53 protein-coding genes (2 of these 53 cut by a window edge) are annotated in these 57671 nt (G+C 45.4%); 31 read left to right on the top strand and 22 right to left on the bottom strand.

What is annotated here, in order from left to right; genetic code table 11:
- Window positions 1-754 carry the 3' portion of a lipocalin-like domain-containing protein gene (locus R7P69_RS00825; RefSeq protein ID WP_170889923.1) on the top strand. It extends 356 nt beyond the left edge of the window, so 754 of the gene's 1110 nt are visible here — the last part of the coding sequence; its start codon lies beyond the left edge, outside the window; it ends in the stop codon at window positions 752-754.
- Between the two features lie 103 nt (window positions 755-857).
- Window positions 858-1124, top strand: coding sequence for a DUF2999 family protein (locus tag R7P69_RS00820; RefSeq protein WP_004746427.1), 267 nt, complete (start codon window positions 858-860; stop codon window positions 1122-1124).
- A gap of 96 nt (window positions 1125-1220) precedes the next feature.
- Here R7P69_RS00820 and R7P69_RS00815 read toward each other — a convergent pair whose 3' ends face one another.
- Together R7P69_RS00815 and R7P69_RS00810 are read right to left on the bottom strand one after the other, a co-directional pair.
- Window positions 1221-1808, bottom strand: a complete 588-nt coding sequence (locus R7P69_RS00815) for a GNAT family N-acetyltransferase (protein WP_238952383.1) — start codon at window positions 1806-1808, stop codon at window positions 1221-1223.
- A gap of 91 nt (window positions 1809-1899) precedes the next feature.
- Window positions 1900-2763 carry a helix-turn-helix domain-containing protein gene (locus tag R7P69_RS00810; protein ID WP_203345539.1) on the bottom strand — a complete coding sequence of 288 codons (864 nt, stop codon included), beginning with the start codon at window positions 2761-2763 and terminating at the stop codon, window positions 1900-1902.
- Between the two features lie 184 nt (window positions 2764-2947).
- On the opposite strand from R7P69_RS00810, the gene R7P69_RS00805 reads away from it, so the two are divergent.
- A complete protein-coding gene (locus tag R7P69_RS00805) occupies window positions 2948-3847 on the top strand; it encodes a GyrI-like domain-containing protein (protein WP_203345538.1) in 900 nt (299 codons plus the stop codon).
- A gap of 298 nt (window positions 3848-4145) precedes the next feature.
- Window positions 4146-5243, top strand: a complete 1098-nt coding sequence (locus R7P69_RS00800; RefSeq protein ID WP_042600224.1) for a YdcF family protein — start codon at window positions 4146-4148, stop codon at window positions 5241-5243.
- A gap of 77 nt (window positions 5244-5320) precedes the next feature.
- On the opposite strand, the gene R7P69_RS00795 is transcribed toward R7P69_RS00800, so the two are convergent.
- Window positions 5321-5743 carry an organic hydroperoxide resistance protein gene (locus tag R7P69_RS00795; protein ID WP_042600226.1) on the bottom strand — a complete coding sequence of 141 codons (423 nt, stop codon included), beginning with the start codon at window positions 5741-5743 and terminating at the stop codon, window positions 5321-5323.
- Window positions 5744-5880: 137 nt separating this feature from the next.
- Here R7P69_RS00795 and R7P69_RS00790 point away from each other — a divergent pair, with 137 nt between their 5' ends.
- The 4 genes from R7P69_RS00790 (at window position 5881) to R7P69_RS00775 (ending at window position 10445) form a co-directional block, all read left to right on the top strand.
- Window positions 5881-6339 (top strand): MarR family winged helix-turn-helix transcriptional regulator, encoded by a 459-nt coding sequence (locus R7P69_RS00790; RefSeq protein ID WP_005383518.1) that lies wholly within the window; start codon window positions 5881-5883, stop codon window positions 6337-6339.
- 305 nt (window positions 6340-6644) lie between these two features.
- The gene (gene ahpC, locus R7P69_RS00785; RefSeq protein ID WP_005374632.1) at window positions 6645-7202 is read left to right on the top strand and encodes an alkyl hydroperoxide reductase subunit C; all 558 of its coding nucleotides are present in this window, start codon (window positions 6645-6647) and stop codon (window positions 7200-7202) included.
- A 335-nt stretch (window positions 7203-7537) separates the two neighbouring features.
- Window positions 7538-9106, top strand: a complete 1569-nt coding sequence (gene ahpF, locus R7P69_RS00780) for an alkyl hydroperoxide reductase subunit F (protein ID WP_238952382.1) — start codon at window positions 7538-7540, stop codon at window positions 9104-9106.
- 919 nt (window positions 9107-10025) lie between these two features.
- The gene (locus tag R7P69_RS00775; protein WP_005374615.1) at window positions 10026-10445 is read left to right on the top strand and encodes a VOC family protein; all 420 of its coding nucleotides are present in this window, start codon (window positions 10026-10028) and stop codon (window positions 10443-10445) included.
- A 79-nt stretch (window positions 10446-10524) separates the two neighbouring features.
- Here the strand turns inward: R7P69_RS00775 and R7P69_RS00770 are convergent, their stop codons facing one another.
- Window positions 10525-11064: a CAP domain-containing protein gene (locus R7P69_RS00770; protein ID WP_031778865.1), complete on the bottom strand. Its 540-nt coding sequence runs from the start codon at window positions 11062-11064 to the stop codon at window positions 10525-10527.
- 127 nt (window positions 11065-11191) lie between these two features.
- Entirely contained in the window at window positions 11192-12148 is a 957-nt protein-coding gene (locus R7P69_RS00765) for a LysR family transcriptional regulator (protein WP_005374613.1), read from the bottom strand.
- 125 nt (window positions 12149-12273) lie between these two features.
- On the opposite strand from R7P69_RS00765, the gene R7P69_RS00760 reads away from it, so the two are divergent.
- The 3 genes from R7P69_RS00760 (at window position 12274) to R7P69_RS00750 (ending at window position 14473) form a co-directional block, all read left to right on the top strand.
- The gene (locus R7P69_RS00760) at window positions 12274-12960 is read left to right on the top strand and encodes a DJ-1/PfpI family protein (RefSeq protein WP_005374612.1); all 687 of its coding nucleotides are present in this window, start codon (window positions 12274-12276) and stop codon (window positions 12958-12960) included.
- Window positions 12961-13080: 120 nt separating this feature from the next.
- Window positions 13081-13611, top strand: coding sequence for a sigma-70 family RNA polymerase sigma factor (locus R7P69_RS00755; protein WP_258458155.1), 531 nt, complete (start codon window positions 13081-13083; stop codon window positions 13609-13611).
- A 166-nt stretch (window positions 13612-13777) separates the two neighbouring features.
- Entirely contained in the window at window positions 13778-14473 is a 696-nt protein-coding gene (locus tag R7P69_RS00750) for a VC0807 family protein (RefSeq protein ID WP_005383527.1), read from the top strand.
- A 73-nt stretch (window positions 14474-14546) separates the two neighbouring features.
- On the opposite strand, the gene R7P69_RS00745 is transcribed toward R7P69_RS00750, so the two are convergent.
- Both R7P69_RS00745 and R7P69_RS00740 read right to left on the bottom strand, forming a co-directional pair.
- Window positions 14547-15539 carry a zinc-dependent alcohol dehydrogenase family protein gene (locus tag R7P69_RS00745; protein ID WP_017820074.1) on the bottom strand — a complete coding sequence of 331 codons (993 nt, stop codon included), beginning with the start codon at window positions 15537-15539 and terminating at the stop codon, window positions 14547-14549.
- 88 nt (window positions 15540-15627) lie between these two features.
- The gene (locus R7P69_RS00740) at window positions 15628-16443 is read right to left on the bottom strand and encodes an AraC family transcriptional regulator (RefSeq protein WP_033906852.1); all 816 of its coding nucleotides are present in this window, start codon (window positions 16441-16443) and stop codon (window positions 15628-15630) included.
- A 111-nt stretch (window positions 16444-16554) separates the two neighbouring features.
- On the opposite strand from R7P69_RS00740, the gene R7P69_RS00735 reads away from it, so the two are divergent.
- On the top strand, window positions 16555-17247 hold the full coding sequence (locus R7P69_RS00735; RefSeq protein ID WP_033906612.1) for an MOSC domain-containing protein: 693 nt from the start codon (window positions 16555-16557) through the stop codon (window positions 17245-17247).
- Window positions 17248-17313: 66 nt separating this feature from the next.
- Here R7P69_RS00735 and R7P69_RS00730 read toward each other — a convergent pair whose 3' ends face one another.
- Together R7P69_RS00730 and R7P69_RS00725 are read right to left on the bottom strand one after the other, a co-directional pair.
- Window positions 17314-18552: a DEAD/DEAH box helicase gene (locus R7P69_RS00730; protein ID WP_238952381.1), complete on the bottom strand. Its 1239-nt coding sequence runs from the start codon at window positions 18550-18552 to the stop codon at window positions 17314-17316.
- 265 nt (window positions 18553-18817) lie between these two features.
- On the bottom strand, window positions 18818-19819 hold the full coding sequence (locus R7P69_RS00725; protein ID WP_053350139.1) for an arginine deiminase-related protein: 1002 nt from the start codon (window positions 19817-19819) through the stop codon (window positions 18818-18820).
- A gap of 404 nt (window positions 19820-20223) precedes the next feature.
- On the opposite strand from R7P69_RS00725, the gene R7P69_RS00720 reads away from it, so the two are divergent.
- Together R7P69_RS00720 and R7P69_RS00715 are read left to right on the top strand one after the other, a co-directional pair.
- Window positions 20224-22074, top strand: coding sequence for an ABC transporter ATP-binding protein (locus R7P69_RS00720; RefSeq protein WP_005374597.1), 1851 nt, complete (start codon window positions 20224-20226; stop codon window positions 22072-22074).
- Between the two features lie 592 nt (window positions 22075-22666).
- A complete protein-coding gene (locus tag R7P69_RS00715) occupies window positions 22667-23374 on the top strand; it encodes a DUF445 domain-containing protein (RefSeq protein ID WP_005383549.1) in 708 nt (235 codons plus the stop codon).
- A gap of 101 nt (window positions 23375-23475) precedes the next feature.
- Here R7P69_RS00715 and R7P69_RS00710 read toward each other — a convergent pair whose 3' ends face one another.
- Together R7P69_RS00710 and R7P69_RS00705 are read right to left on the bottom strand one after the other, a co-directional pair.
- Window positions 23476-23952, bottom strand: coding sequence for an Lrp/AsnC family transcriptional regulator (locus R7P69_RS00710; protein ID WP_005374595.1), 477 nt, complete (start codon window positions 23950-23952; stop codon window positions 23476-23478).
- Between the two features lie 292 nt (window positions 23953-24244).
- Complete coding sequence (locus R7P69_RS00705) at window positions 24245-24493, bottom strand: hypothetical protein (RefSeq protein ID WP_005374593.1); 249 nt, start codon at window positions 24491-24493, stop codon at window positions 24245-24247.
- 358 nt (window positions 24494-24851) lie between these two features.
- On the opposite strand from R7P69_RS00705, the gene R7P69_RS00700 reads away from it, so the two are divergent.
- Both R7P69_RS00700 and R7P69_RS00695 read left to right on the top strand, forming a co-directional pair.
- Window positions 24852-25385 carry a GNAT family N-acetyltransferase gene (locus R7P69_RS00700; RefSeq protein WP_054575373.1) on the top strand — a complete coding sequence of 178 codons (534 nt, stop codon included), beginning with the start codon at window positions 24852-24854 and terminating at the stop codon, window positions 25383-25385.
- Window positions 25386-25403: 18 nt separating this feature from the next.
- Complete coding sequence (locus R7P69_RS00695) at window positions 25404-25838, top strand: hypothetical protein (protein ID WP_186585570.1); 435 nt, start codon at window positions 25404-25406, stop codon at window positions 25836-25838.
- 91 nt (window positions 25839-25929) lie between these two features.
- On the opposite strand, the gene R7P69_RS00690 is transcribed toward R7P69_RS00695, so the two are convergent.
- On the bottom strand, window positions 25930-26169 hold the full coding sequence (locus R7P69_RS00690; protein ID WP_005374587.1) for an RNA recognition motif domain-containing protein: 240 nt from the start codon (window positions 26167-26169) through the stop codon (window positions 25930-25932).
- A gap of 148 nt (window positions 26170-26317) precedes the next feature.
- Between R7P69_RS00690 and R7P69_RS00685 the strand changes: the two genes are divergently transcribed.
- A complete protein-coding gene (locus tag R7P69_RS00685; protein WP_053350135.1) occupies window positions 26318-26851 on the top strand; it encodes a GNAT family N-acetyltransferase in 534 nt (177 codons plus the stop codon).
- Window positions 26852-26975: 124 nt separating this feature from the next.
- Here R7P69_RS00685 and putP read toward each other — a convergent pair whose 3' ends face one another.
- The 4 genes from putP to R7P69_RS00665 all read right to left on the bottom strand — a co-directional run bounded on the left by putP (window position 26976) and on the right by R7P69_RS00665 (window position 33675).
- Window positions 26976-28469, bottom strand: coding sequence for a sodium/proline symporter PutP (putP, locus tag R7P69_RS00680; protein ID WP_005374582.1), 1494 nt, complete (start codon window positions 28467-28469; stop codon window positions 26976-26978).
- Window positions 28470-28605: 136 nt separating this feature from the next.
- Window positions 28606-29313, bottom strand: coding sequence for a 1-pyrroline-5-carboxylate dehydrogenase (locus tag R7P69_RS00675; RefSeq protein WP_186585569.1), 708 nt, complete (start codon window positions 29311-29313; stop codon window positions 28606-28608).
- Window positions 29314-29324: 11 nt separating this feature from the next.
- Window positions 29325-32456: a bifunctional proline dehydrogenase/L-glutamate gamma-semialdehyde dehydrogenase PutA gene (gene putA, locus R7P69_RS00670; RefSeq protein ID WP_158173300.1), complete on the bottom strand. Its 3132-nt coding sequence runs from the start codon at window positions 32454-32456 to the stop codon at window positions 29325-29327.
- Window positions 32457-32862: 406 nt separating this feature from the next.
- On the bottom strand, window positions 32863-33675 hold the full coding sequence (locus R7P69_RS00665; protein ID WP_025768702.1) for an AraC family transcriptional regulator: 813 nt from the start codon (window positions 33673-33675) through the stop codon (window positions 32863-32865).
- Between the two features lie 972 nt (window positions 33676-34647).
- Here R7P69_RS00665 and R7P69_RS00660 point away from each other — a divergent pair.
- Window positions 34648-35367 (top strand): PAS domain-containing protein, encoded by a 720-nt coding sequence (locus tag R7P69_RS00660; protein ID WP_017820063.1) that lies wholly within the window; start codon window positions 34648-34650, stop codon window positions 35365-35367.
- 73 nt (window positions 35368-35440) lie between these two features.
- Here R7P69_RS00660 and pdxH read toward each other — a convergent pair whose 3' ends face one another.
- Window positions 35441-36076 (bottom strand): pyridoxamine 5'-phosphate oxidase, encoded by a 636-nt coding sequence (pdxH, locus tag R7P69_RS00655; RefSeq protein WP_005374570.1) that lies wholly within the window; start codon window positions 36074-36076, stop codon window positions 35441-35443.
- Between the two features lie 115 nt (window positions 36077-36191).
- Between pdxH and R7P69_RS00650 the strand changes: the two genes are divergently transcribed.
- The 7 genes from R7P69_RS00650 to R7P69_RS00620 all read left to right on the top strand — a co-directional run bounded on the left by R7P69_RS00650 (window position 36192) and on the right by R7P69_RS00620 (window position 46781).
- Entirely contained in the window at window positions 36192-38066 is a 1875-nt protein-coding gene (locus R7P69_RS00650) for an ATP-binding protein (protein WP_238952380.1), read from the top strand.
- The gene (locus tag R7P69_RS00645) at window positions 38059-39282 is read left to right on the top strand and encodes a sigma-54-dependent transcriptional regulator (protein WP_005383565.1); all 1224 of its coding nucleotides are present in this window, start codon (window positions 38059-38061) and stop codon (window positions 39280-39282) included. The genes R7P69_RS00650 and R7P69_RS00645 overlap by 8 nt, the downstream gene beginning before the upstream one ends.
- Before the next feature lie 173 nt (window positions 39283-39455).
- The gene (locus tag R7P69_RS00640; protein ID WP_005374562.1) at window positions 39456-40847 is read left to right on the top strand and encodes an HlyD family type I secretion periplasmic adaptor subunit; all 1392 of its coding nucleotides are present in this window, start codon (window positions 39456-39458) and stop codon (window positions 40845-40847) included.
- A 114-nt stretch (window positions 40848-40961) separates the two neighbouring features.
- Window positions 40962-41645 carry a transglutaminase-like cysteine peptidase gene (locus R7P69_RS00635; RefSeq protein WP_005374561.1) on the top strand — a complete coding sequence of 228 codons (684 nt, stop codon included), beginning with the start codon at window positions 40962-40964 and terminating at the stop codon, window positions 41643-41645.
- Window positions 41646-41650: 5 nt separating this feature from the next.
- Entirely contained in the window at window positions 41651-43564 is a 1914-nt protein-coding gene (locus R7P69_RS00630; protein WP_005383568.1) for an EAL domain-containing protein, read from the top strand.
- A gap of 15 nt (window positions 43565-43579) precedes the next feature.
- A complete protein-coding gene (locus R7P69_RS00625) occupies window positions 43580-45694 on the top strand; it encodes a type I secretion system permease/ATPase (protein ID WP_005374556.1) in 2115 nt (704 codons plus the stop codon).
- 493 nt (window positions 45695-46187) lie between these two features.
- The gene (locus R7P69_RS00620) at window positions 46188-46781 is read left to right on the top strand and encodes a mechanosensitive ion channel family protein (RefSeq protein WP_042522270.1); all 594 of its coding nucleotides are present in this window, start codon (window positions 46188-46190) and stop codon (window positions 46779-46781) included.
- A 299-nt stretch (window positions 46782-47080) separates the two neighbouring features.
- Here R7P69_RS00620 and R7P69_RS00615 read toward each other — a convergent pair whose 3' ends face one another.
- Window positions 47081-47419 carry a hypothetical protein gene (locus R7P69_RS00615; protein ID WP_017821886.1) on the bottom strand — a complete coding sequence of 113 codons (339 nt, stop codon included), beginning with the start codon at window positions 47417-47419 and terminating at the stop codon, window positions 47081-47083.
- Window positions 47420-47650: 231 nt separating this feature from the next.
- On the opposite strand from R7P69_RS00615, the gene R7P69_RS00610 reads away from it, so the two are divergent.
- Entirely contained in the window at window positions 47651-48235 is a 585-nt protein-coding gene (locus tag R7P69_RS00610) for a flavodoxin family protein (RefSeq protein WP_064354429.1), read from the top strand.
- Window positions 48236-48298: 63 nt separating this feature from the next.
- Here R7P69_RS00610 and R7P69_RS00605 read toward each other — a convergent pair whose 3' ends face one another.
- Window positions 48299-49924 carry an ABC transporter substrate-binding protein gene (locus R7P69_RS00605; RefSeq protein WP_064369550.1) on the bottom strand — a complete coding sequence of 542 codons (1626 nt, stop codon included), beginning with the start codon at window positions 49922-49924 and terminating at the stop codon, window positions 48299-48301.
- A 141-nt stretch (window positions 49925-50065) separates the two neighbouring features.
- Here R7P69_RS00605 and mpaA point away from each other — a divergent pair, with 141 nt between their 5' ends.
- Window positions 50066-50776, top strand: a complete 711-nt coding sequence (gene mpaA / locus R7P69_RS00600; RefSeq protein ID WP_064354431.1) for a murein tripeptide amidase MpaA — start codon at window positions 50066-50068, stop codon at window positions 50774-50776.
- Between the two features lie 19 nt (window positions 50777-50795).
- Here the strand turns inward: mpaA and R7P69_RS00595 are convergent, their stop codons facing one another.
- Window positions 50796-51647 (bottom strand): MurR/RpiR family transcriptional regulator, encoded by an 852-nt coding sequence (locus tag R7P69_RS00595; protein ID WP_033907250.1) that lies wholly within the window; start codon window positions 51645-51647, stop codon window positions 50796-50798.
- A gap of 242 nt (window positions 51648-51889) precedes the next feature.
- On the opposite strand from R7P69_RS00595, the gene murQ reads away from it, so the two are divergent.
- The 3 genes from murQ (at window position 51890) to R7P69_RS00580 (ending at window position 55479) form a co-directional block, all read left to right on the top strand.
- Window positions 51890-52792: an N-acetylmuramic acid 6-phosphate etherase gene (gene murQ / locus R7P69_RS00590; RefSeq protein ID WP_064354432.1), complete on the top strand. Its 903-nt coding sequence runs from the start codon at window positions 51890-51892 to the stop codon at window positions 52790-52792.
- A 28-nt stretch (window positions 52793-52820) separates the two neighbouring features.
- The gene (gene murP / locus R7P69_RS00585; RefSeq protein WP_062730872.1) at window positions 52821-54275 is read left to right on the top strand and encodes a PTS N-acetylmuramic acid transporter subunit IIBC; all 1455 of its coding nucleotides are present in this window, start codon (window positions 52821-52823) and stop codon (window positions 54273-54275) included.
- Window positions 54276-54423: 148 nt separating this feature from the next.
- Window positions 54424-55479, top strand: coding sequence for a porin (locus R7P69_RS00580; RefSeq protein ID WP_238952379.1), 1056 nt, complete (start codon window positions 54424-54426; stop codon window positions 55477-55479).
- An 89-nt stretch (window positions 55480-55568) separates the two neighbouring features.
- On the opposite strand, the gene R7P69_RS00575 is transcribed toward R7P69_RS00580, so the two are convergent.
- A complete protein-coding gene (locus tag R7P69_RS00575; protein WP_069536995.1) occupies window positions 55569-56234 on the bottom strand; it encodes a peptidase E in 666 nt (221 codons plus the stop codon).
- 37 nt (window positions 56235-56271) lie between these two features.
- The gene (locus tag R7P69_RS00570) at window positions 56272-57183 is read right to left on the bottom strand and encodes a LysR family transcriptional regulator (RefSeq protein ID WP_171345556.1); all 912 of its coding nucleotides are present in this window, start codon (window positions 57181-57183) and stop codon (window positions 56272-56274) included.
- 88 nt (window positions 57184-57271) lie between these two features.
- On the opposite strand from R7P69_RS00570, the gene catC reads away from it, so the two are divergent.
- Window positions 57272-57671: the 5' portion of a type C chloramphenicol O-acetyltransferase gene (gene catC / locus R7P69_RS00565; protein ID WP_171345557.1), read on the top strand. The gene runs 260 nt beyond the window's last position; the window shows 400 of its 660 coding nt (coding positions 1-400); it begins with the start codon at window positions 57272-57274; its stop codon lies beyond the right edge, outside the window.

Below are 57671 nucleotides of genomic sequence, written 5' to 3'. Positions count from 1 at the left end.
CGCAGTCACGACCGCGGACAAACACTACGCCGATGAAAAATGGTCGCGCGATCAAGCCTCTCTCGCAGGCGTTGATTCTTCACCAATTAGGGTTTACCTCGATGATTGGCAGTGGTCTTCTTCAACCACAGATCTCTTCCCTGCCACATTGAAGGCGAACTCCGAACAGTTTGGCTATTCGCTGACGCTTACCAGCACTGCGCCTTATCAAAAGCAAGGCGAGCAAGGTTACAGTACCAAAAGTGGCGATGGTCAGGTGGCTTCGTATTACTACAGCCAACCGTTTATTGATGTGTCCGGTGAAGTCACGATCGACGGCGAAACCCATCAAGTATCCGGCAAAGGTTGGATAGACCGAGAGTGGAGCTCGCAATTCTTACTCGACTCACAACAAGGCTGGGACTGGTTTGCCCTAAGGTTGAGTGACGACACTAGCTTGGTGGTGTTCCAATTGCGGGATTCCAAAACCGGAGCAGCCAGTTACTCCAGCGCAAGGCTGATGCAGCAAGATGGTTCTGGCATTGCTATCCCACAGAAAGACATTCAGCTAGAGGCGACTAAGCAAACAGAAATCCAAGGGCGAAAGTATCCAACCCAGTGGCAAGTGTCGATTCCTAAGCAGCAAATCGAGCTAACCGTTTCTGCACTCAACCCGAACGCGAAAATGCCCCTTTCAGTGCCTTATTGGGAAGGCCCTGTGCGCATTAAGGGCTCTCATTCTGGGACAGGTTATATGGAACTAACGGGGTATTGAAAAGTTGAGTGATTACCCCAATTATTCAGCTAGTACAAACACAGGTAACCGAGTGATACACTGCACCTCAGTGTCATCCAATGAATGATTAAAAGGAAATGCGATGAACCCGATTATTGCGCTGCTAAAAGAGAACAACATCAGCGATGAGCAAATCAACGAGATTTTTCAGACTCTGACGCAAAACCCTCTAGCGGCAATGGCAACAATCAGCCAACTAGGTTTGCCACAAGACAAGCTACAAATGCTGATGGCGCAAGTGATGCAAAACCCTGCGCTAATTAAAGAAGCCGTAGACGAGTTGGGATTGGATTTCTCAAAGGTTGAAGAAGCAAAAGAGAAGCTTCAAAGCCAAAACCAAGGCAACTAAGTCTTAGCCATTTAGCGCTGAATATAGAAAAGACCGTTAACCCGAACATGTGGGTTAACGGCCTTTTTTGTTCGCTACTTTTTTGTCGGCTAATTATCAGCGATTTAAAGACGCGAATTGTTCTGCGGTCATACCGTAGTAAAGCTTGTCGTCAAAGCCTTGCTCTAGTTTGTAGTAGTCTTTCTGACGGCCTTCTTGAGTAAAACCATTTTTCTCTAAAGTCTTGTAAGATCCAACATTAGAAGCGTAGCAATCCGCACTGACTTTATGGGCGTTTAGCTCAGTAAATCCAATCTCGGTCATCATTTGGCAAGCGCGAGTCGCAACGCCTTTACCCCATGCACAAGTTGGTAATTGATAACCTACTTCGTAGTTGCCAGTTAAGAACATCACTGCGGTCACCGCACACATTCCCATGTACTGACCTTGCTGGTCACGAATCACGAATGTTGGGCTATCTGGCCAGACACCGTCTTTGATCGCTTGTGCCGTATTTTCGATAATAGGGCCAAAGAAACCCTCATATAGGCTGTTATCAGCAGGTGCGAAGAACAGATACTGATTGACCTTATCGTCGTTCAGCATCTCGATAATATCTTGTAGATCAGAGCCTTGAATCAGTTGGATAGTCAACGATTCGTTAAATGGGATGGCTTCGCCTTGTTTTAGTTTTTGATATGACATGTGTTACCTCGTTATCTGCTGAAAATAGTAGCCCAGCGGATAAGAGAAAAATTGGATTTTTGCGACAACTTTCGGGCTGATTAGCAATGTATTACGACTCAAAATCGCCATAGATATCGATGGTTAAGTCGCGCTTTTTCAAGTATTTGCTTGGCGTTTTTCTTAGCTGCTGTTTGAGGGTACGAATCAAATGCGATTGGTCACTGAAACCAAATTGCTGGGAGAAACTCGCCCAATCAATTGCTTCTTGTTGCTTGTAGAGAGTCAAAATCATCTGCTCCAGACGCGCCATTTGTTGATACTGCTTAACGCTCAACCCCACCACTTGTTTGAAACTGCGCTCAAGCGTTCTGCGAGAACAGGCGCACTGTTTGGCTATCTCATCAATATCCATCGCTAGCTCAGGTGAGAGTAGTGCTTGAGCGTCCATCACGGACACCGCTTTTTTCGATGCCAAAAACGGTTTGGTGCGGTAAGGTTCGATATCTAACGCATCTAAATGTCGCTTGATATAGTCCAGCAAACATTGCGGTGAATCTTGCAACTCTAGCTGCCATAACCCTTGTTGAAAGCGCACATCAAACGCCGTGTTGAGCCAATCAAACCATTCGCATTGGTTAATTGCAGCTACTTGGGGTGCATCACTAAACCGTGATTCAATGGCATACAAACCCTCTGGGCGAAAGGTGATGCCGATACGCTTGATAGGAGCCGTATCTTCCAACAACAGCAAGTGTTCGTTAGCCGTTAATAAGTGGCAGCCTTTGCCAGCAAGCTTTGTGTCTCCCGTGTCGTAGCTGTAGCCTTGCTCTGGTGGCGTAAAGAGTAAATGAGCACGCGGGTTTGGAATAAGGTGCGGCTTGGGGTCAATGACTTCACCCTCTGGCACTTCCAAGTACCAAATTTGATGAATGAGCCATTCGTACTCTGGCAGAGACTGTTTCCAAGCTATCATGATTGTCCTAGCGGTTAGTAAAGATAATGAGCGCAACGTTTTTGCTTAAACATCTGTTCGTTGAGTGTGACTGATTGACGCTCATCTCGCCACGCATTTCTCACCCTGCTCCCTTGCAAGCTTGTTGGATTGCGGTAGGCTTTGAGCAGAGAATACAAGCTGAACAGAACAAGGAAATACCCCGATGCGCGTCGACTACCACCAACGACTGGTTCCTGTGATTCGCTTTTTAGAACAACACTTTAATGAACCACTCAACCTGCCAGAAGTGGCCGCGCTGGCGAACCTTTCCCCTTATCACTTTCATCGCACCTTCAAAGCCGTGCAAGGCGAAACACTGGCCGACTTCATTCGACGTTTACGTCTAGAAGCCGCCGCCGATGACTTATTCAAATCCAAACAACCGGTATTGAACATTGCCCTAGAGTACGGATTTTCCAGCTCACAGAGTTTAGCCAAAGCCTTCAAACAACATTATGGCGTCACACCTACAGCCTTTCGTGACTGCGAAAACTACCAGCAGTTTTCTGAATTAGCACGAAACAGCAAGATTGGACACACGTTGCGCAAGAATGGAAACGAAGTAACACCAAGCGATTCATATACTAGCTCTGAACTCACCAAATGGAGCACGACAATGGAAACGCAAAACTTTGAAAAAGCAAAACTGGCTTACATTCGTGTAAACGGCCCTTACGGCCAAGGCTATGAAGAGCCATCAGGTCGCCTGTATCAATGGGCAGGAATGAAAGGTTTGGCAGGCAATACCTGCATCTTCATCTACCATGACAATCCTGAAATCACGCCAGACGAGAAGTGTCGCACTGATATCTGCTTGATGGTGCCAGAAGACACCGAAGTTCCGAAAGGCATTGAGCTGCAAGACTTTCCTGGAGGTCAGTATGCAGTGATGCGCCAGCACATTACTGACCCGAGTCAATACTCAAAAGCATGGGATGATGTCATGAGCAAAGTGATTGAATCCGGTATTGAGAACGACGACCGCCCTTGCTTTGAGCTTTACCACAGCTTCGACCCACAAACGCATCATGCAGACGTTAGCTTCTGCACTGCCATCAAATAAACCAAAAGCCTGCATCGTTGCAGGCTTTTTCATTTCTTACTCTGGTTGATTAAGTCCGTTCTTCCAAACGCTGTTTATCTTTTAATCCAACTACTTAGAACACGAATGAATACCTCAGTATTTTCGTGATCCTACTTCGCGTTTTGAGCACGCGCATTCATTCGCTCGGCTGAGTTGGGATTCATTTCACAGATTATTCATGAAGCGAACCTAGACTGAAAAAACTCCATCGACCCCTTTCGACCTACAACGCTAGGCACAATAAAAACTAGGTACTACAGCACCTCTAGGACATTCCATGAAGAAGAACTTACTTGCCATTGCTCTTGGTAGCGTGATTGCGCTGACTGCTGCCCCATACTCTATCGCGGCTAACGATGCTGCTGTCCAATCTTCCGCCGATTACTCACAGATCGTCACTAAACGCCAGGTTGTCGACCAACTTCTCAACGACGCAGTACAAGCATTCAAATCCCCTGCGCGTATCTCGCATGCGGGTTTTACCGCCAAAATGCCGAGCAACATGGAGATTGTTACCGACCGCTTACTAGAAGCATACAAACTTGAGCCGTACCGCACTGACCTACTGATATCTGCAGCAAACGCGCAGATCTACAACAAGAATGCAGACCGCGCGATTGAACTGTTTGAACAAGCCCTTTCTGTCGCACCAGACGATGTGGATTTGCACGCTTACTTAGCGGTATGGCAACGCTTTGAGGGCAACCAAGCGGAATCAGCGAAACACATGGCGACGCTCACGAAGCTCAATGCAGGTAAAGCCGCAGACATCCAACGCATCTTCGACACCGTAGACCGCGTACTTGCGACTCCATTAAAAGAGAAAGCCGACAAAGGCAAACTGGATGACAAAGGCGCAATCGTCACGCTGGGATACGCGCTGAACCCAGATGGTTCTATGCACCAGATCTTAGTTGAGCGTTTGGAAACCACGTTAGCAATGGCGAAAGCAAATCCAGACGCATTGATCGTATTGACGGGAGGCGTACCGAAGAACCACAAAACTGAAGGCAAATTAATGGCGGATTGGCTGATCGAAAAAGGCATCAGCAAAGATCGCATCATTGAAGAAAACTACGCCACCAGCACGGTAGGTAACGCCCTATTCAGCAGCTACGCATTGGCGCGTCATAACATCAAGCACGCAACCATCATAAGCTCAGCGAGCCATGTGCGCCGTGGTCAAACCTTGTTTGAAATCGCAAGCTGGCAAACTGGTCCGCAAGGCATCACTTTCGACACCGTAAGCTACCCAGACAAGCCACTGAAAGACTTAGCCAAAGCCAGCGATAGCGAACTGCTTGGTATCTACCGCGATGCACTGCGTACTTACGGCATGTGGAGCTACCGCTCTTACCCGCTAGAGTCGCGTTAAGTATTCTCGACTCATACCAATCAAAAAAGCCTGCGTACTTGCAGGCTTTCTTGTCTTTGTGCAGTGATAAGAACCGCTTAAATCGCTTCGCCGTTTACCGTTACTGCCACATCAATGTTGCCACGAACTGCGTTTGAGTATGGGCAAACTTGGTGTGCAATGCGCGTTAGCTCTAGCGCTTGCTCTTGTGGCATGTCTAGCTCTACCGCTAGGCTCACTGTCAGTGCAAAGCCGCCGTTATCGTTAGGACCGATGCCCACTTGCGCTGTTACGGGTGCACTTTTCAGATTTACTTTACCTTCACGTGCTACGTGCAAAATCGCGTTAGAAAAACACGCCGAATAGCCCGCTGCAAAAAGCTGTTCTGGGTTAGTTGCTGCGCCTGTGCCGCCCATTTCCTTCGGGTATGACAGCTCTAGATCGAGAAGACCGTCATCAGTTTTTACTTGACCATTACGACCAGCCAAAGCGGTAGCTTGAGTTTTGTATAGAGTAGTCATGCGAGTGTCCTTCTTAATTTAAGTTGTACGCAATTTAATTGCTTGCAATCTTATATCGAAGTAAAGATCGTTTGCAACTATATTGTGCACAATTTATTTTATAACTCTCTTTCTCTGCAAGCAGGTAGGCAACACCAATGAGCCAGTGTTACACCGACAACACCATGACCGACGACGATAAACTCTTACTCGAAAACCAAGTTTGCTTCCCGCTCTACAGCGCAGCAAATGCAGTGATCCGAGCATACCGCCCGTTGCTGGACGAGCTTGATCTGACTTATTCGCAGTACTTAGTGATGATGGTGTTGTGGGAGAAAGATGGTGCCAGCGTGAAAGAGTTGGGGTCTCAACTGCATTTGGACTCAGGCACACTCACGCCGCTGCTTAAACGCTTAGAAGCAAAAGGCTATGTAGAGCGCGGCCGAAGTGAAACCGATGAGCGCGTCCGCGTACTCAACCTCACCGAGCAAGGTCGTGACCTTAAAGAACAAGCTAAGTCAGTGCCAAACGCTATGATGTGCAAAATCACCTTAGAGCTAGATGAAATGATCATGCTGAAGAAGTTGTGTGGCAAAGTGCTCGACAATCTGAGCTAACAAGATAGAAGCATCCGCTTCCACACTTCCTATTAGAAAGAGCCTGCCGAGATGCAGGCTCTTTCGATCTTAGCTAGAAGATCTACTCAAAGTAATCATTGGTATTCTCTATTGCTACTCTGCCTTAATCTTCAATAAAACCTATCAAAGCAAACTCACTTACATCGGATTTCCCTATCAAGTGAAATAGGAAATGGCTATCAATAGGATAGTTACAAGCGATTTTCCTTAAACACACTCCGATGAGAATATACTTTCCGAAAGCAACAACAGCTCAGCTTAAAACATTCAAAGGAAAGTAAATTATGATTAATACTCAAATCAAACCATTTGCAGCTACAGCGTACAAAAACGGCGAATTCGTTGAAGTAACAGAACAAGACGTTCTAGGTAAATGGGCAGTATTCTTCTTCTACCCAGCAGACTTTACGTTTGTATGTCCAACAGAACTGGGCGACCTAGCAGACCACTACGAAGAGCTACAAAAACGTGGCGTAGAAGTTTACTCAGTATCAACTGACACACACTTCACTCACAAAGCATGGCACGACAGCTCAGACACAATCGGTAAGATTCAGTACTACATGCTTGGCGACCAAACAGGCAACATCACAAACAACTTCGGTGTGATGCGTGAAGGTCAAGGTCTTGCAGACCGTGCAACGTTCCTAATCGACCCAGAAGGTACTATCCAAGCAATGGAAATCACTGCTGAAGGTATCGGTCGTGACGCAGAAGACCTACTACGCAAAGTGAAAGCAGCTCAATACGTAGCAGCACACCCAGGCGAAGTTTGCCCAGCTAAATGGAAAGAAGGTGAAGAGACTCTAGCTCCATCACTAGACCTAGTTGGCAAAATCTAAGCCACTGAAATTTAAGTTCTAATCAGTTCCCGATTTCCTTTTTCTGATTAGAACTGAATTAGAGAGCACTTCAGGTTAGATACCTTGACGACCTTCTGCCTGATTTGCTCTCTCCCCCTCAGGTTTTATCTACAGTAACCACTTTTTATTACCTATCTGAATAAGTAGGTGTGCAGTAATTGCGTAGAAAAAATCGTTTAGAACCAGGCATAGATTTTCGATAGCTAGTTACTCTAACTACAAAATCTATAACGCAGTTATCAACGATTTTAGCTAGCAAGAATGAACAAATACTTGTTTTGATTGGTAACTATTTAATTAAGGTAGTAACAACTATGTTAGACCAAGCGATCCAACAACAACTCAAACAATATCTGGCTAATGTAAAAGAAGAAGTTCGTTTAGTGGTTAGTCTAGATGAAAGCAAAGCATCGAATGACATTTTGTCTCTAGCGAACCAAATCGCAGAGATGAGCGACCTAATCACCGTTGAACGTGACGACAACGCAAGCGCACGTAAACCAGTGATGGCGGTAACTAGCCCAGCAAAAGGCACAGCACTACGCTTTGCAGGCTTGCCAATGGGTCACGAATTTACCTCTCTAGTATTGGCACTGCTTCATTCTGGCGGTCACCCAATCAAACTAGAACCAGAAGTGATTGAGCAAATCGCAGCACTAGACAAAGATCTAGACGTAGAAATCTTCATTTCATTGTCGTGTCAAAACTGTCCGGACGTGGTTCAAGCGTTCAACATGATGGCGGCGATCAACCCGAAAGTAAAAGCAACCATGATCGACGGTGGTTTGTTCCAAGATGAAGTGAAACAACGCGACATCATGGCAGTACCAAGTGTATTCGTGAACGGTGAGCTATTCGGTCAAGGCCGTATGTCTCTGACTGAAATCCTAAACAAAGTGGATGACGGCGCGAGCGAGAAAGCGGCGAAAGCACTGAGCGAAAAAGACCCATACGACGTGCTTGTTGTCGGCGGTGGTCCTGGTGGTAGCGCAGCTGCACTATACGCTGCTCGTAAAGGTATTCGTACTGGCGTTGTTGCTAAGCGTTTTGGTGGTCAGGTTATGGACACCATGGCAATCGAGAACTTCATTTCGGTAAAACGTACTGAAGGTCCAAAACTAGCAACTGACCTAGCAGAACACCTAAAAGAATACGACGTAGACGTCGTGACTGAGCAACAAGCTGAGAAGCTAATGGGCGCAGCACATACAGAAGATGGTTTGATTCACATCCAACTTGAAAGCGGCGCAACGCTGAAGAGTAAGAGTGTCATCTTAAGCCCTGGTGCACGCTGGCGTGAAATGAACGTTCCGGGTGAGCAAGAGTACCGCAACAAAGGTGTCGCGTACTGCCCACACTGTGACGGCCCACTGTTCAAAGGCAAGAAAACCGCAGTTATCGGTGGTGGTAACTCAGGCATCGAAGCTGCTATCGACCTTGCTGGTATTGTAGAACATGTAACGGTTCTTGAATTTGCAGACGTACTTCGTGCAGACCAAGTGCTTATCGACAAAGCGAACTCACTACCAAACGTAGACATCATCACGATGGCGCAAACAACAGAAGTAGTGGGTGACGGTACTCGCGTAACAAGCTTGAAGTACAAAGATCGCAACACAGATGAGATCAAAGAGATTGAACTGTCAGGTATCTTTGTTCAAATCGGTCTAGTACCAAACACAGAATGGCTAAAAGATTCAGAAGTAGCGCTATCTGAGCGCGGCGAAATCGAGGTCGGTAGTCGTGGCGATACGAGCCTAGAAGGTGTGTTCGCAGCCGGTGACGCAACAACCGTTCCTTACAAACAGATCATCATTGCGATGGGTGAAGGTGCAAAAGCAAGCTTAGGCGCATTTGACTACCTAATCCGTAAGCAAGGTTAATCTCCAATTTCTTGAGCACAAAGCGCACGGTGCTGTGTTTTCTTCCCCGGAAAACCAATCGGGGCACCGTGACAGCGATGAGTAACAAGAAATAAAATCAAAAAAACCTAGAAGCCCAAAGACTTTGCCAGCAGGTATTAACTGCTGGCTTTTTTTGTTTGGGGAGAGGTGTAAACAAATCCCTCAGCGCTCCGAGTTCAAACTGGAGGGAATGGCTCTACAATCACGGATAATTCAGTTCACTCCACCAGCATCACAACGCGCTGCGAATAGATACTGAATACTCGCTTAGGCTCCTTCAGAATGACGCTGCTCGTTTAGCTCTCTTTCCGTCATTCCCGCGAACCTAGGTGAGACTCGGAATCTACTCACCGTAAACTCGATCGAAAATGAGTAGCACGAACAAACAAAAGGTGAAACAAGGTTGCAAGCACCTTACCCAACATTCAACCAGCAACCCCACCTAACCTCCCCTTGTATCAAACTCCGAAGCTCTCAACACGCAGAGCTCAAAAGGGAGGAACTGGTTCTGTGCTCGCGGATAGTTCAATTCACAACGCAACATAACAACACACTGAAAGTAGATTCTGAATACTCGCTTAGGCTCTTTCAGAATGACGCTCTTCGTTTAGCACTCTCTTTCCGTCATTCCCGCGAACCTAGGTGAGGCTGGGAATCTACTCACCACAAACTCGATCGAAAATGATTAGCAAGAACACGAACAAACAAAAGGTGAGACAAGGTTGCAAGCCCCTAACCCAGCTCTCAGATTCAAAGCACCAAACCCACCGAATCTCTCAATGTATCCAGATCCAAAGATATCAACCCTAAAAAATTTTAAAAAAGCCCTTTACCTCAACTTTACTTGAGGTTTTAGCATATTCATCGTTGGCTAGAAAATGACAAAAAGGAGCACATCATGATCCAACTAGAACATATTAACTTAGTCGTGAAAGATATCCCTGAAATGCTGAAGTTTTACCAAACTGCATTTCCACATTGGTACGTGCGTGATGAAGGTAAAGGCGAATGGAGTGGCAAGCCAAGAAACTGGCTACATTTTGGCGACGAGTATCAATACATAGCCATGAGTGACCATGGCGAAGGAGAAAACCGCGAGTTGAGCGGGCACCAAGTTGGGCTAGCGCATTTTGCTTATGTGACCAACAACGTCGATGCAATCATCAAAAGACTAACCGATGCAGGTTATCCGATTGCCCAACCTGGTGCTGATGAACCATACCGCAAGAATGTGTATTTTGTTGACCCTGCCGGTTTTGAGATTGAATTTGTTGAATACCTGGCGGATGACCCAAAACTTCGTAACCTGACAAGCTAAAAGAGATGTAAATAATAAAACGCCAGCAGATAGTGACTGCTGGCGTTTTATTTTTTATCTATCGGGCTTCTTTATCGCATTAGCGCTGTTTGGCAAAAACCTGAGTCCAGTAATACCCGTAGCGTGCAGAGTGATTTTCGACAAGCGACGCGCCCATCTGATCAAAATCCGCACTCATGATATTAAGGCAGTGGCCTTCACTCGATAACCAAGCATTAACGACGGCGTTAATGCTGCTTTGCCCTACTGCGACATTCTCACCAATGGCGCTCCAAGCATAGCCCGTTGCGTTAACTCGATCTGACATTTTGCTGCTATCAGAGCCTGTGTGGCTCATGAAATCGCTGTTCGCCATATCGCTTGAATGTCGATAAGCGGCGCTTTCCAAATCGTAGCTCCAAGTCAGGGCCCCAACAGGTGGCATGGTGGTTGCGCCACACTGTTGTGTAGTAGAGCGGGCGCTGTTGACCGCTGCAAGCATCTGCTCGGCAAATGTGCCTTGTGACGATGTGGAACCTGTGTTTTGTGAGCCGCTTTCTGCTGGGGCTGACGACTCCCCATCGCCGCCACATGCGCTGAGAAGTAGGGCCAAAGCAGGCACTAAGATCTTAGTTGGCATTGTCTTTCCTTTATGAGTGACGAAGAGCAAACTGCGCTTTTCGATAATAACGCCCAATAAACTAACAAAAACCAATAAAAGCACCATATAGCTTAGGGTTTTTTAACCAAAGACTCACATGAAGTTTTCAATCGCCTTGGTTCGGTCGATAAATCGGCAACGTTTCAGCCCAAGTATGGAATGGCGTTTCATCCATATCCTGTATTGCTTGAGTGATAAAATCGATGAACACCCTCACTCGGGCAGGCACATATTCCCGGTTGGCATAGAGAAGATACACGCCATTTCCTGCTTGGCGCATGCTCGGAAATATCGGCACTAAACGCCCCGCTTTAAGCCAGTCTCTCGCGATAAAATGAGGGATCTGAGTTAATCCTAAGCCTTCTGCGCAAAGCTCTGCCATGGATTCACCGTCATTTACAATGTAGTTTCTTTCGGGGTCATATTCACTCGCACCGTCTGGTTCTGGCATCCGAATCGGCAACAGTTTCCCCGTTTGTTTAAAACGAAAACGAACCCAAGAATGGTCATTGAATACATCCGAGCCACTCGGAACACCATGGCGCGCTAAGTAATCCTGACTGGCACAAATAATAAAATCGATAGGGCTGAGCTGACGCACAATCAATTGACTATCGTGAACGACACCAGAGCGAATCGACACATCAATACCTTGCTCAATAATATCAACGTAGGCGTCATCGTAATGAATATCGATAGTGATGTTAGGGTAGCGGCGACAAAACTCTTTTAATAAAGGACGAATATAGAGGCGACCGTACGAGACTGGCACATTAATCTTAAGCTGCCCTGAAAGCGCATCATTGTGACTTTTTAATGAATCCTCACATGCCGCCAGCTCCTCCAGTACAAACCTAGCAGTATTTGCGTACCGACGACCAGCTTCTGTCAGGCGGCTCTGTCGCGTAGAACGTTGAAAAAGCTGTATACCCAAATCGCTTTCAAGACGATGTATGGCTTTGCTCACGGTCGAAGGGTCAGTGCCATACACTTTGGCAGCCGCAGCAAAACTACCGCCATCTAAAGTGGCAATAAAAAATCGTAGGGACCGTATCTTATCCATATAACCAATGAACTCTATTCATGAATTTTATTCACTTTAGTAAAGACCAAGTGGCTCTTCAATCACTAATTAGCCTAAATATAATGAACCTCAATAACTTGATGCTCTGTTAGCGAGGAAAAACCATGGGTAAAAACGGATTGAAGAATGCACTACAACTATTGATAGCGACACTAGTCCTATTCTTTGGGGTGCTTCAAACAGCACATGCCGCAGATAAACGAATTGGTATTCTGGTTTACGATGGCGTACTGACCTCTGATGTTACTGCGCCTTTAGAGGTTTTTGGCGTCGCAAGTCGTCTCACTTGGTTTAGTGATTATGACGTGCTCACCATTTCCGTCTCCGATCAGAAAACCATCACCACTGAAGAAGGATTAAAAATTGGTGTGGATGCTTGGATTGGTGATCTGCCGGAACTCGACGTACTGGTTTTAACATCCAGCTATGACATGGATGCACTAATCGAAAATAAAGATCTCATTCACTTTATTAAAACTACCTCAAAGGCGGCAGATTGGATGGCAAGTAATTGCTCTGGCGCGTATTTGTTAGCCGAAGCTGGCCTTTTAAACGGCAAAAAAGCAACAACTTGGGCCGGAGGTGAAAACGGCTTTCAAAGAGATTACCCAGCAGTCAAAGTACAAGTCGACCAGAATTTTGTCATTGATGATGGCGTTATCACTTCGAACGGTAGCCTAGTTAGCTATCAAGCTGCTCTTAAGCTACTTCACCTTATGACTTCAGAGTCTAAAGCTCAGGAAGTCGCAGATGCCATCCAGTACTCACGTTTTTCCAACCAACCATTTTAAGCGTGTAAGAAAGAAATCAGAGCCACCCTTCGATATTTCGAAGGTTAACTCTTCGAATTTATCTTCCTAATCGAACAACCCTTTTTATCACTGTAAAAGCGATAAAAAGGGTTGTCGTTCATCTGGCAGACACAACGTGCTCTCCAAACTTTTTATCTTAATGCTATGGAAAAACATAAACGTTACGAAGCACTGACGAAAGAGCGATACCAAGAGATCTACCGTCTCGCGTATTGGTTATGCAAAGATCACCACCTTGCTCAAGATTTAGCGCAAGAAACCTTCCTGAAAGCGTGGCGATTCTTTGATAATTTAAATGATCCCAACGCCGCGAAGTCTTGGCTCATTACTATTTTGCGTCGTGAGAATGCTCGGCGCTTTGATAGAAAACAGTACGATTTTGTCGACATTGATGAGTGTGCAATACAGACAAAAACCTACCCTGGCAGTGACTACGACATGGCCCAAGATTGGCTTCAAAAACAAATGATGATTCTCGAACCCAAATACCGAGAGCCGTTGCTCTTGAGCTTAGTGGCTGGGTTGAATCATGATGAAATTGCCCAAGCCTTGAGGCTCAACCACAACACAGTGGCGACTCGATTATTCAGAGCGCGTAATCAGATCATCGCACAGAAGGAGAGTCATTAAGACACAAAAAGTAGTCAACCACATAAACTAACTGGCTATGCTCCGGTCTATTTCATAAGTCGTTACACAACTCGACGCTTTAACGCTTTACATCAAGCGCGACTAGATGAACACTTCTTGTCAAAGTACAATAACAGCCGACATAGAGTAGAGTCAGTAAAACATTATGAGTAACACGACGGCGAAAAAGCCGAATCCCTTATTTGAAATCCTTTTCAACGTATTTATCCCTTCCTTCATTTTGATGAAGTTTAGTGGCGATGAGCATCTAGGGACAGCAATGGCGCTGGTTGTCGCTTTGCTATTTCCTATCATTTATGGCGGTATGGACCTTGTCCGTAACAAGAAATTTAACTTTATTTCTGCTCTGGGCTTTATCAGTGTTCTACTAACTGGTGGCATCGGCTTGTTAGAGCTTGATACACGCTGGTTAGCACTAAAAGAAGCCCTGATTCCTGGCCTGATCGGTTTAGCGGTTTTGGGTTCAACGTTTACCCGCTACCCACTGATGCAGAAGTTAGTACTGAATGACACAGTGTTGAATCTCGCGTTGATTAACCAACGTTTAAAAGAAAATGGTAAAACCGATGCGTTCGAACGTTGCCTTATGTCTTCTAACTACCTGTTTGCAAGTACTTTTGCGTTCTCATCTGCAATGAACTACTTCCTTGCGACTTGGATTGTGACTAGCCCTTCTGGTACTGCTGCCTTTAACGAAGAGTTAGGAAAAATGACGCTGTACAGTTACCCAATGATTGCCATCCCAAGTATGTTGATGATGTTCGGTATTTTTTATTACATTTGGCGTCAAGTACGTGCGATGACATCGCTCGAAACAGAACAAATCTTCCATCTAAAATAGCCCAATCATTACAAGTAAACCCATAAAAAAGGGAGGATTTTATCCTCCCTTTTCTCAACAGGCTCACTGTAATTCACAGCGTCAAAATGATTTTTCCTGACACTGCTGACGAGCGTCGCTCAACCATTTCAATCGCTGTTTGAAAGTCCTCTAACGGCAGATCATATGCAACGTTTAACTTTATGTCGCTGCTAATAAAGTGTTCTAACATTTCAGCGAACACCGTCTTTCTCCCGCCTTTACCTACCGATTCTTCCCAATACCGCAAAAAGAATGTACTAAAGTCGATGTTGTTGGCCTTCATCGATTCAAAAAACTCAGGCGTATAAGGCGTTAACGACAATGTTCCGTAGTTGATGTATTGGCCATTTTCTTTCAAGGTACGAATGAGATCCGTGCCAGCCTCACCACCTATCGCGTCCAGAGCGACCGTTGGTTGTGGCAGTTGGCGCGTTTGCAGCTGCGCTTGTAAGTCTTTCTTCGCGTCCAACACTGGAATAGTATCGTACGGATACTCGTCTGGCTTTGAGGTCACAGCAATCAGTGTAAAACCCAGTGAATGGGCGAGCTGGGCAAATATCTTACCGATCGCTGACCCTGCTGCATTGATGATCACCACATAGTCTTTGTTCAACTTAGCTACTTTAGTGGTGATCACCCACGCGGTTAACGCGTTGATGTACAACTGACAGGCATAGCCGTTCTCCAAACTCTCAGGTAGCGGAAAAAGATTCTCAGGCGAGGCATCTATGTAGTATTGCCAAGTACCACTCATCGCCACCAACACCTTTTGCCCAACTTGAAGGTCAGTTTGACCAACTGCACTGACTTCCACCACACGCCCAACCGCTTCAAATCCCGGCACGCGAGGTGGTATGTGAACGCGGCGGTATTGCCCAACACCATGAATGGAAAGCAAGTCACTTGGGTTAATATTGGTGGCTTCCAGTCGCACCCGAACCTTGCCCTGAGCAAGCGGTTTGAGGGGCTCTTTTTCCAACGACAGCGACGTTTGGGGCTGACCAAAACAGAATTGATTCACTCGAGTATTTATCGTTGGTGCCATTGTTATTCATACCATGTAATTGAAATTCAAAAAGGAAGTTTCGCGACTTCTACTCAAAAGCATTAAGTGAAGTCGAAGCTCTGTATTTCTACCTGCGCGATGCGCCGTTCACTCTAAACTGTTGTGGCGTCATATCAAAATAGGCTTTAAATGCTTTGATGTAGGATGAGTCATTTTGATAACCCACTAGGTCTGCAATGGCTTGGATTGGCAACGATTCATCTAACAAAGAAAGCGAGTAAATTAGCCGAATTTGTTGCCGCCAAAGCAGAAATGAAGTGTTGAATTCCTTGGCGAACAGCCGTGATAAAGTACGCTCAGACGCCCCAATTTTCTCCCCCCACTCTTTTAGCGAACAGCTTAACGCTGGCTCGTCTGTCAATTGCTCGAAAATCAGTTTTAGTCGTCTGTCTTGTGGCAGCAATAACTGAAATGTCTGCACGTTGCTTTTCAAAATTTGATCATGCAACACCGCCAGCAAATGCAGCACTTCTTCGTGGCTTGTCTCACCTTCACACTGTCTGCGGATCTCTTGTAAAAGCTCATTTAAAAACGGCGTTAAAGCAATGGTTCTCACTTGTTGCTCGTACGTTGCGCCAAACTCAGGGTTGAGGTAAATGCCAACAAATATCGTGTTGCTTAGAGCAATCGACTCGTGTTGAACACCCGCAGGAACAAATAACGCAGAGGTGTGCGGAACCAAGTGCTGATAATGCTCAGTTTGTGTTTGCAATAACCCTTTGATAGGAAAGATGATTTGATGCCAAGTGTGTTGATGCAGCGCATCAATGTAACCTTTTGGCATGTCGATGGTTTTCACCAAAACAGGAGAATGGGGATTCGCGTCCATCATCTTATTGGAGGTGACGACGCCTGACTTCGAATCAATTTGGCGAGTTAGCATTGTTAGTTGTCTTTTCATCCCTACTCCGACACACGTTTACTAGGCTATCATGCTCCGCATCGCGAATGAAGGTAAACACTTTATCTCTCATTCAAATAATAAGGAGGTTATATGAAGAAAATCGGCGTCGTAAAAGCTGTGCTAGCAGGGAAAACCGTCCCTTATGCTCATGGAGCGCAAAGCGCAATCAACAAACAAGTGCTGCCTGAGCGCCAGCATGCAACAGAGCTTGGTTTTATCAGTGATGAGCAAGGTGATCCGCGCTTTCATGGTGGCATTCAAAAAGCGCTTCATATTTACCCAAGCGAACACTACCCAATCTGGCAACAAGAATTAGGCGAAAGACCAATTTTCCAATCCGCCGGCGGCTTTGGCGAAAACATCAGCTCCGAAGGCGTCACCGAATCCACGATTTGCTTGAAAGATAAAATTCGCATCGGCTCAACACTACTGGAAGTGTCGCAAGGTCGCATGCCTTGTTGGAAACTTAACGTACGTTTTGACCAACACGACATGGCGAGAAGACTGCAAGATACGCTTCGAACAGGCTGGTATTTCCGAGTGTTGGAAGAAGGCGATATCGGTGCAGGTGACGAGATTATTCTGTGCGAAAGACCTTATCCAGAATGGCCATTGGCTCGCATCATGGGTGCGGTTTTCACTGGCTGTTTAGATAGAGAAGAACTCACTAAGCTGTCTGAACTGCCGTTAGTCGAGTCTTGGGGCAAGTTAGTCGAGCGCCGCCTAGAAACCGGCGAAGTTGAAGATTGGGAAATGCGCTTGGTTGGCCCAACTGTGAGTTAACACCCCAAAGTAAAATTTTAAGCCACGCTCTGAACCGACTATGCCGCCAGAGCGTGTTTTTTTGGTTTACTTCGCACTCGGGGCTGGGCGTTTCGACTTACCTTGGAACTGCTTAATGCTCTTCTTAGCATGAGTTCGGCGGTTGGCTTTTTTATCGCGTGGCGCGCGTTTGCTCTCGCCAGTTGATGGCTTATCCGTTACTGGAAAACCAACCAGATCTTGCACTGGCAATGCACGTTGAGTCAGGTGACGAATCGCGTTTAGTGCGTCCATTTCACCATGACAAACCAATGACACCGCCACACCTTGTTCGCCTGCGCGAGCGGTACGTCCTACTCGGTGAACGTAAGTTTCTGCATGCATTGGCAGTTCAAAGTTGATCACTACAGGTAATTGCTCAATGTGAATGCCACGCGCTAGTAGATCGGTGGCAATCAACACCTGAATTTGCCCAGATTTAAACTGCGCCAGTGCTTCTTCTCGCTCATCTTGACTCTTATTGCCATGCAGCGCATTGGTCAGAATACCCGCTTTATTCAGCTTCTTCGCTAAGCCATCGGCGTTCTCTTTCGCACCAATAAAGACTAATGTCTGAGTCCACGCGTTTTTTTGAATCAGTTCAATCAATGCCTTGGTTTTACTGCCTTTGTTGACGAGGTACAGCGTTTCAGCAATATCTTGGTTGGTGCTGTTTTCTTGATGCGCTGCAACTTGCTTTGGTGCCTGCATAAGCAGCTTCGCTTTACCCTTCAACTCATCTGAAAACGTTGCCGAGAACATCGCGGTTTGACGCTGATTGAAGGTTTGCATCGAAATCTTTTGTACGTCAGGCCAAAAGCCCATATCCAACAGACGATCCGCTTCATCCAATACTAGATAATGAACATTGCTCAAATCCAAGCCATTATTTGCTAGGTCAACCAAACGACCAGTCGTCGCGACAAGGATATGAGGATTTGTCGCTAGCGCCTGCTGTTGTTGCTCTTTATCAACGCCGCCACACAAACACACTGCGTTGAGTTCAAGAACTTGACCAACTTGGTTAATTGCTTCACTCACTTGCATTGCCAGCTCACGAGTTGGCACAAGAATCAGCGCTTTTTGCTCTGGATTGACACTCAGCTTTTCCAACAAAGGCAAACCATAAGCAAGGGTTTTGCCGCTGCCTGTATTTGCCAAAGCCAATAGATCTTGACCAGCCAACAGCTCAGGAATGGCCAACGCTTGAATATAAGTCGGTTTCTTGAAATCTTTTGGCAGTGCGTGAATCAGCTCAGAACTCAATGAGAGAGTAGAAAATGGCATTAACGAAAACCTTGTGCTTTGGGTTGAAGAAGCAATAAAAATAATGAAGATGCGGTAAAACGCAGGCGCGGGCTTTACCACAATCTGCTAGGTGAACCATCCTATTTTAGGCGCTTAAACCAAGCGGCGCCTATGCAAATCGTCAGAAAACTAAAAAGCGCAAAAAAGCCGTTAGTCTGTACTGCCACAGAGCTAACGGCTAAAAACCCTTGAAGAGAACGCTTCGTCAGCCTTTCACTGCGGCTGAAAAGAAATGTGCAGTTTATTAAAGTACAGCTTTACGATTCGGTAAGAACACTTCACCCAACATACAACGAACCGAGCCACCACCAATAGATTCTATGGTAGAAACGTCGAATGGCAGCAATTTACCGTGCGTTGCCAATTGGTTTCTTTGTGCTGGTGAGAATGCATCGTACGCCGATTGCGACATCGCAATCACCTTGTCGCCGTTGATCGTTTCCAGTTGCAGAATGTTACCGCAGAACTGGTTCATCTGCTCCAGCGAAATTGAGATGACTTGCTTGTCTTTGGCGAGTGACTTCATTACAAAACGACGCTCAAATTCTGGGATCACTTCGTCACAAATCACGCAAAACTGTTCGCCAACCGCCATCATCACATTGGTGTGATAAATCGGCGCACCAGACGGCAAACGAGTTTGGAAAGAAATCACTCGTTCATAGCCAATACGATCGGCGTAATCTTCTAAAACCAGACGATCACAACGTTGTGAGAGTGCGGCATAGACCGTTTTATTTAGGTGGTCAAACACCATCACACCCGTGCTTTCTAAATACGCTTTCTCGTCAAGATATTCAGTTAGACTGCTGCGTCGATGAACCTCTCGCCCTGCTTGCGCTAGTGCTGCCACAAGCGCATCGGGACGTACTTCTTTTTGACGGTTTTCACAGGCCATTGGAAAAGTGTACAACGTGCCATCTGGCGTAGTGCTAAACCAATTGTTTGGAAATACCGCGTCTGGCGTCGCAACATCTGAAGTTGGATAATCAAACTCAACAACTTGAACGCCCTCTTGACGTAGCGTTGCAACCATACTCGCGAACTCGGCCATTACTCGACGTGAGACTTCTTCTTGGCTGAGTGACACTTTATGTTGGAACTCATTATCTTGTGCGGTTTCTTCATTAAAACGAAACTCTTTCGGTGGCACCATCACTACGCAGTTTGCGGTTTGGCGCTGAGCACTTTGCGTGCTTTCTTCTTTCCCATTAGCAAATTGGGTCACTGATTCGTGTAATAGCATCCAATACATTCCTTATCACTAGAATGATGAGATTGTAAATTTATTGTTAACTTCAGTTTTGCTGTTTTGACAATTAATTTAATTGCCCAAAAGTAATTTTTGCTGCATTAAGTTCATTTTTCCCTAAATTTTATTGTCACTTTGCAGGTTTAAGCTTTTATTGCACCGTGATGAACATGATAAGAATTCATCATAAGAATCAGAACCATAGACAATCACACTCATAACCAACTAGTTACATTTAAGAAACAATCGGTTAGACTATTTTTTCGCCCCTCTCGTCAATCGGTCTGCTTTATCGAGGAGCAGGCAAAAAACTCTCATACACGCGGTTTCGTCCAAAGCAGCGTGAATCGATGGATTTAGCCACCCCAAATGGCACTGTTTTAACTTTAGGATGAGTTATGTTTAAACGATTTGAAGGCTTTACAGAGCCGTTCCCCAAATCTACACCGGATCAGCCTCCTTCAGGGATGTTCGCTTTTCTGCGTTATTACACTCGTGGTTATGAAAAGCCTTTGATCATCATGTCTTTGATGGCCACAATTGTGGCTGTTGTTGAGGTAATGTTGTTTGGCGCCATGGGACAACTGGTTGATTGGTTGTCTACCAGCAATCCAGAAACGTTCTTACAAGACAATAAATCGGATTTGATTTTCTACGGAGCCTTATTGCTGGTTGTCATGCCTATATTGGTGATCTTGTACTCGTTGCTCGTTCATCAAACGTTATTGGGCAACTACCCAATGTCTATCCGCTGGCTTGCACACCGGTATTTGCTCAATCAAAGCTTGAACTTCTATCAAGATGATTTTGCAGGTCGAGTCGCAACGAAAGTCATGCAAACCTCATTAGCTGTGCGCGAAACCGTAATGAAAGCTATGGATGTGTTTGTTTACGTTACGGTTTACTTCACCAGCATGATCATTATGTTAGCGACGGCAGACTGGCGTTTGATGATCCCAATGATTGTCTGGCTACTCGCTTACATCGCTATCCAAATCTATTTTGTCCCTAAGCTCAAAGACGTCGCTTCAGCGCAGGCCGATGCACGTTCGACAATGACAGGGCGCATCGTCGACAGTTATACCAATATTCAAACCGTCAAACTGTTTTCTCATAGCCAGCGCGAAACCCAATATGCCGAGCAAGGCATGAAAGGATTTTTAAATACGGTCTATCGTCAAATGCGCCTAGTGACCGGCTTCGACGTCGCTGTAGAGATCTCAAACTATATTTTGGTCTTTTCCGTTGCTGCTTTATCGATTTACCTGTGGTTGGATAGTGCCATTAGCGTTGGCGCGATTGCGATTGCTGTTAGTCTTGCATTGCGCGTAAACGGTATGTCGATGTGGATAATGTGGGAAGTTGGCGCCCTCTTCGAAAACATGGGAACCGTTGTCGATGGAATGAAAACGCTCTCTAAGCCTATTGATATTAAAGATAAACCAGGCGCAAAAGACTTGGTTGTCACTGAAGGAGGCATTCACTTTGATAACGTCAGCTTCCATTACGGTGAGAACAAAGGCGTGATTAGCCATCTCGACCTCAACATCAAACCAGGAGAGAAAGTAGGCTTGGTCGGGCGCTCCGGCGCCGGAAAATCGACTTTGGTGAACTTGTTACTTCGCTTCCACGATGTCGAAGACGGCAGCATTAAGATCGATGGACAGAACATCTCAGAAGTCACACAAGACTCTTTGCGTTCAAAGATCGGTATGGTGACCCAAGATACTTCTCTGCTACACCGTTCAATTCGTGACAATATTTTGTATGGCAATCCAGATGCGACAGAAGAAGATTTGCTGAAAGCCACTAAGCAAGCGCATGCCCATGAGTTTATCGAAACTCTGACCGACCCATTTGGTAATGTCGGATACGATGCGCAAGTTGGTGAACGTGGTGTAAAACTGTCTGGAGGCCAACGTCAGCGAATCGCAATATCTCGTGTGCTACTCAAAGACGCACCATTGCTGGTACTGGATGAAGCCACATCGGCTCTGGATTCAGAAGTCGAAGCAGCGATTCAGGAAAGCTTGAATGAATTAATGCAAGGGAAAACGGTTATTGCTATCGCTCACCGATTATCGACCATCGCACAAATGGATCGCCTCATCGTGCTAGATAAAGGCAGCATCGTTGAACAAGGTTCTCATCAAGAACTCATTGCGAATAACGGCATTTACGCCCAGCTTTGGGCGCATCAAACTGGCGGATTTATCGCTGAAGAACTAGACAATCAACACGCTTCTTAACGAGTGATAAGCTCAATAAAAACGGCGCTTTAAGCGCCGTTTTTTATTTAAATCCATGGCTAGATGCTCATATAGCCATTGTGGTTTCTCATATATGAAACACTCTCCATGATAAAGATCACACTTTTTCTGCTAATATAGCGCCTCGTTGCGTATCTATTGCAATGGACACAATGCAGAGTACCTAGCTGAATTCATTTATCGTTTCACTTTTTGATAAGCAGCTATACTCAATAGATGGCTTAGTTATTAAATTAACAATAAGGTAATTAGCTTATGTGTAAATGTGGTTCAATGCAGATCGTACAACTCAAACCAAGTTGGGCTGACAAGCTATTTGGCTACTCAGAAAGATGGAAATGCCAACTTTGTTGTAAGATCTACCGCATCTAAAATTAAAAATAGAATCTTAGTTTTTCTAAGAAAAAGCAGTGGCCCGACAATGATTGTCGGGTTTTGTTTTTCTGAGCATTCATTTTTTGTCCCTTCTCTACAAGACTACTCATCACGGCAAAACCTAGCATCTTAATGTGACTTAGGTATAGAATCAGGCCCACTTATTCTTTCCGATATTCATATATAACTGGTCACTATGAACAAAAGTTTGCTAACGAATGTCCTCGCTATCGCTTTGATGGCTGGAGGTCATCAATTACAAAACGACTATCTTTGGTATGCAGGGCTGTTTGCGTTCTCAGGCGCCATCACCAACTGGCTTGCCATCCATATGCTGTTTGAGAAAGTGCCTGGATTATACGGTTCTGGCGTGATCCCCGCACGATTTGAAGAGTTTAAACTGGCTATCAAAAACCTGATGATGGAACAGTTTTTTACTGAAGCGAACATTGACCGATTCTTGAATAAAGAAATGGCGGGCGGTGTGAACATCGATCTTCAACCAGTAATTGAGAAAGTAGATTTAAATCCAGCATTTGATTCCCTAGTGGAAGTAATTGAAGGCTCTCAGTTTGGTGGCATGCTAGCGATGTTTGGCGGCTCGGAAGCGCTACAACCCATGCGCCAACCTTTCGTCGAAAAGATGCAAGAATCCATCATTGAGTTGAGCAAGAGCGATAACATCAAAGAAGCACTGAAAGAGCAATTCGAATCTCCTGCAATGATGGATGAGATAAAACAGAACATTGAAGGTATCATCGATCAACGTTTAAGCGAATTAACACCGGCATTAGTTAAAGAAATGGTGCAAAAGATGATTAAACAGCACCTTGGCTGGCTAGTCGTTTGGGGCGGTGTTTTTGGTGGTTTAATTGGCGTTATCAGCACCTTTATCGGGGCATAATCGCTCACCGATTTATTAAAAAGGAGCTTCGGCTCCTTTTTTATCTTGAAAAAATAATACGCCAAGTCACGCTCAATAAGGAGGCTCAACACATGCCTCGCCTAACCAAGGAGCTCGGGATTAACACCAAATCCCGTTTTATGTTCTTCTATGACCACTTCACTACGAGTTTGAATCACGCCCGGAAGCGTGCCTAACTTGCTCGACATAAACTCCTGATACGCTTTCATGCTCTTAACACGAACTTTTATCATGGTATCGAAATCTCCAGAGAGCGAGTAGCACTCTTCAATTTCAGGCATCAATTCCACCGCTTTCGCAAACTTTTCAAAAATAGAAAAACTGGTTTGGTCTAAACGAATATGGATGAATACTTGCACATCCAGCCCCAACTTTTCCGCATTCAACTCCGCATGATAACCATTGATATACCCTTCTTTTTCTAGCCGCTTTACACGATCAGAACATGGAGAAGTCGTTAAGTTAATCAGCTTTGCTAGTTCTACAACTGGAATTCTGCCTCTCGAATGAAGCACTCTCAAAATATGTAAATCAATCCGGTCCAATTGATAACTCATTAACCCACTTCCTTGTAACCACTTAGAAAGCATCACATTAATCGTTGCTCAAAAAATTGCAAACCATCAAATGCACAGCATGTGAAATTCAGCAGAGAATAACCAGAAAACAACGAAGGAGGGAAAGAGCTATGATTATTGCCGCTCACTTAGTAACCGTGATATGAAGAGAAAAAGCAACCTAGCGGCTCCCGCGGAGTCGCAAATTTGAAAGCGCATGACACGCCTGTATAGATATGTCGTTCGGGCAACGCCGCCCTATTTAGCCATTAATCATGGCTATCACTCAGAGTTAGAGTGCGGCCGATGTATGCCGTGTAGGATGTGGAACAACCTCTCCAATTGCACGATGATTACAACAACGGCAGTAGTATTGAGGCTCCATCTCGTAATAATGTTCACCTGATACAAATTTCGCCATCAGCTGTGTAAAACTCACCATTTTGCCTGTTAACGAGTCAACAGACTGAGGCTCGCAACGCTTCATAATCACTTTATGTTGCGTTGATTTTCTACAAGCTGCGCAATATATATCCGGCATTTCTCTTCTCCCTACTTTTTCGTCCTACTGACAATTGACATATTTTGTTCAAAATAATTCCACAATTAAAAAGCTCCTTTAATTTTTTGTGCCCTATCTTCAAAAAATTGAACGAAAGTATCAAAAAACTGAGACATTGGTCAGACCTCAACTTTTGTACCATCAATATGAGCAAACGTGCTTATGTGTGTAATAATACGACACATTACACATAAGCAATTGTTCGGGCTTATTATTTAGTAAGGCGCATGACAACTTTACAGCTGGCTAGATCGAGCTTTCGAGACGCCTTGTTATCTTGATTTACCCCGCAAACCAGTTGCTAGCAGCTATAGCCGTCTCATCAAGGAAGAAATGCATGACGATACAACCGACTCTTACTACCGAAAGACTCGTCCTCCGGCCATTCAATATCGATGACTGCCAACAAGTGGCTTTACTCGCTGGAGATAAGCGAATTGCCGACATGACAGCAAACATCCCTCATCCTTATGAGCGACCGATGGCGCAAGCATGGATAGATAGGCACGATCCGATGTATCAGCAGCATCAAGGCGTGGCGTACGCTATTACCTTGCGAAACACTGGTGAGTTACTTGGTGCAGTGAGTTTACCGTGTATCGAAGAGGGCTACGGTACATTAGGCTACTGGGTTGGCGTGCCACATTGGGGGAAAGGCTATGCATTCGAGGCCTCCAAAGCCTTACTCGAATTTGCTCGAATGCACTTTGAGTTAAACGGAATAACCGTGATGCATTTGGTGGACAATCAGCGTTCTAAATCGGTGATCCAAAAACTAAATATCCCTTACATCGGTGACAAAACATTGCGCATGCAAGGCAAAGAACGAAAGGTTTGTGTCTACCAACTCACGTTCGTCGCTTCTGAATAAAGTCGAGGAATATGTCGGATGATTATCCATGAAACTTCACAAAATCTGTCCAAGAACAACCCTTTCTTGCTAGGAACTGTATTGTTGTCGCTGTTCTATTTTTCCTACCTAGCAGACAAGATCGTCGAGTTTGGACTCGTAGCACTCACAATAATAGGATTGAAACTGCTCTCAACGTACTTCACGCGCCGCGCGTTCAATCCTAAAACGCTAGATATCGATGCAAGCACCAACACCTTGAAGTACCGCCAGGGCTCAACGGTTTACTTCCGTCTACCTCTTGATGACATTGTCAAAGTCCAAATACAGAAAGAGCTCCTCTCTAGCAAAAGTTTGATGCTCTACACAGTCAACGACGCTTACCAAGTGCCGAATTCAGACAATTTCGATTCTCTACAGTTAAAGGATTTAATGAAACAACTTGAAGAGAGAATTGATGATCAATCTCGCTAAAACGAAAAGAGAAGACATTCTAGAATGTTGCCAATTTGGTCTCTAAATAGAAAGACAAAAAAGCCAGCAATAACGCTGGCTTTTCTCTGTATTAGTCTTGTGCGACTTTCACGCGAATTTTGCTTTTTTCTACGTTCGTCAAATTCAGTGCTTCAAGAGCAGAAATGGCTTCTGCTTCGTCCGGCATGATGACAAAACCGAAGCCTTTCGACAAACCCGTGTCTTGATCAAGCACTAGCGAACACAGTTCTACTTTGCCGTACGCTGAGAATAATTTGCGGATATCTTGCTCGGTCATGTGACGAGCCAAGTTTCTTACTAAAAGTTTCATAATGAACCTAGTTGGTTTGATAACGGTTCGATTCTCTCAGTTTCTCTCTGGCAAACCAAGTGAATAATATGACGGCGTTGACTAGATCATTCTAAGTACATCTGTTTAAATGATTTTCCGTTCATTTTTCACCCATAGGAGAGTCGGCATGGAAACGAAACGTCTCAAACTCATCCCTGCTTGTTTAGAACGAGCCGAAGAGGCGCATCAAGCTGTCGTTCGCAGCCAAAAGACTCTCGAAGTCTATCTGCCGTGGGTGCCTCATGTGCTGACATTAGAAGCGATGATAGAAGGGACAGAGAAAGCCATCGCAAACTTTGAAAACTTCGAAGAAGAGCTGCGTTACTACATCATTGAAAAGGAAAGCGATCGCTTACTGGGTGCGGTCGGCTTGATGATTCGAGATCCCGACGTACCATCCTTTGAGATAGGTTATTGGTTAGATGATGCTGCCGTTGGCAATGGTTATGTTGCCGAGGCTGTGCTCGAAGTTGAGCGCTATGCGTTTGATGACTTGGGTGCCAAGAGAATCGCAATTCATGCTGATAGCACCAACCAAAAGAGCCGGGCTGTAGCCGAGCGCTGTGGTTATGAGTTCGAAGGAGAGCTCAGAAACGAACGTCTTACCACATCGGGAGAGCTGAGTAACACCGTTATTTACGCCAAAATTCGTCGCGACTAACACTCCAATCTAACCGAGCAATGCTAAGCTTTGATCTCAAGCTACCACCATTAACGTTAATTAAGTTTCAGATAAAACAAAGCCCGCTAAAATAGCGGGCTTTGTGTTCATATACGGGAAGTTACTAGTCTAGTTCAACCAGTTTTTTCTCGAACGACTGGTGTTGGTCTAACACGTCTTGCGCAGCACCACCCGTTGCTTTACTTACCACAATGATGGCAAGCGTAGAGAAGATGATGCCCGGTACGATTTCGTACACATCAAACCAACCGCCAGTTAGCTGCTTCCAAACTACGATAGTGATACCACCAACAAGAATACCTGCTAACGCGCCGTTACGGTTCATACCGCTCCAGTAAAGGCTAAGTACAACCGCAGGACCAAATGCCGCACCAAAACCAGCCCAAGCGTAAGATACAAGACCAAGTACTGAGCTATCAGGCGTCATCGCTAGGAATAGCGCAACAAGCGAAATAACGATAACACCGATACGACCAATCATTACGATTTCTTCAGAAGACGCTTCTGGCTTGAATACTTGCTTGTAGAAATCTTCTGCAAGCGCTGAAGATGAAACAAGGAGCTGTGAGTCAGCGGTACTCATTACCGCCGCTAGGATTGCTGCTAACAACATACCCGCAACGACAGGGTGGAATACTGCGTTAACCAATAGCATGAAGATCTTCTCGCCGTCTTCTAGTTGAGTACCCGGATGACCCGTAACCCAAACCAGACCAACAAGACCAACAAGCATTGCACCAACCATAGATAGTGCCGTCCAAATCACTGCGATACGACGTGCAGTCGTTAGATCTTTGTTTGAACGAGACGCTTTAAAACGCGCTAGGATGTGTGGCTGACCAAAGTAACCAAGGCCCCACGCCGCTAGAGAGATAATGGCAATCGCAGACAATGGTTCGCCTTTCGCGTCATTCCATAGCGTTGCAAGTTCTGGGTTGATGTCATGTAGATCAGAACTTAGCTGACCTAAACCACCGTCCATTACCGCTATAGGAACAATCATTAGCGCAGCCGCCATTAGAAGACCTTGCACTAAGTCAGTCCAAGATACCGCTAGGAAACCACCGAATAGTGTGTAAGAAACGACACACACCGTGCCGATGATAACAGCGTAGGTATAATCTAGACCGAATACCGTCTCAAACAGTTTGCCCCCTGCGACCAAACCTGAGCTGGTGTAGAAAAGGAAAAATAGAAGAATGAAAAACGCAGAGATTGTCTGAATCAGTTTCGACTTATCGTTGAAGCGACGTGACAGGAACTCTGGCAACGTTAGCGCGTCAGTTTGGATACTGTAGGTACGAAGGCGTTTTGCACTGATGAGCCAGTTTGCCCATGTACCAAGAAGTAGACCGCCGGCTAACCAGAAGGCCTCGATACCCGCAGCGTACGCATAGCCAGGCAAGCCTAGCAGCAGCCAACCACTCATGTCTGAAGCACCTGCAGATAATGCAGCAGGCCACGGACCTAGGCTACGGCCACCTAGGAAGTAGTCAGATGAATTGGAAGTCCTCTTATACGCGTAAACGCCAATAGCAACCATAATCAGTAAATACGCCACAAAAGTGGACGTGATAGCAAAGCTATTTTCTATCATTAGATAGTCCTCGTTATAATTATTTCCTTCCTTGCCTGCCCTGATATTTTACCGTCTCAGCAATACATCAGAGTATAAAAAACCAATCTGGACCGGCTCTCAGTCCAGTTACTCCAGATTGGCATTACAAGTCAGGTTAGTGAGTTTCGTTCCCCAACTCGAGTAGAGTTGCGTTACCACCCACCGCGGTAATATTTATCGTTCGAGTGCGCTCAGTAATGAAGCGCAACGAGAGATGAGGATCATGAGCCAATTTCGGTGACTCTAAATCCGTTTCAGAAACTAAGCCGACGATTGCACCGTCACGCTTAGCTAGTTGAAGATTGAGCGCATGCTCAATCTGTGAACGCCCAACATAACCCACACTACGTACATCGCTCTCAAGCAACGGGGCAGACGCATCGTACGCAACAACCTGGACTAAGTTAGATGGGAAGTTTGCCAACGCTACAGCTTGCTTAACCAATTGGTTTAGCTCTGCATTGTCACTGCAAACGACCACACTGTTGCCTGCAATTAAGGCACAGGTGATCATCGCAAAAGCACTGTATAACGCATTATCAGCAGGCTCGATGTTGTTTTCACAAATCACCAAAGCCACACCGCGTCCTGCGGCATACAGTTCGTTAGTTTCCCCTGTAGGGCCAACTAACTGGTGAGTTTTTGCAAGAAGAGCTGATGCTTGTTGCAAGTGGTAAGAAACCACCTTGGCAACGGTAGACTGCTGCCCTTCTAGTGCAGATTTAAATGCCAGAACATGCTCGCATTTGTAATCAAAATCAGTCAGATTCCACTGCTCCCACGCAGAGAATGCATCTTTAAAATAGGTGATCTGATGAACCATAATGCGACTCCTTATGCGTTTTCTGCTTGAGCAAGAAGATGTTGAGTAAAGCGGAATAGGTAGTGTGGACCACCAGCTTTCGGGCCAGTACCCGACAAGCCTTGACCACCAAACGGCTGTACACCAACCACAGCGCCAACTTGGTCTCGGTTGATGTAGCAGTTACCTACTCGAGCATGTTTCTCAATCCAACGGTACGTGGTTTCGTTACGGCTATGGATACCCATCGTCAATCCAAAACCCGTTTTGTTGATCTGCGCAACCACGTTCGGTAATTCAGACGCTTTAAAGCGAACAATGTGCAAGATTGGACCAAATTGTTCTTCTTTCAGCACATCGATGCCCGAGATTTCAAACGCACTTGGTGAGACAAAGTCACCATGCTGGCACGATTCATCCAGCTGTAGCTGAGCGACTTTAGTCTGTGTTTTGCTCATTTGCTCAAGGTGAGCGAGGAGTTTTTGTTTTGCATTGCTGTCGATAACCGGACCAACATCTGTTTTGTGTAGGTAAGGTAAACCAACATGCAGTTCATTCATCGCACCCTGAATCAGGTTGATCATACGGTCTGCTACATCTTCTTGTACAAATAGAACACGAAGGGCAGAACAACGCTGACCAGCAGATGCAAACGCCGAACGAATCACATCACGCACCACTTGCTCTGGCAATGCAGTACTGTCCACAATCATTGCGTTTTGGCCACCTGTTTCCGCAATAAACGGAACTGGTTTCGCGCTGCGCTCCGCGAGCGTAACGTTAATGCGTTGCGCCGTTGCCGTTGAGCCAGTGAATGCCACACCAGCAATAGCATCATGAGAAGTCAGTGCATGACCGATCTCAGCGCCGCGACCAGTAAGTAACTGAATCACACCTGCAGGGAAGCCAGCATCAAGCATTAGTTCAATAGCGCGAGCGGCAATTAAGCTTGTTTGCTCAGCAGGTTTTGCAACCACTGTGTTACCCGCAATCAGTGCTGCCGTCACCTGACCAAGGAAGATAGCCAACGGGAAGTTCCAAGGGCTAATACACACAAACACACCAAGACCTTCACGGCTAGAAATGCGTTTCACACCATCAAAGCCTTCTAGCTCAAATGGCTGTAGGTTTTGCGCTTGTTTCGCGTAATAACGACAGAAATCCACCGCTTCACGAACTTCATCAATGCTATCGTGAATCGTTTTACCCGCTTCTTTGTGACAAATCGCCACCAGCTCAGCCAGGTTTTCTTCCATTAAGTCAGCAAGCTTTTCTAAACAAGCCGCTTTTTGCTCAACAGGAACGGTTTTCCAATCAGAGAAAGCAGTTTGCGCCGCATCAATTGCAGCGGAAACGTGATCAAGAGTTGCAAATGCCACTTTGCCGACTTCAATTCGGCGATCGTATGGTGCGGTGATGATCTCAGCCGCATTTTCCTTGATCATGCTTTCGGCAAAGCGTTCACCATTGATCATCGGGCCTGCAACCCACTGGTTGTCCATGAAGCTTTCGACCTGAGCTTCAAATGGCTTCGCTTCACTGTCGATGTCGATGTTGACGCCATATGAGTTCTTACGCTCAGGGAAAATGTCGGCAGGTAATGGGATCTTGTCGTTGTGTAGCGTGTCAAAACCCGTCAACACATCCACAGGGTGATGGGTCAACTCGTAAATTGGACAACGCGCATCAACTAGACGGTGTACAAACGAGCTGTTCGCACCATTTTCAAGCAGACGACGAACCAAGTACGGAAGAAGATCAGCATGACTACCGACAGGTGCATAAATACGTACTGGCTGACCGTACATTTTCATAACATGGTTATACAGTGAATCACCCATACCATGCAGGCGCTGGAACTCGTATTCTTTGTGCTCCGCCATGACAGCAATTGCCGTCACCGTGTGAGCATTGTGGCTTGCAAATTGTGGGTAGATATTACCGCGAACACCTTCGCTAAGTAGGAAACGAGCACAAGCTAGGTATGCAACGTCCGTCGCTTCTTTGCGAGTGTATACTGGGTAATTTGCATAACCCGCTTGTTGAGACCACTTGATTTCGCTGTCCCAGTACGCGCCTTTAACCAAACGCAGAGGAATAACGTCACCTTGTTCTTTTGCGAGTGCATTTAGCCACACCAAGACTGGTAGCGCACGTTTTGAGTAGGCTTGAATAACCAAACCAAACTTGCCCCAACCCTTCACAAGATCGCTACGGTATACTTTCTCAAATAGCTTCAGGGAAAGCTCAAGGCGATCCGCTTCTTCTGCATCGATTGTGATTGCAACGTCGACTTCAATAGCACGTTTTAGTAGTTGCATTAGTGAGTCATACAACTCTGTCATTACACGTTCTTCATTTGCGACTTCGTAGCGCGGGTGTAATGCAGAAAGCTTGATGGAAATCGAAGGCGCAGGGCTGGTGTCGTTACCGTAAGTCTCGCGACCCACCGCTTCGATCGCCATTAGGTAATCTTTGAAGTACTTGTTCGCGTCCGCTGTCGTTAACGCCGCCTCACCCAACATATCAAACGAGTAGGTGAAACCTTTGTCGCGCATTGGGCGACCGTTCTTCTGCGCTTCTTCTATCGTACGACCACGAACAAACTGGTGACCCATGATCTTCATTGCCTGATACATGGCTTTACGAATCACAGGCTCAGAGAATTTATTTACCAGACGGTTTACAGCCTGACCTGGGCTCTGGGTGCCTTGCTCACCAAGACCAACCACTTTACCTGTTAGCATGAGGCCCCATGTTGATGCGTTAACAAACACAGAGTCAGAGTTCTTCAGGTGAGATTTCCAGTCTGCGACACTCAACTTATCTTTAATCAAAGAATCTGCTGTCGCGGCATCTGGGATGCGCATTAATGCTTCTGCAAGACACATCAGCAAGATACCTTCTTGAGTATCTAAGCTGTATTCCAGCAATAAAGCATCAATCATCTGGATTGACTTCTTATCGGCACGAATGGCTTCGATAAGGTGGGTCGTTTGGGTAGTGATCGCCGATTTTTCATCCTCTGTCGGCGTCGCTAGTGGCAATAGTTGCTCTAGCCATTGAGACTCGTCCACCATATATAATGGCGAGATCAGTGACCACAACTTATCAAGCGGCTGCCCGATAAATTCCGGTGTCAACACGTTCGTAGCTGTAAACATGTGTGTTCCTCAATCTCACTCCTCGAAAACCGCTTCGAGGATTATCAATGGCTGGCAGTGTATTTTGAGGCCGATAAGAATACTTGTCAAAAACTACGACATTTTTGCCAAAAACTCGCTTTTATAACAAAACATCCACATAGTCACATTCAAATAGGTAATATTTTGTGTTGTAAATTTTAATTTTTTCATTGCATTCACAACAAAATATCAAGAATATCAATAAGATTTTTGTGAAGAGCTCGTTCTAAGAGAAAATGTAGGATCAAGTGGCATATCAACCACTGCAAAGAACAGAGAATTTAAAAAAACGAGAGATAGGTCACGTGAATAAAACATAAAAAAACCATGCATAGTGCATGGCTTCATTCTGATTGATGATTATTTGACCTAAAAAAACGCGTTGTTATCCAACTTGTTTTTTATAACGGGAAGGTGATATTCCCTGTAAGCGAGTAAAAGTATGAGTAAAAGTACTCTGGCTTGAGAAGCCAGTAAACTCGGCAATTTGCCCTAAAGAAAGGTGCCCTTGCTCGATTAATTCACGAGCCATGTCGATTCGCTTTCCAAGAACATATTGATGAGGTGTAATCCCCATCTGCTCTTTAAACAAGCAATGGAACTGACTTTCCCCAAGAAACACTCGCCCGGCCAATTGAGCCACACTAATCTTATGACTCAGGTGCTGCTCAATGTAACGATCAATCGCCTCCAAATCAAAGCGCGACTCTTTTCGACTGGTCTCAAATGCCGAGATATGGCGCTGCATTAACGCAATCACAGTGTCGTTACACGCACGACTTAACAGCAGGTCATCCGGATGGTTTCGCATTTCCTGAACCAACATCTGTATCAGCTTCTGAATTTGACTATCTAACTGGAAGTAGACATGGTCTCTCTCCAGGTTATTGATTTTTTGAAGCATTTCGGGATCATCATTTGTCGGTTTGGGCATATTCAGCACCAAAATATCCGATTGATTGATGACGCCACCGAAAGCATGATCAGAGCATGCGGTAACCACACAACCTTGACCAGGGCCGACAAGATTACCTCGCCCGCGCACTTCAAATTCGGCTTGCCCTTTTAAACCAATCACGATCTGCGTATAAGAATGATCGTGGCAATCCATATAAGACGGAAGTGTGATCAGCTCCGCCGGCTTTGGCAGCATAATCTCTTGATATGAAAGGATTTTTTGGTTATCTGAATCACTCATTTTAAACAGTCGTCTTTACACGGTCAGCTTACGTCTTCGCATCATATACCTTCTTTGTTGGGTTGCAACTTTTACCCAACTCAATCGACAAGATCAAATCAGCATGATCAATTTCATTTACATGATCATAGTTCCGGAACGATGATCATGCGAGGTTAATTTACGGTCAGTGAGCAACCAATTTTATTAACAAAAACGGATAGATAGGCAACACCTTACGTATACATAATCAATCAATGTAAAGATCCTTATTACCGAACAATCTGTTATTTTGTAAAACACCGTGCTCCATATTAGATAACTCGTCCCTGAAACGGATCGAAACCCACTCTTAAACTCAACATAGAGGGATTTCCCCCCTTACTAATATGCTTCTGATTCAATACATTAGTTATCGAGCTTTAAGATGCATACGATCTAAAGCTCTCGGTATCTCATTGATACCTCTAACTTACTTAGCAGACCCTCGCTAGGTAATTTAGAACCTCTTCTACACGTCGACAAGATTATATCTTGTGTTGCCAGCCCGTCTTCAGGCTGGCTTTTTTTTTCGCTTCTCAACAATGAAAACAATGGCATAAGCTGATATCATAGCGTTTGTCTCACTGTCCCTCTCATATGCTTAGTTGCTGCTCTTTCGCTCACAAGTGATATGAACGTCAACCACATTACAACTGAGTTGTAGGAAGCATGATCAAGGACGATACGAGTTGTAAGCCGAACATTGGCGGACATCCGTGAGCGCACATATCTGTAATGAAACAGACCATTTTCCCAATTAAACTCTTCGTTCCATTTCGTCGTTGTCTATGACTACCTGACGAAAACATCGAACACCACGAATTTAATTGGATTGAGCGCCAATCAACGAACGTGTTCTAGCAACGTAACTGCCTACTTGGCAACATCAATACGAGCCATGTAACACGGACGTCTCTGTATTGGTAAAAGCAGTATGTAGTGAGTCCTTTTGTGAATATTTCAGTCGATACCATAGAACAATCCCTCCTTAAACAGCTACCAGGTTGTTGGGGATGCAAAGATAAAGATTCGGTATTCCTATACGTAAACCAGGAATACGCAGAACTGTTAGGGCACACGTCGCCCGAGGAGTGCTTGGGTAAAACTGATTTTGATATGGCCAGCCCAACCACTGAATGCGCGCAAGAATTTCAACGCCAAGATAAACACGTTCTCGAAACTGGCGAGTCACTAAAAATTCTGGATATCCACCCTTATCCAGATGGCCGCTGGCGAGCACATATATTTACTAAAACACCGTGGCGAGATGACAAAGGCGACATCGTAGGCACCATTTTCTACGGAAGGGAACTCACCGACACCGCCGTGATTGAAGTCGGGTATTGGGTTTGTCGTGCAATCAGTACCAACCCAAATCAACAATCCATCTTTCGTTTTTCTGACTTACAACCAAAACCAGAGAAGCTCACATGCCGCGAGCAAGAAACGCTTTTCCTCTTGCTCTATGGCAAAAAGCCTCAATTTATCTCTCAGGTCATGGGCATATCAACAAAAACCGTTGAAGGTCACGTCGCACGCTTACGTAATAAGTTTGCAGCGAACAGCAAGAACGAACTAATAGATAAAGCAATGGAAGCAGGCTACGGCTCTGTTGTACCCAAAACGCTGCTTAAGCATCAATTATCGGTTGTGTTGAATGGAGAGCGATAATTCGCATCGCTTCTACCTACAAAAACACCGCCCCAATTCGGCGGTGTTTGTTTATTCATGAGGGACCATAAGCCTATGGCGCTAAACGATCAATGTCCCAACTTCCATCATGCTGGGAGAAAAGAAAACGATCGTGAAGGCGATGTTCGCCACCTTGCCAAAATTCGATGCTCTTTGGTTTTACGCGAAAGCCACCCCAAAAGGTTGGTACTGGTATTTCACCCTTAGCAAACTTCTGTTTTAGCTCTAAAAACTTACCTTCCAACACACCTCTGGCAGAAATACGGCTACTTTGTTTGCTCGCGATTGCGGCCAACTGGCTCTCTTTAGGACGAGAAGTAAAGTATTTCATATTCTCTACGGCGGTAAGCTTTTCAGCCACACCAGTAATATGAACTTGGCGCTCTAACGGATGCCAAGGGAAGTGCAAACTAATATTGCTGTTATGCTCTAGCTGCTGGGCCTTGCGACTGCCTAGGTTGGTGTAAAACACAAAACCATCTTTGTCGACGTTTTTCAATAGAACAATGCGTTGAAACGGCATGCCATTTTCATCAACCGTTGCAACTGTCATCGCAGTCGGGTCCGTTAAACCCGCTTCAACTGCTTGCTCTAGCCACAGATTAAATTGATCAATAGGATCAGCTTTCAAATCTTTACGACGCAGCCCACCTTTGGTGTACTCACGACGAATATCAGCAAGTTCCATCTTTACTCCTTCACTCGTTTTTGTCGATTGTGCTCCCGATACTGAGGAAATACAAGGACATCATTGTGCTTGTTATCGTTGCCGCTCACAGCATCACAGTGCGTCATTTGATACCATGACACAAAAAACCAGTGAGCCGATCGTGAACTTACTCAACCCCAAAGCCCTACGTCATTTTTTACTGCTACTGTGTGCCGTTGGCATTTCAGGGCTTGCGCTTACTCATCATTACGCAACTCAATACCAACATGATCAATGGCAACAAAAGCTAGAGAGACAAGCCGCGCAAGTATCACAAGAAGTGGACTACGAACTGGCAAAGTTTGAACAGATACCAAACCTATTAAGTCACGACCCAAGACTACTCAAAGCAGTCGAGCGCGGAACGCCCTCTCAAGAGCTCAACCTACTGTTATCAGATTGGTTGAAGCAAAGTTTGGCCGATACGATTTACGTTCATGACCGTACCGGGTTAGTCATAGCCTCAAGTAACTTTCAGCAAGAAGATACGTTTGTTGGCTCTAGCTTTAGCTATCGCCCCTATTTTAAAAATGCGCGACGCGGTGAGCCCGCTCAATACGTTGGATTAGGCGTACGCTCGAATAAACGTGGGTACTTCTTCTCATCTCCGCTGTGGGTAAATGAGGAAGTCGTTGGCGTGATCACAGTAAAAGTGAATTTGGAGCAATTAGAACAACGCCTTTCGCAAACCACGACTGACGTACTCATTACAGATAAACACAATGTCGTGTTTATGAGCAATTTACCAGACTGGCGCTATCGTGCACTTTTCCCACTGTCATCGAGTGCAATAAATGAACTTACCGAAACGCGTCAATATGGCGATACCTTACCCGAATATTTTGGTGAGTTAACGGCACACAGTGGTGTCACAGAGTTTGATGACAATCAATTGCTTCTATCACCGAATTACCTCGCATACGCAACACACTTATTGGATAAAGGGTTTCGCGTCGTTGCCTTAATTAACCACAACAGCGTTCTTGCCGCCGTTTTACAGGCCGATATCGTCTTCCTGATCTTATATGCGCTCATTGCTCTAATTGCGTTAGCGTGGTTCCAAACCCTAGTTAACAAAGCACGCCTTGCCCATCTCAATGTGAGCCTAGAAGAAAAAGTAGTGCAACGGACACTAGTTCTGAGTGAAGCCAACCAAAAACTACAACAGACCATCCGCCAATATGAGCAAAGCCAACAAGAGCTTAAACAAACACAACAAGAACTGACACAAGCCGCGAAATTGGCACTGTTGGGCGAGCTATCAGCCAGTATTAACCATGAGATAAATCAGCCACTTTCCGCACTAAGAACCTATACCGAAAACTCGCAGCGTTTGTTGGCAATGGAAAAATACCCAATGGTCGCCGACAATTTGGGCAAAATGCTGACACTCAATGACACCATTTCGGAAGTCATTGCCCGCTTAAAAGTCTTTACTCGGAAAGCCACGCACGATTCACACAATGAAATCTCAGTACTGCACGACGCGGTACATACTGCCACCAGCATTTTGAGCAACAAGCTTATTAAGCAAGGAGTAACACTAAAAGTTCCGGCCATCGACTATGATGTGAAGCTGGCCATTCACAGCGTTGAATTAGAACAAGTGCTGATAAACCTCTTCCACAACGCCGCACAAGCGATGGAAAACCACTGTATCGATCCGCAAATATCCATTGCTGTTCAGTGTCATGATGACAGTTGCGACATTCTTGTTTCCGATAACGGACCAGGGATGTCAGACGAAGCCCTAGCAAAAGTGTTCGACCCATTTTTTACGACTAAGCCGGAGGGTCTTGGATTAGGTTTGACCATCTCCAAGCGGATTATAGAGAGCTATCACGGCTCCCTCTATGCCTATAAACATCAGAACACAGAACAACAAGCAGGAGGGATGACCTTTATCGTGACGCTACCAATAGTCAATCAGAATAAACGTACCCCAGAAGTGGAAAACGACCATGAATAACCCAGTTTTCTTTGTTGATGACGAACCACACATTCGTGATGCCGTGTCTCAAGCCCTGCTGATTGAAGGGATAGACGTCACCTGCTTACCAAACGCAGTAGAAGCCTTACGCGTAATCGACTCAAATACGCCTGCGATTATCATTACCGATATCCATATGCCCGTGATGGATGGCTTGGAGTTTATGCGAACTTTGCGAAGCAAAAACGATCACTTTCAATTCATCGTACTTACTGGACATGGAGATGTGAAAACCGCGGTAGATGCGATGAAAAGCGGCGCGTACGACTTTCTAGAAAAACCGTTTTCAACGGAACAGCTCATGAAATCGCTCAACAATGCCAGCGATAAACTGAACTTGTTGCAAGAAAACATCTGGCTTAAGAAAGAGCTCGACATGCAAACTCATGTTGGTCCGAAAATGATTGGTCACAGTAAGGCCATGGTGAGCATTCGTCGCGCCTTGATCAGTGCGCCTACAAGCCAGCCGCTCATTTTTGTAGGTCAAGATGGTACAGGTCGCCGTCTCGCCGCACAATTTGCCCACGACATACATGCAACACCGGATAGTGAGCTAATCGCCGCTTCTGGTGAAGACCTCTATGAGCTTTCATTAGAAGCGCTCGACAAAGCCATACACCGCTTAAGTGAAGGAAAACGCCACTGCAGTTTGTACTTACATAGCGCAGAGCATGTATCATTTGAGCAATGGGAATACTTGTTCAAGCACCCAAAACTTGAACGTGTTTTTGGCGCGACCACCCAAGCCGAGCCGCCTCTAAAATCCCTGGCGACTCTAATTCACTTACCAACGCTCGATGAAAGAAAGGAAGATATAGGGCCTTTATACAAGCACTTTGTGCGCCACACCGCGAGCCGATATCAGTTACAGCCACCACATATCAGCCTAGAAGAAGTCAAACACCTCACCAGTCTCGAATGGCCAGAAAACGTTAAGCAGCTACGCCAATTTGCTGAACTTCGTGCCCTCAAGCCAGATACTTTTAGAATGGAAGATTGGAATAGTGAGAAAAGTCTTGAAATTCAGAGTATGACTCAGCGCACAGAATACTTTGAATACTGCTTGTTATTCGATGCATTGCAAAGACATCGCGGCAGACTCAAAGAGGTTCAACTAGAATTACAGGTATCACGCAAAACCTTGTACGACAAACTAAAAAAACATCAGTTGGATAAAGCCAAGTTCAAGGCGTAATAGCTATACTCCGGCGCTAATTATGCTTTTGTTTGATTTAGAAAGTGTAAGAAAGCTCATTTGAAGAGAGAATAACCCTCTTCTCATATTTTATTAGCCGAGCATGCTGACATGATCGGTTAATAATAATAAGATCAAAAAGATAATCCGTAATTATATAAGCAGGGACTGTGATGAGCCGAGATAACTACAACAAACTCAACGATGAAGAGTTGGATTTTGTTGATGACAAAACTGCAGCATTGCTCCTCAATACCCCCAACAGCGCGCGTTTTATGCTCTGGGTTATGGTGCTATTTTTCATTGCAGCAATAGGTTGGGCATCTTGGGCTGAAATCGACAAAGTCACGGTTGGTCAAGGCAAAGTGATTCCCTCCTCACAGATACAAGTAGTCCAAAACTTAGAAGGTGGCTTAGTCAAAGAAATCTTAGTCAAAGAAGGTCAGTTGGTTGAAAAAGGCCAACAGTTACTGCTTATCGATGACACCCGCTTTCGCTCAGATTTTCGTGAACGTGAGCAACAAGTTGCCAACCTTACCGCATCTGTGCTGCAACTATCCGCTTCTATTAACAGTGTTGCCGTTAATCGTGATTTTGAAACGGAAAACTGGCGTCAAAGTGTACTACTTGATTACGGTAAACTGACCTTCCCACCAACCTTGGAAGAGACTCGACCTCAACTCACACAGCGTCAAAAAGCAGAATATCGCGAAGATCTAGATAATTTACGCAACCAACTTTCTGTTATTGACCAACAAGTGCAGCAAAAGCAGCAGGACTTGGTAGAGATCCAAGCACGAGTAAGGAACTTGCGTCAAAGCTACCAATACGCGAAAAAAGAACTCGATATCACCAAACCTTTGGCAGACGAGGGCGTTGTTCCTCGTATTGAACTGCTCAAATTACAGCGCCAAGTCAACGATACCCGTCGTGAAATGACGTCCAGTGAGCTCAAAATTCCCGTATTGCAATCAGCGATTCGAGAATCCATGCTCAACCGTATTGATGTTGCACTCAAATTCCGCTCTGAACAGCAAGAGAAACTCAACAGCGCCCAAGACCAGTTATCTGCTTTGGTTGAATCAGCGGTGGGCTTGGAAGATAGAGTAAACCGAACGGTTGTGAATTCGCCAGTAACAGGCAAAATCAAAACACTGAACATCAATACTGTCGGTGGTGTTATCCAACCTGGTATGGATATCGTCGAGATCGTACCAACAGAAGACACACTATTGGTAGAGGCGAAAATTGCGCCAAAAGACATCGCATTTTTACGCCCAGATCTTCATGCTATCGTGAAGTTTACAGCTTACGACTTCACAAAGTACGGCGGTTTAGAGGGAGAGTTGGAACATATCAGCGCGGATACCACTCAAGATGAAGAAGGCAACAGCTTCTACATTGTTCGTGTACGCACCGAAAAAACAAACTTTGGTCAAGATGCAGATTTACCAATCATTCCAGGAATGACAGCATCGGTCGATATCATCACAGGGAAGCGAACCGTTTTGGAATATCTACTTAAACCGATTTTAAGTGCCAAAACGAACGCCTTGAAGGAGTAAACCACATTAAGATACTCGCGATAGGGAGTATTGAGCGATAAGCGATTAAATAAAAAGCACTTATTTCTCACTGACGAACTCTCTAGAAGAGTATACTTGTGATACGAGTCGAATATGCGATCCAATTTGCAGCGTAAAGTTACATTATTAATCAGCTTAAGTTGTTTGTCGTTCCAACTTGGTGCGCTGAACAGTAAAGAACAACGATGGGTCAATACGGTCACAGCGGTGTACGGCGAACGTGCGGGATTGCGCGTAAATACATGGCGAAAGAACCTCGACTTATTTAAACAATTAGAGACTCATGAACAGCTCGCTGGCGTTAACGACTTTTTTAATCAGCTGTATTTCGTTGACGACATAAAACTGTGGGGAAAGACAGATTATTGGGCTACGCCACTCGAATTTTTAGGGAGTAACGCAGGAGACTGTGAAGATTTCACTATTGCTAAGTACTTCTCTTTACTCGAGCTAGGAATACCAGATTCAAAGATGCGGTTAATATACGTAAAAGCCATCGAACTGAATCAGTTTCACATGGTATTAGCTTACTACCCTACCCCAAGTTCTGAGCCGCTCATTCTCGATAATATCAATCCTGACATTGTCCGAGCCTCTAAGCGTAGCGACTTGCTACCGATATACAGTTTTAATGGTACAAACCTGTGGTTGATGAAGTCATCTGCTAGCACTGGAGAGCTAGCAGGGAAAGCATCACGGTTGAGCCTTTGGAATGACTTACGCTCGCGCGAACGTAAGTTGCAGTTAAATAAACCTAAAATTAACTATGACGAGTGAGAAACATGACCCTATATAAGAAGCTTGTGGTGGGGATGGTTACGGTCTTTATACTCTTGTTGGCATCAGTATTCGTAATCCAATTCAACACGACTCGAGACAGCTTGGAGCAACAGCAACGTTCAGAGGTCAACAACACTATTAACACCGTAGGTTTGGCACTGGCTCCTTACCTAAAGGACAAAGATAAAGTCGCGGTTGAGTCCGTGATTAATGCTCTATTTGACGGCAGCACCTACTCCGTTGTTCGTCTTACAGCATTAGATTCTGACTACCAGATCGTGCGTACTTACCCAGTTAAACCAAGTACGGTGCCACAATGGTTTATCGACATGAATCTATTTAAAGCGATTCACGATAAGCGTGTTGTGACCAGTGGTTGGATGCAGCTCGCCGAAGTAGAAATCATTAGTCACCCAGGCGCAGCTTACGAGCAGCTCTGGCAAGGTTTTATTGGCTTGCTGTCTGTATTCAGTGTTATTTTTCTAGCTGGTTTAGTGGCAATTTCATACATCCTACGTCGCTCGCTAAAACCATTAACGGCCATCGTAAATAAAATGCATGAAATCGCGAATAACCAATTTGGTGAACCGCTTGCTCGTCCAAGAACCAAAGATCTTATCGCGGTGGTAGATGGCATTAACATGATGTCTGCTCAAATCGAGCTATCATTCAAAGAGCAAGCCAAAGAGGCGCAACGTCTGCGTGCTCAGGCTTACCTCGATCCTATATCTAAATTGGGTAACCGCTCATTCTACATCAACCAAATCGACCAATGGCTTGCAGAGCAAACGCAAGGGGGTATCGCGCTACTCCATGCTGAATACATTGGGGACATTTACGAGACCAAAGATTACCAACGCGCAGATGCCCACGTTAAAGAACTGTCTCAACGTTTGAAAAACACCATTGATGTACCGGGTGCCACTATTGCTCGCTTGTCTAGTGATGAGTTCGGCTTGCTTTTCCCTCATATGGATGAGAGCGAGTTACGCATTTTATCGGACAGCATCGTCAATTGTGTGAACGGCCTAAATACTGACCCAACAGGCTTAGCAAAACCTAAAGCGTCACTAGGGGTTGCACACAGCAAAGATCAGAAAACGCGTTCTGAAATCCTCTCGATGGTGGACAACGCACTATCGAAAGCCAAAGCGCAACCAGACAAGCCATACGGCTTCATTGGCAGTGATACACCTTCTAGTTTGATGGGTAAACAGCAATGGAAAGCGTTGGTTGAAGAAGCCATTCATAGTGATTGGGTTAAATTCCGTTTCCAAGCTGCGAAAAACACATGGGGTAAAGTATTCCACAACGAAGTATTTTCAAGCATCGAAAAAGATGGTGAAACGTATCGTGCGAATCAATACCTATTCGCACTAGAACAGTTAGACGCCACCAACATCTTTGACCAGTATGTCATTGAATCAATGATTAAGATGCTAGAAAGTGGTGAACTTAATGACCCAGTCGCGATTAACATCGCGCAAAGCAGCTTGTCTCAACCATCGTTTATTCGCTGGACAACTAGCATGCTGGAAAAACACGCCAAAGTGGCCTCTAAGCTACACTTTGAAATTCCAGAGGAATGCTTTATCGATCAGCCTCACCACACAGCACTGTTATGTAATGCCATTCGCCAATCAGGTGCTGAGTTCGGCGTAGATAACTACGGACGTAACTTCCAATCTTTGGAATACATCCAAGAGTTCCGCCCGAACTATGTGAAGCTCGATTACCTATTCACACACAACTTGCACGACGAAAAACAAAAATTCACGCTAACGTCGATCTCTCGTACTGCCCACAACCTTGGTATTACGACTATCGCATCGCGTATCGAAACTCAAATCCAGTTGGATTTCCTCACTGAACACTTTGTTGAGGTATTCCAAGGATTCATCGTCGACAAGGAATAAAAAGGTTTATCAACGATGAAAGACCCTTTACTGAATTCGCTCATCTACGTTAGCCGTTACTATGGGTTAGCTAACTCGCCAGAAGCGCTAGTCAACGGACTACCGCTATCTGACGGTAAACTGACCCCATTTTTGCTACCAAGAGCAGCGGAAAGGGCCGGATTGGTTGCCAAGGAAAACCGCGCAGAGCTGGAGAGCATCTCCAGCCTAATTCTGCCGGCAATCTTAGTTCTTAAAGGCGGTGACTCTTGCGTTCTCAACAGCATCAATATGGAGAAACGCGAGGCCGAAGTCACCACCCTAGAAAGTGGAATGGTGCCGATCTCTATTCCATTAGAAGACCTACTTGAGCAATACACTGGTCGGTACTTTTTAGTTAAAAAGCAATTCCGTTTCGATGAGCGCTCTCCCGAAGTGCTCAAAACCAACGAAGGCCACTGGTTCTGGTCAACCTTGTGGCAGTCAAAACGCATCTACCGCGATGTTTTAATCGCATCACTTCTCATCAACCTCTTTGCGGTTGCCGCTCCGCTATTCACTCGCTTGGTGTACGACAAAGTGGTTCCGAATCTTGCGTTTGAAACCCTATGGGTACTAGCAAGTGGCATCTTTGTCGTGTTCCTGTTCGACTTCATTCTCAAGTCGCTGAGAAATTACTTCATTGATGTGGCGGGCAAGAAGTCTGACATTCTGATTTCATCCAAACTGTTCAGCAAAGTGATGGGGATTAGAATGGAATCGAAGCCGCCTTCGGTCGGTGCCTTCGCTCGCCATTTACAAGAATTCGAATCTATTCGAGAGTTTTTTACTTCAGCGACCGTCAGTGCTCTCATTGATTTGCCTTTTGCCATTTTATTCTTAGTGATTATATGGCTAATGGCTGGCGATCTTGTGTATGTACCGATGGTGGGCGTGGTCATTTTGATTATTCACTCGCTACTGATACAAGGGCCGCTGCGCCGCTCCATTGAGGAGGGTTCACGCCTAGCATCGCAAAAATATGCCAATTTGATAGAGAGCTTGGCTGGGTTAGAAACCGTAAAAATGCTCAGTGCGCAAAGCCAATTCCAATACCGCTGGGAAGAGGCAGTTGCGCACATGGCGAACTGGAATATAAAAAGCCGCCGAATTACGGATAGCATTCAAAACGCGGCAGGTTTTGTGCAGCAAAGTAGTAACGTAGGGATGATCATCCTAGGCGTTTACTTGATTGCAGAGGGCGACTTAACCATGGGTGGTTTGATTGCCGCAACCATGCTTAGCGGCCGCGCGATTGGTCCTTTGGTTCAGTTATCCTTACTCTCTACGCGCTACAACCAAGCGAAGTCTTCTATGACAATTATCAATCAAGTCATGGAAATGCCGGATGAACAAGAAGAAGGTAAACGTTACATTCACCGTCCAATAGTACAAGGCAAAATTGAACTTGAACGCGTGACCTTCCACTACCCAGATTCACCGGTGGCGTCGATTCGAGATTTGAGCTTGACCATTAACCCTGGCGAAAAAGTAGCGATCATAGGCCGTATCGGTTCGGGTAAAACCACGTTAGAGCGTCTCATCATGGGCTTGTATCAGCCGACGGAAGGTCATGTTCGCATTGATGATACCGACATCGCACAGCTGCATCATGTCGACATTCGCCGTAATATTGGTTGTGTGCCGCAAGATTCGAATCTGTTCTTTGGTTCTATCCGCGACAACATTACGCTAGGTCGCCCATTAACCGATGACCGTGACGTACTAGACGCAGCGAATCGTGCCGGTGTTACTGCGTTTACGCAATCTGACCCAGCGGGCTTAGAACGCCAAGTTGGTGAAGGTGGTGCAATGCTTTCGGGTGGTCAACGTCAAGCAGTCACGATCGCTCGTGCATTTTTGGGTCGTCCTCCTGTTCTACTCATGGATGAACCAACCAGTGCGATGGATAACCGCTCAGAGATGCACATTAAGCATCAATTAGCACAGTTGAAACCTAGTGAAACGCTGATTCTGATTACGCATAAAACGTCTATGCTCGACATCGTTGATCGCGTAATTGTGATGGAAAAAGGCAGCATCATTGCAGATGGTCCTAAAGCGCAAGTGCTGAACGATTTGAAACAAGGCAAAGTGCGTGCGGTTAGCTAGCCTGAATTCACATTGATAAAAGACAAGGGCCCCGTTTAACTTGTGTTTAACGGGGCTTATTTTATTGGGAGCCCGAGATAATTAAGTTCTTCAAGCGCGACCCAAACGAGTACAAGGCCAACAATCACGAATAAAATCATAATCGCCTTTTCATCTTCTTCCATTTTTCAACGCCCTAAAAGCTATTTCAATTAATACACCTTAGGTTATCAGGACAAAAGTCATATTCAGCTCGTTTATAAGGAACTAGCGTCATATAATGTCGGATATGGGATACAGCTCAAAGATTGCTCTTTTCAAAATCACGTCAGCTTTGGTTGAATATAAGTAATAAAGCCAAAGAGTTCGCAATGCTCACTAAGTCTTTGATTAACCAATATAGTACTCTGTGGAACCTCAACACAGAGACAAATGGTGTAAAGAAAAATTGTGATTACTTACAGCAAAAAATCAGCTATAAAAGCCGCTTTCTAGATATCGTCGAGATGAAGAAATGAATGATTGGATCCAATTAGAGCAAGTGAGCCAGTATTTCACTACGGGCTCCCTCGGTTACAAACTATTGATGGGCATTTTTGTCCTGATCGCGTATCGCATCCTGAAGAGGATTGTAAATAGAGCCATCCTAAATTTGGCAACAACGAAAGGTGTAAAAAAGGCTCGTTTGAGTTTTATTCAGCGCTGTTTCAATGTCGCGCTGCTATTTTTGACCGCCTCTATTTTTGCCATTATCACAGGTATTGGCTATGGCGATGTGTCTTTGTTCCTATCGTCCATTTTTGCCGTATTAGGTGTGGCGTTTATTGCGCAGTGGTCAATTCTGAGCAACATCACTGCCAGCTTTTTGATCTTTTTTGTCTTCCCGTACCGAGTGGGTGACCGAATTAAAGTCGTAGACAAAGATGAAGACATCTGCGGTGAGATTCAAGAAATCAGCATGTTTCACGTGTTAATTAAGCACGACAACGGTAACTTGATCACTTACCCAAACAACCAGATTTTGCAAAAAGCAGTGCTAAAGCTGGCGAAAAACAAGCCAGAGCCAAGTAAAGTAAAATCTCGGATTTATACTCGCAGAAAGAAATAACCCACTAAAAAGCCGATGTATCTACATCGGCTTTTTAGTATCACTTGGTGGTCACAAATAACCCAAAGTTAATGGCGAAAAACAGTGAAGAGACAAAACGTATAAGCTGAAGGTCACCACTGTATTCTTTCATGATAAAAACATGACACATCGCCGAAACCAAAAGCGCCACTTTAACCAAAGGAAGCTTCTTATTTACGAACCTTAAATAAATACAAAAATAGAGATGGTGCAAGCAAAGAAAAAATCGTCACTAGTTCCATCTTCCTTAAAATACAAGGACATGGTTTTAGTTAAGCTTATATTTTTAGCTTCATTATGAGCCACCCACTAATATTTAGCGAGATAAGGGCATAAAAGAGGTAAAAAACAAGACTGACCGAAACAAAAAGTAGTGCATGCACTTTTTCTTCTAAGCTCTCTGGATGAACATTCATATCCACATCAAACACACCCGCTATAAAGTGTGCAAATACCGTGGAAGAGGCTGTAGAAAGGCCTCCTACCATAATGATAATAATCCCTCGCCTTAAGAAACGATGAAATGTACTTTTCCCGCCTTGGATCAGGTCTGAGTTTACATATTTTAATCTATTTTTCCGCCTATTAATCATCACTAACATCGGTACCTTTATCATTGTTTCCAAGAGAGTTTTCTACATCTTTAAGATCTTCCTTTAACGCTTTTATACACGACATTCATCGTCGTTGCATTCACTGTAGTTATGCCGTCGACTTACCCTATAAGAAAGCTCTTTAGATACCAATTCGTACTTTATCTATCTCAAATCTCTTCTTGACCTCAACTTAGCTTGAGGTTTTAGCCTTAGTCGCACGATTAAAAATCAACAATGAAAAAAGGAACCATTGTGTCCAAAATTGCGATTATTTATTTCTCTAAAACCGACATTACTGGTCAGCTTGCTCGCGTGATTGCCGCAGGCGTTGAACAACAAGGCATTAAGCAGCAAGATGAATGTGAAATCCTCTCTCACCGAATTGAAGGCAGTGAGATTATTGAGGGACGTTTTGTGAACCCTAAACTAATGGATGAACTTGCTGAGTGTGATGCGATTATCTTTGGCTCACCGACCTATATGGGCGGTGTAGCAGCGCAGTTTAAAGCATTTGCAGATGCAAGCAGTGAATCTTGGTATTACCAAAAATGGGCGAGCAAAATCGCGGCTGGCTTTACCAGTGGTGGGGCAATGAATGGCGACCAATCTTGCACATTACAATATCTACAAACGCTCGCTAACCAACACGGCATGATGTGGGTCGGGTTGGATAAGATCAGCAATTCTGGGGAGCAAAACCTGAATCGTTATGGTGTACAAGGTGGTATTGTTGCACAAGGTGGTGAAGGTGGTCAGTTGCATGCTTCTGATGTTGCAACGGCGGAGTATCTTGGCAAACGAGTCGCTATGCTCGTGAATAAGCTCTCCACTCGCTAACAATAAAAAGAAGCCCCGTAAGATACATCTTCGGGGCTTCATATTTATCGATTGTTTTGAGCGCTACTTCTTGATGTAGAGGTCTTTCGAGTAGATACGACCTTCTACGTTGTTCTTGGCAAAACCGCCAACCGTAGGACGAACCAAACGCGCTTGCATGTAGTAGTAAATCGGTGCGATTGGCATATCCGCCGCCAACAATTGCTCGGCTTGATCATAGAAACCTTGGCGTGCTTTCTCATTGGTTGCAGCCAATGCACTGTTCATCGCGTTGTCGTACGCTTCACTGCTGTAACGTGCAAAGTTACCCGAGGAACCTGAGCGAAGTAAGCTCAGGAAAGTAGACGCTTCATTGTAATCACCACACCAGGAAGCGCGCATCACATCGAAATTGCCTTGTTTACGCGCCACTAAGTACGACTTCCACTCTTGGTTTTCTAACTCCACGTTTGCACCGAGATTTTTTTGTAGCATCGACGCTATCGCAACCGCGATCGATTTGTTTGCCTCACTGGTGTTGTACAGCAATTTAAAATCGAGCGGCTTGTCTTGGCTGTAACCCGCTTCTTTTAACAACTGACGCGCTTTCTCGTCACGTTGTTGCTGACTCCACTTACTGTATTCAGGCGGCGTCGCATCAAACCCTGCGGTGTACTGATGCGCAAAAGTATAAGCAGGAAGGTTGCCCACTTGCGTGACACCATTCGTAATCACATCGCGCATGATGGAGTACGACACCGCTTGACGCACTCGCACATCATCAAATGGCGGACGAGTGGTATTGAACGCGTAGTAATACGTACACAATAATGGCACCACCGTGTAAGCCTGCTTGTAATCTTGTTTAAGCTTCTGCGCCATATGAGTCGGCACATCTGACGTGATATCCAGCTCTCCTGCCGCAAAGCGATTGATAGACGCGTTTTGGTTTTCAAACGGAATGTAAGTCACTCTGTTTAGATGCGTATCTGCGCTGTCCCAGTAACTTGGACTCTTAACCAGTTCAATGCGTTCATTCACGACCCACTTATCCAATGTGAATGCACCGTTGCTAACAAATTGGTCTGGATCGCTCCACGGCTTGTCGCGGTTTTCCACTGTCGCTTGATGCACTGGCATCATGGACGTGTGCCCAGTCATAGCAACAAAGTACGGCACTTGACTGTCCAACTCAAAACGTAGGGTGTATTTATCCACTGCCTTGATACCGAGATCGTCCAAAGGCTTTTTGCCCTCTGCTACATCGGCGATGTTTTTGATCTTGGTGAGTTTGAGATACCAAACATTTGGAGAAGCGGTCTTCGGGTCCACCGCTCGGCGCAGTGAATAGACAAAATCATCCGCTGTCACAGGCTCGCCATTCGACCATTTCGCGTCTTTGCGCAAGTGAAAAGTAAAGGTTTGGTTATCCTTGGTTTCCCATGATTCTGCCACACCGGGAATAATGTTTCCGTCACGATCTTGAATCACAAGCCCTTCAAATAAGTCACGAATCACATGCATTTCTGGCAGACCTTCGGCTTTCGCTGGGTCAAGTGTCGCCGCCTCTGCGTCATTCGCACGTACTAAATGCTGTTCTGCGGCAAGTTGAATGCCTTTAGGTAAGGTCTCCGCAGCAACTGATGTAGCAAGAAAAGGGGTGAATAAAGAGGAAATCAGCAACGCCGTTGAATGTTTTTTAAAATCCATATCGTTTTTCGTTCTCCTAACGCGTCTTGTGAAGCAAGTGCCACAATTAACATTTCAACCGTTGACGAGTTTAAACGGTTCAGTTTAGCTAGGTGTAATTAGCTTAGATATTGATACTACTTCATCAATCAGGAGATTACGGTGAGTCTAATTCCAAGAACGGAAAGAGCGGCATTTTTAATTCGGCCAACATCATACGGTCAATCCGTGCTTGGTGCGCCATTACTGTATTTTCCGGCTCAAGTCGAAAGTGCTTCACGAGGTTTGATTTTGGCAGGCACTCACGGGGATGAGACAGCCTCGATTGCAGGTTTGTCCTGCGCGCTAAGAAGCTTGCCTGCTGAAAACTTACGACATGATGTGATTCTGTCAATGAATCCTGACGGCAACCAGCTAGGCACACGCGCAAATGCAAACCAAGTGGACCTCAATCGCGCGTTTCCAACCCAAAATTGGACTGAGCATGGCACAGTGTATCGATGGAGTTCTCACACCCCCGTTCGAGACGTACAGGTGAAAACTGGCACTAAAAATCAACTAGAGCCTGAAGTTAGCGCTTTAATTAACTTGATTGAACTGCGCAAGCCAAAGTTTGTGGTGTCGTTTCATGAACCGCTTGCGTTTGTGGATGATCCCAAACATTCCGACCTTGCCAAATGGCTCCGCGAGCAGTTCCAACTGCCAATTGTAGACGATGTCGACTACGAAACACCCGGCTCATTCGGCACTTGGTGTAGTGAACGTGATTTACCTTGCATCACGTTGGAATTACCCGCGATTTCTGCCGATCTCACCATTGAAAAACATCTCTCCGCTTTTATTGCTTTGCTGAGGCACGATCCGGATCTCTAGTCCGCTGTTAAACAAGCGATCATGTGAGGATCTGTTTGATGTCGGTACTAATATCGCTGATCAACTGACGGGCACTGTCGTCTCTTTGCTGAACCAAGATGATAAACAGCAAATCGGTGATCACGTTTTGCGCGGTACGCGAAGCAATGGATGAGCTGCGATGTTCCGTTTCATTGGCAATCGTATCAAACGTAATATCGGCAATACCGCGCAAGCGACTTCTTCCAGGCGCAGATAACGCAATCACCTTCGCGCCCTGCTCTTTTGCCGCTTCTGCCGCGACGAGAATTTCTTTGCGCTCACCCGAAAACGAGATTGCGATCTGAACATCTTCTGGAGAGAGCGTGCGGGCAACAGCAATCTGCACGTGGCTGTCTTGTTCAGAAAGCGCCGTAATACCAAGTTTAAGCAGTTTAAAGCTTAAATCCTTGGCGGTCAGTGCAGAGCCCCCAATCCCGACCACTTGCACTCGACGCGCTTCACTCAACCATTTCACCGCTTGGTGACACGCTTCGTAAGACAGCGTATTGGTGGTTTGAAACATAGCGTCGGTTTTCGCTTTCACCAGTTTCTGTGAAATTACCGCAATGGGGTCGTCAGCCAAAATATCACTGTGCAGCGGTGTCGACTGCATCGCATGCTTACGGCCAATCTCTTCATTCAGAGCTAACTTAAACTCGCTGTAACCTTTAAAGCCGATACGCTGAGTAAATTTCACAATGCTCGATTGACTCACTTTTACTTGCGCCGCAAGTTCTTGGCTGGTGAGCAGCGCCGCCTTTTCTGCGTTTTCAACAATCCAATCGCCAACCAAACGACCACTTTGCGAAAGCTGAGTACGCCTCGCGACTATCTTATTGATAACTGACACAACAAAAACCTCAAAAACTTTAAATAAATTATTCCAAATCAGAAATAATAGGCGTTTGATTTAACCCCCTGATTATTCTAACCAAGACAGTTAATCCCGGACGTAATAGACGTATGTTTTCTCTCATTATTCCAAATTTCTCCTGCATAAAGAATAACCTCAAGTGTGATTTTTATCACCAAACCTGAATATTTTATTCCATAAAATCGCCCTCAGATTGAACATTACGAAGAGTGCAAAACATGAAAATTGATTTAAGCAGATTGGTGACAGAAAGCCGTAACCCAGCCAGTGCCGAGATCGATACGCTTTCGACCATCGAGATGCTGCAAGTCATTAATGAAGAGGATCAAAAAGTCCCGCTCGCGGTAAAAGCGGTGCTACCACAAATTGCAGAGACAGTTGACGCAATTACCCAAGCTTTTGCAAATGGTGGCCGTTTAATTTACATGGGAGCTGGTACGTCAGGTCGCTTAGGCATTCTTGATGCAAGCGAGTGTCCTCCTACCTACGGCACGCATCCAGATATGGTGATTGGCTTAATTGCTGGTGGACATCAAGCGATTTTAAAAGCGGTAGAAAACGCAGAAGACAACGCGAAAATGGGTCAAGACGACTTAAAAGCACTTCACCTCACCAAGCATGACGTGGTTGTAGGCATTGCAGCGAGTGGCCGTACACCTTATGTACTAGGTGGTTTGGACTACGCTAAATCCATCGGAGCCACGACCGCATCTATCGCCTGTAATCCAGAATGTGCCATGGCAGAAGCGGCCGACATCGCGATTCTGCCGATAGTTGGCGCAGAGGTTGTCACTGGATCTTCTCGCATGAAAGCTGGCACCGCACAAAAACTGGTGCTAAACATGCTCACGACAGGCGCAATGATTCGTAGCGGTAAGGTATTTGGCAACTTAATGGTGGATGTAGAAGCCACTAACGCCAAGCTCATCCAACGCCAAACCAACATTGTTGTGGAAGCAACCGACGCATCAAAAGAAGAAGCAGAGCGAGCATTAAATGCCTGCGGTCGCCACTGCAAAACCGCCATCTTAATGATTTTGGCCGATTTGGATGCCAAACAAGCCAAATCACGCCTCGCCGCGCACAACGGCTTTATTCGCGCAGCACTAAATAATAACTAAATAATCCGAGTTCTGAAGGATAGACCCTATGGCAAAAATAACTTCAAACACAGTATCGCAGTTGCTGTCCGCAGTGGGTGGCAGTAACAACGTAAGCAAATGTGGTAACTGTATGACGCGTTTGCGTTTATCGCTCGCCAACAATGGCTTGGCTGATCAATCAGTTATCAAGCAAATTCCCGGCGTAATGGGTGTGGTGGAAAGCGATGAGCAGTTTCAGATCATTCTCGGTCCCGGAAAAGCTCAACAAGCGGCTGAGATGATGAATCAATTGATCGACAGCTTAACCTCTGGTGACAGTGAAGAAGCAGATATGCCGCAACAAGATCTTTCTGCCGTCGCGGCCGAGCAGAAAAAACAGATGAAGAGCAAACAAACCAGTGCGGTTCAGCGTTTTTTAAGCAAGTTTGCCACCATCTTTACGCCGTTGATCCCTGGTTTTATTGCCGCTGGTCTGTTGTTAGGTTTTGCGACGTTATTGGAACAAATGTTTGTTCTCGACCAGACACCAAGCCAGTTTATGTTGGATTTGATCGCCTACATGAAAGTCTTTGGTAAGGGTCTGTTTGCTTTCCTAAGTATTCTGATTGGCTACAACGCGCAGCAAGCGTTTGGCGGCTCTGGTGTTAATGGTGCCATTCTCGCCTCTTTGTTTGTGCTGGGTTACAACCCAGAGGCTACATCCGGCATTTACTCTGGCATGAACGAGTTTTTCGGCTTTGCGATTGATCCGCGCGGCAACATTATCGGCGTACTTTTGGCAGCGATCATCGGTGCACAAGTCGAGCGTAAGGTTCGTCAATACATGCCTGATGATCTGGACATGATCTTAACGTCCGTTATCACTCTATTGATCATGGGTGCGGTAACCTTCTTGATCATAATGCCGATCGGCGGCGAGTTATTTAAAGGGATGTCTTGGTTGTTCCTCAACTTAAACGATAACCCATTAGGCGCTGCAATCTTGGCAGGTTTGTTCTTAATTTCTGTGGTATTTGGCATCCACCAGGGTTTTGTTCCAGTGTACTTCGCATTGATGGAAGCACAGGGCTTTAACTCGCTATTCCCTATCCTGGCAATGGCTGGTGGCGGTCAGGTTGGCGCGTCAATGGCGCTGTATTTCAAAGCCAAAAAAGACGCTCTACTGCGCACTCAAGTTAAAGGCGCTATTATTCCGGGTCTTCTAGGCATTGGCGAACCATTGATTTACGGCGTGACATTACCACGCGTAAAACCATTCGTTACCGCTTGTATTGGTGGTGCTGCGGGCGGCTTCTTTATCGGTTTAGTTTCTTACCTTGGCTTACCAGTTGGTCTTAATACGGTGTTTGGCCCGTCCGGTATCGTGGCGATTCCTCTCATGACATCTGAAAATGGCATCTTCCCGGGCATGATGGTGTTTGTTGCCGGACTGCTTATCTCTTACATCGTCGGCTTCCTCGCGACTTACTTCTTTGGCTGCAAAGACGTCGATTTAAGCTAAATCATTCTTCCCCTATAGGAATGGACTAGCTCGCGCCCTTGGCAAACAAGGGCGTACCCTCTCTCTACTTCACGACAATTTTTCTTATTCCGTTACTCGGAAGAGGCTTTGTCGTACCTAAAACAATAGAAATGAAAGGTCGTTAATCATGAAAAAGCACATTTTGACTCTACTTCTCCCAACATTGATGGCATCAAACACAATGGCAGCGCAGCTGTATCAAGCGGAAGATGGGTCAGTTTTAAATATATACTCTCGTCTTGGTTTCAATGTCACCAGTAAAAATGACGAGCACGGCGATGCAAATGGCGAGTTTGATGGCCGTATTGGTTTAAACGGTTCACAAACCATCAACGAGTACGCGTCGATCATCGGCCAAGCGCAATACCAAGTGGGTGCCGCTGAATACGCAAACCAAGTAAACGACAAACCGTCTCTGACCGCACGTTATGTATGGGCGGGTATTGATGCGAAAGATTATGGTCGCATTACTGGTGGTCGCGTGGCATCTGGATTGATTATGTTTACCGACATTGGTGATGTGTTCGCCTCTTCCGATGTTTCTATGGCGCGCCAAGCGAATAAGGTCGACAAAACCGCGACGCAAGTTTTCCGTCAAGATGGCACGCTGCAATACCAAAACAGCCTAGGTAATGTCGATTTTTCTGTCGCGTACATTTTAGGAAACAACACTTCTGAGCTCGACTACGGTTACAACGCTGCACTGCGTTATACGCTAGACATGGGGAATTTGGGTACCTTGGCACCAGTGGTAGCGATGCAGAAAAATAAAGGTAATGCACGTGAAAGCAACGACACCGATTACACATTCTGGGGCGCAGGTACGCGTTACTACCTAGGTGATTTGATGTTGGGTGCGTTGTACTCGGAAGATGAACTAGAGGGCTATTACTCACAAACTAGTACCGACAAAGTGATGGAACTGACGGCGGTTTACAGTGTAAATGACAAATGGGCACTGCGTGCTGGTTATCGTTCTTTAGAAAACAGTGATGGTGACGAGCTAGAGCTGAAAGATACAACGCTAGAAGTGCAATACAAACTGACGCCTCGTTCTTCTATCTACACAAACTACGTTGATCGTAACGGTTCGCGTGGCTACAGCAATGGACAAGAGGTCTCGTTTAGCGGTGCGCACGCAGACGAAAGCTACTACCACTTAGGTCTGCGTTACGAGCTGTAAGCACGATACTTAATGTAAGTTAGCTGAATCCATGAGCTTCTTCTGTGTCCGGTCAGTAGTTATTGCCTTTAATGCTGATTTGAAGAAGCTCACCCTCGTAATATGTTTTCTTCGTTACCTGTTTTGACCAACACGCCTGCATCAGGAAAACTGGTGACAGTAACTAACAATTTTCCATCGACAAAGTGCAATGCCGCATAATCGTGAATACCATAACAAGTGATGCTCGGTTGAGAACGAGCAAAGGCTTGGAAAACCTCAAACTTCTCACCAACATGGGAAAAATGCGCCGCAGCCAAACCGTCAATTAATCCAAGACAACGCATAACTTGGTATGCTTCGGGATCACTGTCTGTCACCGCAAACTCAAACCAACAAATTGCACCAGCGCTCATGCCACAAATGATGATGCCTTGTTCATAACACTGCTTGAGTATTCTATCGATTCCCCATTCGCGCCAAATGGCCAACATCGAACGCGTATTACCGCCACCGACGTAAATGATGTCTTGTTCAAATAGCGTTTCTTTCCAACCAGCATCAAACTTAAACAGCGGAAAATGGGTTACGTTTTCACTAAGCTTCGCATTGTAAAAACGTTCAATAACTTCATCGGCGTCTCCCGTGGCTGTCGGTAGAAAACAAATGTTTGGATTCTCCTTACCAGACAAAGACAAAATGTATTGATCGAGCGGGCTCGGATTCTCTCCCATCATCCAGCCACCACCACCAATCGCAATACAGTGTTTTCGCATTCCTTTGCTTCCTCAATTGTTGCTAAGTTTGTTGTCGCTATTCGCCGACAGAATATATGTTCCTAAAGTGATCAATGAACGCTCGCGTTCTTCTTGGTAAGTGCTCACGTTTTGGGTAAAGCAGATAAAGCGGCAAAATCGCATCCGTTTGCCATTCTGGCAGCAAACTCACGAGTTGTTCTTTTTGTGCAGGGTCGAGTTTAGCCAGTGCAAATTCATCTAACATGGCTACACCACAGCCAGCCAAAGTAGCATCCAACATGGACTGGACAAGATTAAAACTCAGCGTACTTTCTAACTCAATGCTGCACTGCTGTTGAGTTTGCTTATGCGTAAACGTCCACTTGTCTAACACCAAGTCACGACTTTTATAAAGGATGTGCTCTAAGTCACCAAGATCCTCTGGCGTACTTACATTTGGTTTATCAGCTAAATACGAGCGATGAGTGATCGGTTTACAGTGTAAAGTGCGTAGCTGATGGCCGACGTATCCCTCTGGGGGATTATCGGTAAAGTAGAATGCGATATCAAACCCGGCCTCAATCAAGTCGAGAGGTGTCTCTGTGAAGATCACTTCGACGCTCACTTGTGGATGTTGCAATCGAAACTCGATCAATGTTTGGCTGAGTAACGCGGCTCCGAAAGAAGCGGACGCCGCTATTCTCAATTTTCCCGATACGATCTCGTTTGCCATGACTTGCTCATTGATCTGCTCAGCGCTTTCGAGCAGTTGCTTTACCTGCTGATAAAACCGCAAACCATCGTAGGTCAAATTAAACTGGCGCGTAGTTCGCTGAATAAGCTGCACCGACAATATGTCTTCAAGCTGTTTAAGTTGCCGACTTACATGCGCATTAGAACAATTCAGTCGCTTTGCTGCGCCAGCAATACTTCGCTCCTCGCACAAAGCGACGTAAAGTGGTACGTAGCTGAGCCATTTTATTTCCATACAGTAATTCTGAATCTCTAAAATCAAACTACTGGAAATAATAGAAAGCCACTAAACTCTGTACAACCTAAATTTGAAAGGATGAGTTATGAGTGTTTTCGACACGTGGTTAAAAGGTCAAGTCATTAAAGATCACATCACTAATCCCAGTATCATCGTTGGCGATTACAGCTATTACTCGGGCTTCTATCATCAAAAAAGCTTCGAAGAGCAAGCAGTACGCTACTTGTTGGGTGACCCCGTCACACTTCAAGAATGGCAAAGTAGAGAACCCGATAGCATCGACAAATTAATCATTGGCAAGTTTTGTTCCATCGCTTCTGGAGCCACCTTTATGATGGCAGGAAACCAAGGTCATCGCATTGACTGGATTTCGGCCTTCCCCTTCTCTCCTGAAGAATTTGGAGAAGGCGTACAAGACGGTTTCGAGCGTGCCGGAGACACGGTGGTGGGGAACGATGTTTGGATTGGCAGCGAGGCGATGATCA

The sequence above is a fragment of the Vibrio sp. 661 genome (assembly GCF_033339315.1).
Classification (GTDB): domain Bacteria; phylum Pseudomonadota; class Gammaproteobacteria; order Enterobacterales; family Vibrionaceae; genus Vibrio; species Vibrio alginolyticus.
The sequence above is the reverse complement of the archived record's forward strand: the minus strand, read 5'-3'. Positions and strand labels throughout refer to the sequence as shown.

Bases quoted from the DNA above. Each gene is read 5' to 3' on its own strand.
- R7P69_RS00820 (WP_004746427.1), top strand. From the start codon at position 858: ATGAACCCGATTATTGCGCTGCTAAAAGAGAACAACATCAGCGATGAG.
- R7P69_RS00815 (WP_238952383.1), bottom strand. From the start codon at position 1,808: ATGTCATATCAAAAACTAAAACAAGGCGAAGCCATCCCATTTAACGAA.
- R7P69_RS00810 (WP_203345539.1), bottom strand. From the start codon at position 2,763: ATGATAGCTTGGAAACAGTCTCTGCCAGAGTACGAATGGCTCATTCAT.
- R7P69_RS00805 (WP_203345538.1), top strand. From the start codon at position 2,948: ATGCGCGTCGACTACCACCAACGACTGGTTCCTGTGATTCGCTTTTTA.
- R7P69_RS00800 (WP_042600224.1), top strand. From the start codon at position 4,146: ATGAAGAAGAACTTACTTGCCATTGCTCTTGGTAGCGTGATTGCGCTG.
- R7P69_RS00795 (WP_042600226.1), bottom strand. From the start codon at position 5,743: ATGACTACTCTATACAAAACTCAAGCTACCGCTTTGGCTGGTCGTAAT.
- R7P69_RS00790 (WP_005383518.1), top strand. From the start codon at position 5,881: ATGAGCCAGTGTTACACCGACAACACCATGACCGACGACGATAAACTC.
- ahpC (WP_005374632.1), top strand. From the start codon at position 6,645: ATGATTAATACTCAAATCAAACCATTTGCAGCTACAGCGTACAAAAAC.
- ahpF (WP_238952382.1), top strand. From the start codon at position 7,538: ATGTTAGACCAAGCGATCCAACAACAACTCAAACAATATCTGGCTAAT.
- R7P69_RS00775 (WP_005374615.1), top strand. From the start codon at position 10,026: ATGATCCAACTAGAACATATTAACTTAGTCGTGAAAGATATCCCTGAA.
- R7P69_RS00770 (WP_031778865.1), bottom strand. From the start codon at position 11,064: ATGCCAACTAAGATCTTAGTGCCTGCTTTGGCCCTACTTCTCAGCGCA.
- R7P69_RS00765 (WP_005374613.1), bottom strand. From the start codon at position 12,148: ATGGATAAGATACGGTCCCTACGATTTTTTATTGCCACTTTAGATGGC.
- R7P69_RS00760 (WP_005374612.1), top strand. From the start codon at position 12,274: ATGGGTAAAAACGGATTGAAGAATGCACTACAACTATTGATAGCGACA.
- R7P69_RS00750 (WP_005383527.1), top strand. From the start codon at position 13,778: ATGAGTAACACGACGGCGAAAAAGCCGAATCCCTTATTTGAAATCCTT.
- R7P69_RS00745 (WP_017820074.1), bottom strand. From the start codon at position 15,539: ATGGCACCAACGATAAATACTCGAGTGAATCAATTCTGTTTTGGTCAG.
- R7P69_RS00740 (WP_033906852.1), bottom strand. From the start codon at position 16,443: ATGCTAACTCGCCAAATTGATTCGAAGTCAGGCGTCGTCACCTCCAAT.
- R7P69_RS00735 (WP_033906612.1), top strand. From the start codon at position 16,555: ATGAAGAAAATCGGCGTCGTAAAAGCTGTGCTAGCAGGGAAAACCGTC.
- R7P69_RS00730 (WP_238952381.1), bottom strand. From the start codon at position 18,552: ATGCCATTTTCTACTCTCTCATTGAGTTCTGAGCTGATTCACGCACTG.
- R7P69_RS00725 (WP_053350139.1), bottom strand. From the start codon at position 19,819: ATGCTATTACACGAATCAGTGACCCAATTTGCTAATGGGAAAGAAGAA.
- R7P69_RS00720 (WP_005374597.1), top strand. From the start codon at position 20,224: ATGTTTAAACGATTTGAAGGCTTTACAGAGCCGTTCCCCAAATCTACA.
- R7P69_RS00715 (WP_005383549.1), top strand. From the start codon at position 22,667: ATGAACAAAAGTTTGCTAACGAATGTCCTCGCTATCGCTTTGATGGCT.
- R7P69_RS00710 (WP_005374595.1), bottom strand. From the start codon at position 23,952: ATGAGTTATCAATTGGACCGGATTGATTTACATATTTTGAGAGTGCTT.
- R7P69_RS00705 (WP_005374593.1), bottom strand. From the start codon at position 24,493: ATGCCGGATATATATTGCGCAGCTTGTAGAAAATCAACGCAACATAAA.
- R7P69_RS00700 (WP_054575373.1), top strand. From the start codon at position 24,852: ATGACGATACAACCGACTCTTACTACCGAAAGACTCGTCCTCCGGCCA.
- R7P69_RS00695 (WP_186585570.1), top strand. From the start codon at position 25,404: ATGATTATCCATGAAACTTCACAAAATCTGTCCAAGAACAACCCTTTC.
- R7P69_RS00690 (WP_005374587.1), bottom strand. From the start codon at position 26,169: ATGAAACTTTTAGTAAGAAACTTGGCTCGTCACATGACCGAGCAAGAT.
- R7P69_RS00685 (WP_053350135.1), top strand. From the start codon at position 26,318: ATGGAAACGAAACGTCTCAAACTCATCCCTGCTTGTTTAGAACGAGCC.
- putP (WP_005374582.1), bottom strand. From the start codon at position 28,469: ATGATAGAAAATAGCTTTGCTATCACGTCCACTTTTGTGGCGTATTTA.
- R7P69_RS00675 (WP_186585569.1), bottom strand. From the start codon at position 29,313: ATGGTTCATCAGATCACCTATTTTAAAGATGCATTCTCTGCGTGGGAG.
- putA (WP_158173300.1), bottom strand. From the start codon at position 32,456: ATGTTTACAGCTACGAACGTGTTGACACCGGAATTTATCGGGCAGCCG.
- R7P69_RS00665 (WP_025768702.1), bottom strand. From the start codon at position 33,675: ATGAGTGATTCAGATAACCAAAAAATCCTTTCATATCAAGAGATTATG.
- pdxH (WP_005374570.1), bottom strand. From the start codon at position 36,076: ATGGAACTTGCTGATATTCGTCGTGAGTACACCAAAGGTGGGCTGCGT.
- R7P69_RS00650 (WP_238952380.1), top strand. From the start codon at position 36,192: ATGACACAAAAAACCAGTGAGCCGATCGTGAACTTACTCAACCCCAAA.
- R7P69_RS00645 (WP_005383565.1), top strand. From the start codon at position 38,059: ATGAATAACCCAGTTTTCTTTGTTGATGACGAACCACACATTCGTGAT.
- R7P69_RS00640 (WP_005374562.1), top strand. From the start codon at position 39,456: ATGAGCCGAGATAACTACAACAAACTCAACGATGAAGAGTTGGATTTT.
- R7P69_RS00635 (WP_005374561.1), top strand. From the start codon at position 40,962: ATGCGATCCAATTTGCAGCGTAAAGTTACATTATTAATCAGCTTAAGT.
- R7P69_RS00630 (WP_005383568.1), top strand. From the start codon at position 41,651: ATGACCCTATATAAGAAGCTTGTGGTGGGGATGGTTACGGTCTTTATA.
- R7P69_RS00625 (WP_005374556.1), top strand. From the start codon at position 43,580: ATGAAAGACCCTTTACTGAATTCGCTCATCTACGTTAGCCGTTACTAT.
- R7P69_RS00620 (WP_042522270.1), top strand. From the start codon at position 46,188: ATGAATGATTGGATCCAATTAGAGCAAGTGAGCCAGTATTTCACTACG.
- R7P69_RS00615 (WP_017821886.1), bottom strand. From the start codon at position 47,419: ATGATAAAGGTACCGATGTTAGTGATGATTAATAGGCGGAAAAATAGA.
- R7P69_RS00605 (WP_064369550.1), bottom strand. From the start codon at position 49,924: ATGGATTTTAAAAAACATTCAACGGCGTTGCTGATTTCCTCTTTATTC.
- murQ (WP_064354432.1), top strand. From the start codon at position 51,890: ATGAAAATTGATTTAAGCAGATTGGTGACAGAAAGCCGTAACCCAGCC.
- murP (WP_062730872.1), top strand. From the start codon at position 52,821: ATGGCAAAAATAACTTCAAACACAGTATCGCAGTTGCTGTCCGCAGTG.
- R7P69_RS00580 (WP_238952379.1), top strand. From the start codon at position 54,424: ATGAAAAAGCACATTTTGACTCTACTTCTCCCAACATTGATGGCATCA.
- R7P69_RS00575 (WP_069536995.1), bottom strand. From the start codon at position 56,234: ATGCGAAAACACTGTATTGCGATTGGTGGTGGTGGCTGGATGATGGGA.
- R7P69_RS00570 (WP_171345556.1), bottom strand. From the start codon at position 57,183: ATGGAAATAAAATGGCTCAGCTACGTACCACTTTACGTCGCTTTGTGC.